Source organism: Pseudonocardia thermophila, from assembly GCF_900142365.1.
Taxonomy (GTDB): Bacteria; Actinomycetota; Actinomycetes; order Mycobacteriales; family Pseudonocardiaceae; genus Pseudonocardia; species Pseudonocardia thermophila.
The window spans coordinates 1-55,321 of the sequence record NZ_FRAP01000026.1 but is presented as its reverse complement, the minus strand read 5'-3'; the positions used below and the strand labels follow the sequence as shown (position 1 = coordinate 55,321).

The following is a 55,321-nucleotide window of genomic DNA, read 5'->3' as shown; positions in this document are numbered from 1 at the left end:
GCATGCCCGCGACGCTCGGCGCGTCGGGGGAGGACTGGACGTTCGTCATGGCGGCAGCCTGACCGGTCTGCCTTTCGGCTCACTTGCGGCGGACTTGCCGCGCTGTGACGAACACCACTGAACATCCTTGACCGGCCGGCCAACCAAGGCGCATCCTTGAGGTACCGCAGAGAAAGGGAGGTGGGAGTCATGGCCACAAGGGCATGGACCCGCTGGCAGGACTGGGCAGCGCTCGTGATCGGGGTGCTGACGGCCCTATCGCCGATCGTCGTCGAGACCAACGCCGCCGCGCTGTGGACTCTGATCATCTTCGGTGTCCTCATCGCGCTCGCGTCCCTCTGGTCGCTCGCAGCGCCCGATTCGGTGGCGAGTGAGTACGTGCACCTCGGCCTGGGGGTGCTGCTCTTCATCGCTCCTTGGGTGCTCGGCTTCACCGCGTTCGGCGGCGCGTCGTGGACGGCCTGGATCGCCGGCGTGCTGACCGTCATCGCAGGTGCGGTCGCGCTGCCTGAGGCCAACCAGGCGCACAAGGGGGGCGCGGTCGCGGCGCACTGAGTCACGGTGACGCCTCATTGCGATCAGTCCTCGAGCCGGTCTTAGAGTCGGTCCTCGAACCCGGACGGCCGTGGCAGCCCGCCGCGGCCGTCCGTCGTGTTCCGGGGAGACGGGAGGCAGGAGTGGGCGAGCGGGGCGCCGAGGCGTCGGCGCGGGAGCGCATCCTCGCGGCGGCCGAGGAACTGTTCGCCGAGCACGGGTTCGAGGCCACCCCCATCTCGCGCATCGCCGACCGGGCGGGCGTGCCGAAGGGGCTGGTGCACTACTACTTCGCGCGCAAACCGGATCTGCTCGAGGCGCTGGTCGACCGGTTGCCCGACGAGAAGGTCCCGCTGGAGACGGTGGTCGTCCCCGGTCAGGTCGGGGAGAGCCTGCGCAGGCTCGTCGACGTCCTCGACGCCAACGCCGACTCGTCGGCGGTGCTCTCGCACCTGCTGTGGCGCGAGGCCGACACGCACCCGGCCGTGCTGGCGGCGCTGCAAGCGCGGTTCGAGCGGTTCGTCGCGGTGATCCGCGAGGTGATGATGGCGGCGCTGCCGAACTGCCGGGCCGACGTCGAGGGTGCCGCCCGGCTGCTCGCCTCGGCGCTGTCGTACCGGCACTCGATGGCCCGCCATCCCGGTGACGACCCGGCCATCGACCGCGAACTTAAGTTCGTCGCCCGCGGTCTCGAACTCTCGTTCGAATCCGGTTAACCTCGGGATGTGACCTCGGACCTGGCTTGGCAGCCGTCGCTGCTCGACGGCGCGCTCGACGCGTCCGCGGTGAGCTTCGACCGGGAGTTCACCGGGCTGCGGCGGCAGCACCTCGAGCGCGGCGCGTGGCTCGACCTCGCGCCGCGCTGGTGCACGGGGGCCGACGTGCTGTTCGCGCGGCTGCTGGCCGAGGTTCCGTGGCGGGGCCCGCGCGAGGTGCGGATGTACGACCGCCGTGTGGTCGAGCCGCGCTGCACCTACCGCTGGCACACCGGATCCGGCCCGCCGGCGCCGGACCCGCTGCCGGCGATGGCGGTGTGCCTGAGCGAGCGGTACGGCGTCGAGTTCACCCAGATCGGCGTGAACCTCTACCGCGACGGCGCGGACAGCGTGGCCTGGCACGGCGACCGGGTGGCGCGCGACCTGCCCGAGGCGCTGGTGGCGCTGGTGTCGCTGGGCGCGGTCCGGCCCCTCCGGCTGCGCCCCACGGGCGGCGGCGCGGGCATCGGGCTGCTGCCCGGGCCCGGCGACCTGCTCGTGATGGGCGGCAGCTGCCAGCGCACGTGGCAGCACAGCGTGCCGAAGGTCCGCGCCGCCGCGCCGCGGATCAGCGTGCAGTTCCGGCACGTCTACCAGTAGGCGCCGGTTACGCTGCGCGGGTGCAGGGAGGCAGTGTGCCCGGCCGGCGCAAGGTCGGCGTGATGGGTGGCACCTTCGACCCGATCCACCACGGCCACCTCGTCGCCGCGAGCGAGGTCGCCGACCGGTTCGGGCTCGAGGAGGTCATCTTCGTGCCCACCGGACAGCCGTGGCAGAAGAGCGACCGTGAGGTCACCCCGGCCGAGGACCGCTACCTGATGACGGTCATCGCCACGGCGTCCAACCCGCGGTTCACGGTGAGCCGCGTGGACATCGACCGCGACGGCCCCACCTACACCGCGGACACCCTCGCCGATCTGAGCAGGCTGCATCCCGACGCCGAGCTGTACTTCATCACCGGCGCCGACGCGCTCTCCCAGATCCTGTCCTGGCGCAAGGTCGACGAGCTGTTCGAGATGGCGCACTTCGTCGGCGTCACCCGGCCCGGGTACCGGCTCGGCGGCGAACACCTGCCCGCCGGTTCCGTCACGCTCGTGGAGGTGCCGGCGATGGCGATCTCCTCGACGGACTGCCGCGCGCGCGTCGCGGAGGGCCGCCCGGTCTGGTACCTGGTACCGGACGGGGTGGTCCAGTACATCGCGAAGCGGAAGCTGTACATGAAGCCCGGGAGTTGAGGTCCTTTCTCGGACGCCCCGTCGAGAACGAAGTCGTGGCTGCTCGAAACGATTCGATTTCGCCCTGACTTCGTTCTCGACGGGGCCGTTGCGGGGAAGGGCTGTACTCAGAGGTACTCAGAGGTCGAAGGCCACCGGGTGCCGCGGCTCGTAGATCCCCAGCCGTCCACCTCCGGGGATGATCAGGTGCGCCACCCGGCCGAACCCCGCGTCGACGATCCCGCCCGCACTGAACTCCGCGCCCTTCGCCGTGAGCTCGGCGACCGTGGCCGCGATGTCGTCGCACATCAGGTACAGCTCGTGCGCGCCGGCCGCGTCCGGCTCCGCCGGGTGGACCCCCACCTCAGCCGGCGGCATGCGGAAGATCAGCCAGCCCTCGCCCGCGTCCACGTGCGGCAGGCCGAGCACGTCCCGGAAGAACGAGCGGGCCCGGTCCGGGTCGGCAGCGAACACGACGGCGTGCGTACCGATGATCATCTCCGACCACCCTCCGACCCGACCTGCGGGCCTTCGACGACGGGCTGGGAGGATAGCGAGTCGAAGAAGCAGGAGGACCACCGATGGCAGCAACAGCGTGACGGCGAGCGACAGAGCACAGGAGATGGCACGAGTGGCGGTCGCGGCCGCCGCGGACAAGCTCGCGCAGGACATCGTGGCGCTGGACGTCTCCGACCGGCTCGTGATCACCGATTGCTTCGTGATCGCCTCGGCCCCGAACGAGCGCCAGGTGCAGGCCATCGTCGACGAGGTCGAGGAGAAGCTGCGCATCCACGGTGCCAAGCCGGTCCGCCGGGAGGGAGCCCAGGAGGGCCGCTGGGTGCTGCTGGACTTCGTCGATCTCGTGGTGCACGTCCAGCACACCGAAGAACGCGGCTTCTACGGGCTCGACCGGCTGTGGAAGGACTGCCCGCGGCTGGAGTTCCCGGAGGCGCGCACCCCGGTGGGGTCGGAGGACGGCGCATGACGATCCGGCGGCTCGTCCTGCTGCGCCACGGCCAGACCGACCACAACGTCGCCGGCCGGATGCAGGGGCACATCGACTCCGTGCTGACCGATCTCGGGCGCCAGCAGGCAGCCGCCGTCGCCCCCACCGTCGCTCAGTTCAAGCCCGACCGCTTGATCAGCTCCGACCTGTCCCGCGCGGTCGACACCGCGCAGGAGATCTCTGCGGTCACCGGGCTGCCGCTGGAGCTGGATCCGCGCCTGCGGGAGACCCACCTCGGCGAGTGGCAGGGCCTCACGGTCGCGCAGGTGGAGGAGGGTTGGCCGGGCGCGATCGCGCAGTGGCGCGCGGATCCCGCGTGGGCGCCGCCCGGAGGGGAGTCCCGGATCGAGGTGGTGCGCCGCTCCCGTCCCGTCATCGACGAGCTCGACGAGGAGATGGCCGACGACGACGTCGACAACACGGTCGTGGTCGTCGCGCACGGCGGCCTGATCGCCGGCCTGGTGTGCGGGCTGCTGGCGCTGCCGACCTCGGCGTGGCCGTCGATCGGCGGGATCGGCAACTGCAAGTGGGCGGTCCTCGCCCGCCGCCGCGACCACCCGCGGTGGCGACTGTCCGGCTACAACGTCGGGGTGTAGTGCCCGCGCCGCTGCTGCTCGTGCTGGCCGACTCGCTGGCCTTCCACGGGCCCGAGCGCGCAGAACCGGCCGACCACCCGCGGATCTGGCCGAACGTCGCCGCTGCGGCGCTGGGCGGCCGGGCGGAGCTCGTCGCGGGCATCGGCTGGACGACCCGGCACGCCTGGCACGCGGTCACCCACGATCCGCGCTTCTGGGCGGCGGTGCCGCGCGCGGACGCGCTCGTCCTCGGCGTTGGCGGGATGGACACCCTCCCGTCGCCGCTGCCGACCGCGCTGCGCGAGCTGATCCCGGTGCTGCGGCCCGAACCGCTGCGGCGAGCGGTCCGCTCCGGCTACCTGGCGGCGCAGCCGTGGCTGTCCCGAGTGCTGGCGAAGCTGCCCGGCGGCGGACCGGTGGCACTGCCGCCGCGGCTCACCGTCGAGTACCTGGACCGGTGCCGGCGCGCGGTGCTGGCGCTGCGCCCCGGTCTTCCGGTGGTCGCCGTCCGGCCGCCGCCGCACCGGGCCGCGGCCTACGGCGGGGTGCACGCCGGGTGGGCGCCCGCCGACGCCGCCGTCCGGGCCTGGGCGGGCACCCACGGGGTGCAGCTCCTGGACCTGCCCGCGCTCGTCGGTGAGCACGTGCGCAGCGGCGCCGGGAACCCCGACGGCATGCACTGGGGCTGGGCGGGGCACGCCGCTGTGGGTCACGCGTTGGCGGCGCTCCTTCGGTCCTCCTTGGAGGAGCGCCGCACTCACACCTAGGGTCGCCTCGTGCCTGTTGCCGTCGTGACCGACTCGACCGCCTACCTGCCCCCCGGCGTCGCCGAAGAGCGCGGGATCCACGTCGTCCCGCTGGAGGTCCGGCTCGGAGACCGGGTCGGCCGCGAGGGCCTGGAGATCGGCACCGCCGAGCTCACGGAGGCGCTGGCCGCCCGCAGGCTCGACGCGCAGACGTCCCGCCCGTCCCCGGCTGAGTTCGCCGCCTGCTACGAGCGGGCGCTGCGGGCGGGGGCCGATGCGGTCGTGTCGGTGCACCTGTCGAGGGAGCTGTCCGGCACCTGGGAGGCGGCCCGGCTGGCGGCCGAACAGGTGGATCCGCAGCGGGTGCGGGTCGTCGACTCCCGGGCGGCGGCGATGGGGCTCGGGTTCGCCGTCCTCGCGGCCGCCGACGCGGCCACGGCCGGGCAGAGCGGAGCCGCGGTGGAGTACGCAGCGGCGGCGGTCGCGCAGCGGTGCCGGGTGTTCTTCAGCGTCGACTCGCTGGATCGGCTGCGCCGCGGCGGCCGCATCGGGGCCGCCGCCGCACTGCTCGGCGCCGCCTTGGCGGTGAAGCCGCTGCTGCACATCGAGGACGGGCGGATCGTGCCGCTGGAGAAGGTGCGCACCACCGCGCGGGCCGCCCAGCGCATCGTCGAGCTCGCCGTGGCGGCGGCGGGGGAGGGGCCGGCCGACGTCGCCGTGCACCACCTCGCCGCGGCCGAGCGCGCCGACCAGGTGGCGCAAGCGATCGCGGAGCGGACCACGACGTCGCGGCTGGTGGTCTCGGAGCTGGGCGCGGTGATCGGGGCGCACGTCGGGCTGGGTGCGCTCGGCGTCGTCGTGGTGCCCAAGCACGGATAGGGGCGCCGGGCCCATAACACGCAGGACCGACATCCGGGCGGTGCGCGGCCGGGGTTGTCCCCAGCGCACCGGTCCATCCACATGTCGATCATGGCGGCGGCCGTCGGACGGCCGGCGGCCATACGGTCGCCGTGTGGCGATCGACGAACGTGTGGCGACCGGGGGTGATCCCCGGCGGCGGTTGACGGCGGTCCTCGGCTCGGCGCCGGTCGAGCCGTACGGCGAGCGAGCGCGGGATCCGGCAGGCGCCCCGGACGAGGTCCCGGTCCGGGCGGAGTGGATCGAGGAGGCCGTCGTCGGCCCGCCGCCCGTGCCCGACCGGCCCGACCCGCCGCCCGCCGGGATCCGGGGCTTGCTGCCCGCGGCCGTGCGCGGAGCGCGGATCGACCCGGGCCGCCGGGGTGCGGTCGCACTGGTGGTCGCCGCGGTGGTGGCGGCGCTGGTCGCGGTCGTGGTGGTGTGGGGCGGCCAACCGCGGGCCGAGCCGGTGGCGGCGCTGCCGGTCGTGTCCGTCGCGGAGCAGGGCCCGACACCGCCCGCACCGTCAGCCGAGCCGACTCCGGTGGCCGGTGGACCATCCGAACCGGTCGTGGTCAGCGTGGTCGGCAAGGTGCAGCGGCCGGGGCTGGTGTCGGTGCCCGAGGGGGCCCGGGTCGCCGACGTCCTCGCCGCCGCGGGCGGCGCACAGCCGGGGGTCGATGTCACCCAGCTCAACCTCGCCCGCCGGGTGGCCGACGGCGAGCAGATCGCGGTCGGGGTCCCGGCCGCGCCCGACGCGGCACCCACCGCTGCCGCGGCAGGCGACCCGGCCACCGGATCGGGTGGTGCGGCGGGCGGGCCGATCGACCTTAACACCGCCGACGTCGGCCGGCTCGACTCCCTGCCCGGTGTCGGACCGGTCACGGCGCAGCGGATCGTCGAGTGGCGCACCCGGCACGGCCGGTTCACCCGGGTCGAGCAGCTGCGGGAGATCGAGGGGATCGGCGATCGCCGGTTCGAGCAGCTCCGCGGGCTGGTACGGGTGTGAGCGGGCAGCGTGCGGCACCGGGACGGCCGCCGTGACCGGTGCGCGGCAGCTCGCCCGGGCTGGTACGGGGCAGCCCGCCGACCTGCGGCTGGTGCCCGCGGCGACGGCGGCGTGGCTGGTCGTCGTCGCCGCGGTGGCACCCGGGCCGGAGATCGGCACGGCGCTGGGGCTGGCGATCGCGGTGCTGGCGGCGGCCGGGACCGCCGTCGGGTGGTGGCGCGGGTACCCCGTGGTCCTCGCCGTCACCGGGTGCGCCGCGGCGGCGGCCGTGGTGGCCGCCGTCCACGGCTGGGCGCTGCTCGGGCACCCACTGCGGGAACCGGCGGCCCGCGGGGCTGCGGCCGAGCTGCGGGCCGTGCTGCGCGATGATCCTCGGCCGATCCGCGGCGGATTCCCCGGGGCGGCACAGGTCGCGGTGCCCGCCGAGCTGGTGGCCGCGACCGTGGCGGGAGAGCGGTGGATCTCCGGCGGCCGGGTCCTGATACTGGCGCCGGCCGCCGGGTGGGCCGGGCTGCTGCCCGGTCAGGAGGTGAGCGCGTCCGGGGTGCTGGCGCCGCCGGCGCGGACGGACCTCACGGCGGCGGTGCTGCGGGTGCGCGGGCCGCCGCTGGCCGTGGCCGAGCCGCCGTGGTGGCAGTCCGCAGCCGGGGCACTGCGCGTGGGCCTGCGCGACGCGGCGGCCGACACCCTGTCGCCGGCGGCGGCCGGGCTGCTGCCGGGCCTCACGGTCGGCGACCGCAGCGGGCTCACCGCCGAGGTCGACGCCGACTTCCGTACAGCGGGCCTGTCGCACCTGCTCGCGGTGTCGGGCGCGAACCTCGCGATCATCACGGGCGCACTGCTGTGGCTGCTGCGCCGGGCGCGGGCCGATCCCCGGCTCGTCGCGGTGGTGGCGGCGCTCGCCGTGGTGGGGTTCGTGGTGCTGGCCCGGCCCTCACCGAGCGTGCTGCGGGCGGCCGTGATGGCCGGTGTGGTGCTGCTGGGGCTGGCTCTGGGGCGGGCGCGCTCGGCGATGCCGGCGCTCGCCGTCGCGGTGCTCGTGCTGGTGTTCGCCGATCCGGCGTTGGCGGTCGACGCGGGATTCGCGCTGTCCGTCACCGCCACGGCGGCGCTCGTGCTGGTCGCGCCGGGGTGGGCGGCAGCGCTCGCGAAGCGGCGGGTGCCCGTTCCGCTGGCGGAGGCGATCGCCGTGGCGACCGCCGCTTGCCTGGCCACCGCGCCGCTGGTCGCGGCGCTCGCCGGGGCGGTCAACCCGGCGTCGATCGTGGCGAACCTGCTGGTGGCGCCGGCTGTGCCGGTGGCGACCGTGCTGGGCGTGATCGCTGCGCTGCTCGGGCCGATCGCACCTGCGGTGGCGCGGGTGTGCACCTGGTTGGCCGGGCCGCCGATCGAGTGGATGATCACCGTGGCCGACCGTACGGCTGCCGTGGACGGGTTCGCCCTGACCTGGCCGGAGGGCGTCGGCGGCGGGCTGCTGCTGGCGGCGGTGCTGATCGGCCTCGTGGTGCTGATGCGGTTGCGGCGGGTGCGAGCGCTGCTCCTGGCTGTGGCGCTGGGTGCGGCGATCGTGCTGGTGCCGACCCGGTTCGTGTCGGTGGGCTGGCCACCGGCCGGCTGGGTCGTGGTGGCGTGCGACGTCGGCCAGGGCGACGCGATCGTGCTCGCGACGGGCGAGCCCGGCTGGGCGGTGCTCGTCGATGCCGGGCCCGACGCCGGGCTGGTCGACGCCTGCCTGACCCGGCTCGGCGTGCAGGCACTCGCCCTGGTCGTGCTCACACACCTGCACGTCGACCACACCGGCGGGCTGGAGGGCGCGCTGCGGGGCCGTCCGGTGGGTGCGGTGGCGGTCGGGCCCGGCCGGGAGCCGGTCCGCACACTGCGCGCGGCGGCACGGGCCGCGGCCGCGGTGGAGGCCCGGTTCGCCGAGCTGCGTGCCGGGCAGCGGCTGGCCTGGCCGGAGCTGGTGCTCGACGTGCTGGGGCCGCGTCGGGCGGCGACTGCGGTCGATCCCGACGACGGCACGGCCGTGAACGACACGTCCGTGGTGCTGCGCGCCACGACCCCGGCGGGCGCGGTGCTGCTCGCCGGCGACGTGGAGCTGGCCGGACAGGCCGACCTGGTGGTGTCCGGGCTGGACCTGCACGCCGACGTGCTCAAGCTGCCGCACCACGGATCCCGCAGCACCGGCCGGGAGTTCCTGCGGGCGGTGGCGCCGCGGGCGGTGCTGGTGAGCGTCGGCGCGGGCAACCCCTACGGGCACCCGAACCGGGCGCTGCTCGACGAGCTCGAGCGCACCGGGGCGACGGTCCGGCGCACCGACGTCTCCGGCGACACCGCGGTGGTCGCGGCGGAGCCGGACAGCGCCGAATCGCGGATCGGGATCGTCAGCCGTGGATCACCGCTGCCGGCGCGGCGGTGACTGGAGCGGCGCCAGCCGCGGCAGCGAGGACAGCTCAGTCGCGGTCCGCCAGGGCGTTGCGCACGGCGGCGCTGGAGGCCGGCACGGTCGCGGTCGGCCCGACCTGGCCGGACACCGCGTCGAGGGTCTTCAGGCCGTCGCCGGTGATCAGCAGGACGGTCTCGGCGTCGGGGTCGAGCTGCCCGGATTCCACCAGCTTCTTGGTGGTGGCCACGGTGACTCCGCCTGCGGTCTCGGCGAACACGCCCTCCGTGCGGGCGAGCAGGCGGATGCCCTCGACGACCTCCTCGTCGGTCACGTGCTCCACCGCGCCGCCGGTGCGGCGGACCGCGTCGAGCACGTAGGGACCGTCGGCCGGGTTGCCGATCGCGAGCGAGCGGGCGATCGTGTCCGGGCGGACCGGGGTGATCACGTCGTGGCCCTCGGCGAACGCCTTCGCGACCGGCGAGCACCCGGTGGCCTGGGCACCGAAGACCTTGTACGGCGTCGGCTCGACGAGACCGAGCTTGCCGAACTCGGCGAAGCCCTTGTCGACCTTGGTGAGCTGGGAGCCCGATGCGACCGGGACCACGACCTGCTCGGGCAAGCGCCAGCCGAGCTGCTCGGCGATCTCGAAGCCGAGGGTCTTGGAGCCCTCGGCGTAGTAGGGCCGGACGTTGACGTTGACGAACGCCCAGTCCTCGTGCTCGGCGGCCAGTTCGGTGGCCAGGCGGTTCACGTCGTCGTAGTTGCCGTCGACGGCCAGCAGCGTGCCGCCGTAGACGGCGGTGGTGAGCACCTTGGCCTGCTCGAGCGAGGCCGGGATCAGCACCACCGAGTCCCAGCCGGCGCGCGCGGCCGCGGCGGCCACGGCGTTGGCGAGGTTGCCGGTGGAGGGGCAGCACAGGACCTTGAAGCCCAGCTCACGGGCGGCGGCGAGGGCGACGGCGACGACGCGGTCCTTGAACGAGTGCGTCGGGTTGCCGGTGTCGTCCTTGATCCACAGGTTGCGGATGCCGAGTGCGGCGCCGAGCCGGTCGGCCTTGATCAGGCGGGTGAGGCCGGGCTCGGTGTTGGGGTGCTCCTGGACGTCGGCCGGCACGGGCAGCAAATGCCGGTAGCGCCAGATGTTGCGCGGACCTGCCTCGATGGAGGCGCGGGTGACGGTGCCGAAGTCGTAGGCGACCTCGAGGGGGCCGAAGCACTGGGTGCAGGCGAACTCGGCGGCGAGGGGGGTTTCGTGGCCGCACTCCCGGCAGGACAGCGCGCGGGCGGGGCCGAGGTCGAAGGCGGTGGACGTGCCGAGCTCGGCAGTCAAAGACATGAGAAACTCCTCATCTTTCCCGCCGGACGGCGGGCCGGAATTGGCACCAAGCGCGCGTGGAATGCGAACGCCGGTTGCCGGGGCTTCACTGGGCCGGTCCCTCTGCCCCTCTGGATGAGCCATCTGAAGTTGTGCCGGGCCCAACGGTACGGGATGGGACGCGGCTTTCCCAAGCTCGGGCCCACGATCTGGGAGCCGCGTCACTGCCGCGCCCGGCGATGCGCCAGCATGAGCGCATGTCGTTGGCGCCGGTCCACCTCGTCCTCGGCGAGGAGGAACTGCTCGTCGAGCGCGCGATCGGGGAGATCGTCGCGCAGGCCCGTGAGCTCGACCCGACGGTGGAGGTGCGCCGCTACCGCGCCACCGAGCTGTCCCCTGCGGAGCTGGCGGAGAGCGTGTCGCCGTCGCTGTTCGCCGACGCCCGGGTGATCGTGCTGATGGCCGCGCACGAGGCGGGCAAGGACCTGGCCGCCGCGATCACCGCACAGGCCGCCGATCCCGCCGACGGCGTGGTGCTCGTCGTCCAGCACGCCGGCGGCGCGCGCAACAAGGCCATGGCGGACGCGCTGCGCAAGGGCGGGGCCGCGGTCACGACCTGCGAGAAGATCACCCGCTACGAGGAGCGCGCCGACTTCGTGCGCAACGAGGTGCGCCGGGCCGGCGGCACGATCGCCCCGGCGGCGGTGGGTGCGCTGATCGAGGCGGTGGGCAACGACCTGCGCGAGCTGGCCGCGGCCGCGAACCAGCTGGTCGCCGACACCGGCGGCGCGGTCGACGAGCAAGCGGTGCGCCGCTACCACCGCGGCCGCGCGGAGGCGTCCGGGTTCGCGGTGGCCGACAAGGTCGTGGCGGGGGACCGGTCCGGGGCGCTGGAGGCGCTGCGCTGGGCGCAGGCGCTCGGGGTGCCGTCCGTGCTGATCGCCGACGCGCTGGCGGACGCGGTGCGCACGCTGGCGAAGGTGGCTTCGGCCGGCCGGGGGGACCCGAACCGGCTCGCCGGTCCGCTCGGCATGCCGCCGTGGAAGATCCGCAAGGCGCAGCAGCAGGTCCGCAGCTGGCGGCCGGAGGCGCTGGCCGAGGCGTTCGCCGCCGCAGCGGAGGTCAACGCCGACGTAAAGGGGGTCGCGGCCGACGCGGACTACGCGCTGGAGCGGGCCGTCCTGCGCATGTGTGCAGCGCGGGAGCGCCGGGACTGAGCGGTCGAGGACGGCGTTGCCGTGGTCAACGCGGCCTGTTGATCACGGGTGACGTCGTCCTCGGCGGAGCGGGTACACCAGAACCCGGGCACGGCAACGGCGCCGCCCCACGGGAGCGGGCGGCGCCGTCGAAGAGCGAGTGTCGGTCGGGTCAGCTGGAGGTCAGCGACGCGGCCTGCTTGGCGATCGCCGACTTCCGGTTGGCTGCCTGGTTCTTGTGGATGGCACCCTTGCTCGCGGCCTTGTCGAGCGCGCGGGCGGCGGCCCGCTGCAGCTCGATGGCCTTCTCGGTGTCACCCGCGGCGGCCGCCTCACGGAACTTGCGGATGGCGGTCTTGACCGACGACTTGACCGACTTGTTGCGCAGACGGCGCTTCTCGTTGGTCTTGACCCGCTTGATCTGGGACTTGATGTTGGCCACGCGTTTGCCTCGAGTCTCTTCCTGCCGCTGGTTGTTCGCTGGCTCCGGCGGCGGGACGTTCCTGCGAGCACGCCGGGCGCTCGGGCGTCAATGTTAACAGCGCGCTGCGAAGCCCTGTTTTCAGCCCGTCGCTATGGTCCCGCCGATCGGCGCTGGAGCAAGATGACCACCCGGTTCCGCCGCACGTCGGAGCCGTGCACGTTGCGAGGGAGGGCCTGTGCCGCGAGCGACCCAGAAGGGCGGCAGGAAGAGCCGGGGGACCGACTCCCCGCTGTTCGACGGGTACCTGAACCCCGATGGGCCGCACCGGCGGGCCTACGACGAGATGTTCTCCGAGGACGGGGAGGTGCGCGCGCCGTACCGGGCGCTGCACGACGCGATCGCGACCACTTCGCCGGAGGACCTGGCCGCCCGCGCGGAGGCGCTCGACCGCGCTTACCTCGACCAGGGCATCACGTTCTCGCTCTCCGGTCAGGAGCGGCCGTTCCCGCTGGACATCGTGCCGCGGGTGCTCTCGGCGAGCGAGTGGGCGAAGCTGTCGAAGGGCATCGTGCAGCGGGTGCGCGCCCTGGAGGCCTTCCTGGCCGACATCTACGGCGACGGCGAGATCGTGCGCGACAAGGTCATCCCGCGCCGGCTGATCACCACCTGCGCGCACTTCCACCGGGAGGCCGCCGGGCTGATCCCGCCGAACGGGGTGCGCATCCACGTCGCCGGCATCGACGTCGTGCGCGACGAGGAGGGCACGTTCCGGGTGCTGGAGGACAACCTCCGCAACCCGTCCGGGGTGTCCTACGTGATGGAGAACCGCCGCGCGATGGCCCGGGTGTTCCCCGACCTGTTCAAGCGGCAGCGGGTGCGCGCGGTGGGCGACTACGCGACCCACCTGCTGCGCGCGCTGCGCCGGGCGGCCGCGCCGAACGTCGCGGACCCGACGGTCGTGGTGCTCACCCCGGGCGTCTACAACTCGGCCTACTTCGAGCACTCGCTGCTGGCCCGGCAGATGGGCGTGGAGCTGGTCGAGGGTCGCGACCTGTTCTGCCGCGACAACGTCGTCTACATGCGCACCACTCAGGGTGAGGAGCGGGTGGACGTGATCTACCGGCGGATCGACGACGCGTTCCTCGATCCGCTGCAGTTCAACCCGGCGTCGGTGCTCGGCGTGGCGGGCGTGCTCAACGCCGCCCGCGCCGGCAACGTGGTGATCGCCAACGCGGTCGGCAACGGGGTGGGCGACGACAAGCTCGTCTACACCTACGTGCCCGACATGATCAGCTACTACCTGGACGAGAAGCCGCTGATCGCCAACGTCGACACGTTCCGCTGCTGGCTCGACGACGAGCGCGATCACGTGCTGGACCGGCTCGACGAGCTGGTGCTCAAGCCGGTCGAGGGCTCGGGCGGCTACGGGATCCTCTTCGGCCCGAACGCCACGCGCGAGCAGCTGGAGGAGGCGCGCAAGTCGATCCTGGAGGACCCGCGCGGCTGGATCGCGCAGCCGGTGGTCCAGCTGTCCACGGTGCCGACGAAGGTGGGTGACCGGCTCGTCCCGCGGCACGTCGACCTGCGCCCGTTCGCGGTGAACGACGGCGAGGAGGTGTTCGTCCTGCCCGGTGGGCTGACCCGGGTCGCGCTGCGCGAGGGCAGCCTCGTGGTGAACTCCAGCCAGGGCGGCGGCAGCAAGGACACCTGGGTGCTGGCCGGGCGTTCGGGCGAGGTGGACCGCGAGCTCGGCGAGGGCGGCCTGGTCGCGGCGACGCCGGCGACCTCGCGCGCCGCCGAGCACGGCCCCGAGCTGACCATCGGCCAGCAGCAGCAACAGCAGCAGCAGCAGGCACGAGAGGAGGCGTGATGCTGGCGCGCAACGCGGAAGCGCTGTACTGGATCGGGCGCTACGTGGAGCGGGCCGACGACACCGCCCGCATCCTCGACGTGTCGGTGCACCAGCTGCTCGAGGACGCCACCATCGACGCCGACCGGGCCGCCCGCACCCTGCTGGCCGTGCTCGGGATCGCCGCGCCCGCCGACGAGGTGCTCGACGCGTGGTCGCTGACCGAGATCGTCGGCTACTCGACCGAACAGCCGGGCTCGATCGTGCGCTCCGTGTCGAGCGCGCGGGAGAACGCCCGCGGCGCTCGTGAGGTCGTCAGCTCCGAGATGTGGGAGTGCCTCAACGCGACCTGGAACGCGCTGCCGGAGCGGCAGCGCTACGCCCGCTGGGCGGGCCCGCACGCGTTCTTCACCTACGTCGAGGACCGCGCGGCGATGTTCAACGGGCTCGCCGCCTCCACGATGAGCCGCGACGACACCTGGCGCTTCTACCTGCTGGGCCGCTCGGTCGAGCGCGTCGACATGATCGTGCGCCTGCTGATGTCGCGGGTGTCGGACCGGGCGTCGTCGCCGGGCTGGTTGGCGGTGCTGCGCTGCGCCGGGGCCGCCGACACGTACCTGCGCACCTACCGGGGGGCGGTCGACGCGGCCCGCGTCGTGCAGTTCCTGCTGATGGACCGGCTGTTCCCGCGCTCGGTGTTCCACGCGCTGCGGCAGGCCGAGATCTGTCTGTCCGAACTGGACAGCCGCCCGACCCAGCGGATCGGGGCGAAGGCCGAGGCGCTGCGGCTGCTCGGGCGAGCGCGCAGCGAGCTGGAGTTCCTGCGTCCCGAGGACCTGCTCGTCGATCTCCCGGCGCGGCTCACGGCGCTGCAGGAGTGCATCACCGAGACCGGCGAGGCCGTCTCGCAGCAGTACTTCCACACGTCGCCGTGGGTGGCGTGGACGGCCCCGGAGGTGGTGTAGGCGATGGCCGGATGGCGGATCCGCATCGTCCACGAGACCGGCTACACCTACGAGTCGCCGGTCGTGGAGTCGTACAACGAGGCGCGGATGACCCCGCGCAGCGACGCCCGGCAGAACGTGATCGCCAGCCGCGTGGAGACCTCGCCGGCGACTCGCGCGTACCGCTACACCGACTACTGGGGCACCCTCGTCACCGCGTTCGACCTGCACGCCCCGCACACCGAGCTGGCGGTGACGGCGACGTCGGTGGTGGAGACGGCCGACCCGCTGCCGCCGGTGCGCGGCGCGACCTGGGAGGACCTCGCCGACGAGGACGTGCGTGACCGGTTCGCCGAGATGCTGGAGTTCACCGGCTACGTCGGGCACGACCCGGAGCTGGCCGAGGCCGCGGCCGACCTCCGGCGCGGGCTGGACCCGGTCGAGGCGGTGCTCGCCGCGGGCAGCTGGGTGCGGGAGCAGCTCACCTACCAGCCCGGCGTCACCGGTGTGCAGACCTCGGCGCTGGAGGCCTGGCACACCCGCACCGGCGTGTGCCAGGACTTCGTGCACCTGACGCTCCTGCTGCTGCGCGAGATGGGCATCCCGGCCCGCTACGTGTCGGGCTACCTGCTGCCGCGCGAGGACACCGACGTCCGCGAGACCGTGCAGGGGGAGAGCCACGCCTGGGTCGAGGCGTGGACGGGCGGCTGGTGGGGCTACGACCCGACCAACGACCTGGAGATCGGCAACCGGCACGTGTGGGTGGCGGTGGGCCGCGACTACGCGGACGTCCCGCCGCTGAAGGGGATCTTCTCCGGTCAGGCCTCGTCGACGCTGAACGTCAGCGTGGACATGACCCGCCTGGCCTGAGCCGGAGCGGGGATCAGCCGGACCGCCGCTGCGCCCGCGCCATCGAGCGCACGCGCGCCGGGCTCGGACGGCGGTGCCGGGCGCTGGGCGCGTCCGGCAGCCCCGCACCCACGACGGTGTTGCCGCCCGCACGCTTCGCCCGGTACATCGCGGTGTCGGCGGCGGCCAGCGCAGCGGCCGGGTCCACGCCCTGCGGTGCGGCGGCGACGCCGACGCTGAGCGTCACCCCGGAGGCGATGTCGTACGGCAGGGCGGCGACGGCTTCCACGGCCCGGTTCAACGCCGAGACAGCGACCGGGAGCTGGGTGGACGGCATGACGACGACGAACTCGTCGCCGCCGTAGCGGGCCACCATGTCCTGGCCGCGCCCGCCGGTGCGCAGCGTGGTGCGCAGGCAGGATGCGATCTCGCGGAGCACGGTGTCGCCCGCGGCGTGCGACTGGGAGTCGTTGACCTCCTTGAACCCGTCGAGATCGATCAGCGCGATGCTGCACGGCTGGCTCGCCGGGCTGGAGGTGACCTCGGCCAGGCGCATGTCGAGGGCGCGCCGGTTGGGCAGCCCCGTGAGCGGGTCCTGCAGGGCCTGGGCGGCGACGGCGGAGAGCTCGGACAGCTCGTGGCCGTGCTGGCGGATCATGCGGTGGTGCTCGGTGTGGCTGCGCAGCGCCGTCAGCCGGGCCTCGCGCAGCGCCCACAGCTCGTTCTCCAGCGCGGCCGCGTAGCGGTGCGCTGCGCTCGGCTCCGCACCGGCCGGGTGGTCGCCGTGGACGATCCGCTCCAGCGCTGCGACCTCCCGGTGCAGCGCCAGGAACAGCACCGACTCGGTGGTGGGCCCGCGGCCGGCCCCGCCCTGCAGGTCGTCGCGCAGTGCGACGAGCAGGGCGAGCGCGTCGTCGGCGCGGTCGGCGGCCTGCATGCAGCGCGAGGTGGCGATGCCGAGGGCGATGCGGTCGTCGTGGTAGTGCGCCTTGTCGTGCAGCGCGGTGAGCATGTCGAGGTGGTGCGGTGCGGGATGGTGCAGCGCGAGCGCGGCACCGATGATCGAGCACTCCTCGACAGCGGCGGGCGGGCGTTCGGTGGCGCCGGGATGCAGGGCGGGGGTCCACAGGGCGGCGGCCGCGCGGGCGGTCTGCGCTGCGCCCACGAACCGGGTGGCCGCCGCGGCGGCCCGGTTCGCGCGTTCCAGGCGCAGCGCCCAGGACACCTGCAATCGGACCCGGTTGAGCAGGTTGATCAGCCGCTCCATCGGGGTGCCCCATGTGTTGGACACGTCGACCGCGCGTCGGGACACGTCGTCGGCCAGCTCGTGCGCCCCCAGCTTCAGCAGCACGATCACCAGGCCGTTGAGGGTGCGGGACAGGCGGCGGTACCAGTCGGCGACGGCTTCCTCGGGCAGGTTGTCCGGTGGGCCCTCCACCTCGCCGAGGGTGGTGAGCGCGACGGCGGTGTCGACGAGCGCGTTGTCGCCGAAGCCGAACCGCATCGTGCGCAGCGCCCGCAGCACGGCGGCTTCGCCGAGCCGGACCTCGTCGCCCTCCTTCTCGGCGAGCTTGCCGAACTCGTCGAGCTTCGCGTCGATGTCGGCGACGGCGACGGCTCCGTCGTCCTCGTCGTCGGGCACGAGGACGACGCTGATCGCGATGCGCAGCAGCTCGGCCTGCAGGGCCGGGCGGTCTCGGGTCGCGATGAGCATCGCGTCCAGGCCGCGGCGTGCCTCGAGCCGGCCGGTGTGCCCGGCGCGCTGGTACCAGACGAGCATCCCGGAGGCGCGGGCGAGCACCTCCTCGTCGCTCAGGTGCGGGGCTCGGGCCGCGCAGGTGCAGCGGGGCCCGCCGAGCAGCAGCTGGCAGGGGCCGTCGGGGCGATCGGGTGGGGCGACCGGGCCAGGTGGGCCCACAGACGGGTGGGTCACTGGCACCCGGTGCCCTCCTCCGATGGACGGAACGACCTGATCGACGGCGCTGCACGAGACGGGACGCGGGTGTCGCCGACCCTGCGCAATCCCATGGTCGGGCATCGTGTCACGGGTGCCGCCGTTGGCGGGAGGGCACACGGCCGATCGGGGCGTCATCGGGCAGTGGGTGATCTCACAGTTGCTCCGACCGGAGCAAAGCCCTGGTCACGTCGTGTCTCGCCCGGTATCCGGTCCGTCACGCCCCCGCACCACCGTCCGTCCTGCCATCCGGGCGGAGGGTGTGGTCCTCGGTGTATCCCTCGGTGGTGGTGCCGTCGCCGGTGCGCCGCCCGGCCGGACGCCCCCGCGGCCGTGGTGGCTTCGCTTCCTTCGGCAGCCGACCGGCCTCGGCGAGCGCCCGCCGCAGCAGGTAGTCGATCTGGGCGTTGGTGCTGCGCAGCTCGTCGGCCGCCCACCGCGCGAGCGCGTCGTGGACGGCCGGGTCGAGCCGCAGCAGGAAGCTCTTGCGCTCCGGCACCGGTTCAGTGGTAGAGCGAACCGGTGTTGACGACCGGCTGCGTGCCCCGGTCGCCGCACAGCACGACGAGCAGGTTCGACACCATCGCGGCCTTGCGCTCCTCGTCGAGGTCGACGATCTCCTTCTCGGAGAGCTTCTCCAGCGCCATCTCGACCATACCGACCGCGCCTTCGACGATGTGGCTGCGCGCGGCGACGACCGCGCCGGCCTGCTGGCGCTGCAGCATCGCGCCGGCGATCTCGGGGGCGTAGGCGAGGTGGGTGATGCGGGACTCGACGATCCGCACCCCAGCCGACTCGACGCGCGCGGCGATCTCCGCCGACAGCTCCGAGGTGATCGAGTCGGCGTTGCCGCGCAGCGACACGGTGTCGTCGGTGTGCGCGTCGTAGGCGTAGGTGGTGGCGATGTGGCGGACCGCAGCCTCGGTCTGGGTGTGCACGAACTCGACGAACTCGTCCACCTCGAACACCGCCCGCGCGGTGTCCTCGACCTGCCAGACGACGACGGCGGCGATCTCGATCGGGTTGCCGTCGAGGTCGTTGACCTTCAGCACGTCGCTCTCGTGGTTGCGGATCCGGGTGGAGATCTTCTTCTTGCTGGTCAGCGGGTTGACCCAGTGCAGGCCCGGCTTGCGGACCGTGCCGGTGTAGCTGCCGAACAGTTGCAGCACCTTCGCCTCGCCCGGCGCGACGGTGAGCAGCCCGGCCAGGAGGATCAGGCCCACGAGGCCGACGAGCACACCGATCGTGATGCGGATGCCGTCCTCGGCGTTGACCCCGGAGACCAGCACGAGGGCGGCGGCGACGAGGAGCACCAGGCCGATCAGCAGCATCAGCACCCCGTTGGTGCTCGACGCCGGGCGCTCCTGCACGGCGGGGTCGGGCATGCGGACGGTGACGTCGCCGGTGGGCGCGCTGCGGGTGGTCGACATGGTGATCTCCCTCGGTCGGCCGCTGTTGCTGTCACGAGTATAGCAAAGTGATATCATCTTGCGCGCACGGCGTTCCGATCGGGAACCGAGCGCCGTCCCGTTACCGGGTCTCGGGGAACCAGCGCGCCTGCCCGTGCACGGTGACCGCGACCGGGTCGCCGGGCCGCACGTCCGGGACGTCGGGCTGCCGGCACCTCACGCGCAGGCCGTCGCCCAGCTCTACCACCACGGTGGTGTCGGCGCCGTGGAAGACGATCTCCCGCACGGTCGCGGAGCCGGCGGCATGGGGGTCCGCGCTCGCGCGCAGCTGCTCGGGGCGCAGCAGCACCGAACCGCTCTCGTCCGCACCGGAGCCGTTCGCCGAGGCCACCGGCACCATGCCGATCGGGGTGCGGGCACACCCGTTGCGCAGGCTCCCCGGCAGTACCACGGCCTCCCCGACGAAGCGGGCCACGCCGAGATCGGCGGGCTCGCGGTAGATCTGCTGCGGGGTCCCGGTCTGCACCATCCGCCCGTCGCGCAGCACGGCGACCAGATCGGCGCAGCCCAGTGCCTCCTGCTGGTCGTGGGTGACGAGCACCGCGCTCGCCCCTGCGGCGCGCAGCGCCTCCCGGACCTGATCGCGCACCTCGCTGCGCAGACCCGCGTCGAGCGCGGAGAACGGCTCGTCGAGCAGGACGAGCTCGGGGGCGGCCGCGAGCGCCCTGGCCACCGCCACCCGCTGCTGCTGCCCACCGGAGAGCTCACCCGGTCGGCGCTCCTCGAAGCCCGCCAGGCCGACCAGCTCCAGCATCTCCGCCACGCGCGATCCGCGCCGCTCCCGCCGGCTCAGCCCGAAACCGACGTTGTCAGCGACCGTGAGGTGCGGGAACAGCGCCCCCTCCTGCGGCACCAGCCCGATCCGCCGCCGCTCCGGGGGCACGTGCAGGCCCGGCCCGGCCACCGGCCGGCCGCCGAGCTCGACGGTGCCGGCGGCAGCGGGGTGGAAGCCCGCCACGACCCGCAGCAGCGTCGTCTTGCCGCCGCCGGACGCCCCGAGCACGGCGACCAGCCCCCCGCGGGGCACCTCCAGGTCGATGCCGGCCAGCACGTCGGGGTGGTCCGGGAAGCCGGCCCGCAGACCGCGGACGCTCAGCGCGGGCCCGGTCATGCGGGCCGCCCGGTGATGCGCTGCAGCAGGAGGGTCGGCACGACCGCGAGTATGACGAGCGCCGCCGCGTACGGTGCGGCTGCCGCGTACTCGCTGACCGACGTGTGTTGCCAGAGCTCCACGGCCAGGGTGTCGGCGCCGGTGGGGCGCAGCATGAGCGTGGCCGGCAGCTCCTTGGCGATCGTGAGCGCGGCCAGTGCCGCACCGGCCGCGATGCCGGGCGCGGCCAGGGGGAGGGTCACCCTGAACAGGGTCGCGACCCGGCCGTGGCCGAGTGAGCGCGAGACCTCCTCCAGCCGCGGCGGGGCGGCGGCCACCGCGGTGCGCACGCTGCCGACGGCCAGCGGCAGGAACAGCACCGCGTAGCCGACGAGCAGCAGCGGCAGCTGCTGGTACATGCCCGGTACGAGCCGCACGCCGAGGAACACCAGCGCGAGCCCGACGGTGATGCCGGGCAGTGCGTGCCCCACGTACGTGCCGGCCTCCAGCAGCGCGACGGTCCGGGTGCGGTAGCGCGCGGCCAGCACACCGACCGGGACCGCGAGCACGGTCGTCAGCGCGGCACCCAGCGCAGCGACCTCGAACGTGGTGAGCGTCGCCGCCGCGAGCGCGCCGAGGTCGAGATCGGTGCCGGTGGCCGTCCAGCGCACGAGGCTCAGCACCGGCACGCCCGCCGAGATCGCGACGACGCCGAGCAGCGCCGCGACCGCGACCGGCTTCCACCGGCCCAGCCGCACCGGCGACGGCGGCCGCGGCGCGCCGGAGGAGGTGCGGTGGGCCGAGCGGCCGCGGGCGCGGGCCTCGCCCCACGTGACGAGGGCGGCCAGCGCGACGAGCACGCAGCCCAGCACCGCGGCGGGCGTGCGGTCGAACGTGCCGCGGTAGCTGGTGTAGATGCCGAGGGTGAAGGTCTCGAAGCGCATGAGGGAGACGGCGCCGAAGTCGCTGAGCACGTAGAGCGCGACGAGCAGCCCGCCGGCGGTGGCGGCGGGCCGCACGTGCGCCCACGTGACGGTCGCGAGCACGCGCAGCGGCCCGTACCCGAGCGAGCGGGCCACCTCCTCGGTGGCGGCGTCGGCGCTGCGCAGCGCGGCGGCGACCGGGAGCAGCACGTACGGGAAGTTCACCGCGGTCAGAACGCCGAACGCGCCCCAGAACCCGGCGAGCCCGGGTGCCTCCGCGATCCAGGTGAAGCCCGCGACGTAGGACGGGACGGCCAGCGGCAGCGCCAGCAGCACGGCGAACACCCGCGGCCGCGGGATGTCGGTGCGGACGACGAGCCACGCGGCGCCGGTGCCGATGACCACGCACGCCGCGGTCACCGCTGCCGCGAGCCCGATGCTGCGCATCGCCAGCTCGAGCGTGCGCGGCCCGCTGAGGATCTGCAGCACGCGCTCCGGGCCGGCCCCACCCGCGCGGACCGCGAGGTAGACCAGCGGCACGACCGCGACGACGGCCGCGGCCGCCGCGCCGGCGAGGAGCAGGACCGGCGGCCGGTTCGGATGAACCGGCCGCCGGGACCGCGTCCGGGCGACTGTGGCGGTCAGAGCAGCCCGACCTCTTGCAGCAGCTGCTCGGTCTGGGGCAGCGAGTCGAGCGCGGCGAGGTCGACGGCGGGCCCGTTCAGGGTCGACAGATCCGGCAGCGGCGGCTCCTTGCGGGACGGCGTGACGCCCGCGACCGTCGGGTACTCAGCCGTTCGGTCGACCAGGTACTGCTGCGCCTGGGGGGAGAGCAGGAACGCGACGGCCTTCTGCGCTGCCTCCGGCGCGTCGGTGGACTTCACCACGCCCACACCCGCGACGTTGATCAGGCCGAGCGGGTCGTTCGGGACGTAGTGGTTGCGGACGGGGTAGGTCGCCGGGTCCTTGTCCCGGGTCTTCTCGTACAGGTAGTAGTGGTTGACCAGGCCGAGGTCGATCGTGCCCTGGGCGAGCGCGTCGAGGATGTTGCCGTTGCCCTCGAACCGCTGCGGGTCCTGCGCCGCGAACGCGGTGAGCCACTGGCGCGCCCCGTCCTCGCCGCGCAGCAGCCGCAGGCCGGTCACGAACGACAGCCACGACGCGTTCGACGGGGCGTAGCCGATCTTGCCCTTCCACTTCGGGTCGAGCAGCGCGTCGACGTTCGCCGGCAGCTGGTCGGCGGGCACCTTGTCGGTGTTGTAGGCGACGACGCGGGCGCGGGCCGACGTGGCGACCCAGGTGTTGTCCGCGGCCTTGTAGCGGGCGTCGACCGGAGCGGTGACCTCGGCCGGCAGCGGGGCGAGCATGCCGGCCTTGGACAGCGCGCCGAGCGCGCCGGCGTCCTGTCCGAAGAAGACGTCGGCGGGGGACGCCGAGCCCTCCTCGAGGATCTGCGCGCTCATCTCGCCGGTGCTGCCGTAGCGGACCTCGACGGGAACCCCGACCGCCGCCTTCAGCTGGTCGAGCAGGCCGCCGACGAGCGACTCGCTGCGCCCGGAGTAGATCGTGAGGGTCGCCGCCTGCGCCGGTGTCGAGTCCGCCGCTCCGCCTCCCGAGTCGCTGCCGCTACCGCACGCGGCCAGGGTTGCAGCGGCAGCAAGGGCGACGCCGGCAGCCAGGCTCCGTCGCCACCGCACTGCGAGAACGCTCATGATGTAGGTCCCCTTTGTCCGTGACTAGCGAGCGAAGCCTAGCCTTACCAAACCTGTTCTGGGTAGGTGCGGCGGACAACCTCGTCGCCGATCGGTGACGGTCCCGGACCACCGCGAGCCCGCCACGCGGACATGGGACGATGGAGGCTCCCGCAGCCCGAGAAGGAACGCGCCTTGTCCTCGTTCGCCGATGAGACCTTCACTGATCCCGAGAGGATCAGGAACTTCTGCATCATCGCCCACATCGACCACGGCAAGTCCACCCTGGCCGACCGGATGCTGCAGCTGACCGGCGTCGTCGACGAGCGGCTGATGCGCGCGCAGTACCTCGACCGGATGGACATCGAGCGTGAGCGCGGCATCACGATCAAGGCGCAGAACGTGCGGTTGCCGTGGGAGGTCGGCGGCGAGCAGTACGTCCTGCACATGATCGACACGCCGGGGCACGTCGACTTCACCTACGAGGTCAGCCGCGCGCTCGAGGCGTGCGAGGGCGCGATCCTGCTGGTCGACGCCGCGCAGGGGATCGAGGCGCAGACCCTGGCCAACCTGTACCTGGCCATGGAGAAGGACCTCACGATCATCCCGGTCCTCAACAAGATCGACCTGCCGGCCGCCGACCCCGACCGCTACTCCGCCGAGATCGCGCACATCATCGGCTGCGAGCCCGATGACGTGCTGCGGGTGAGCGCGAAGACCGGGTTCGGCGTCTCCGAGCTGCTGGACAAGGTCGTCGAGCTGGTGCCGCCGCCGGTGGGCGATCCCGACGCGCCCGCCCGCGCGATGATCTTCGACTCGGTCTACGACACCTACCGCGGCGTCGTCACCTACATCCGCGTCGTCGACGGGAAGATCCTGCCGCGCGAGCGGATCCGGATGATGTCCACCGGGGCCACGCACGAGCTGCTCGAGGTCGGCATCGTGTCACCCGAGCCGAAGCCGTCCAAGGGGCTGGGCGTCGGCGAGGTCGGCTACCTCATCACCGGCGTGAAGGACGTCCGCCAGTCGAAGGTCGGCGACACCGTCACCACCCAGCGGGACGGGGCCAGCGAGCCGCTCACCGGTTACCGGGAGCCGCGCCCGATGGTCTACTCCGGGCTCTACCCGGTCGACGGGTCGCAGTACCCCGATCTGCGCGACGCGCTGGACAAGCTGCAGCTGAACGACGCCGCGCTCACCTACGAGCCGGAGACGTCGGCGGCGCTGGGGTTCGGGTTCCGCTGCGGTTTCCTCGGCCTGCTGCACCTGGAGATCACCCGCGACCGGCTGGAGCGCGAGTACGGCCTCGACCTGATCTCCACCGCGCCGAACGTCGTCTACCGGGTCGTGAAGGACGACGGCACCGAGATGCGGGTGACCAACCCGTCCGACTGGCCCACCGGCAAGATCGCCGAGGTCTACGAGCCGGTCGTGAAGGTGACGCTGATCTCCCCCGCGGAGTTCATCGGTGCGATCATGGAGCTGTGCCAGAGCCGGCGCGGGCAGCTGGCCGGCATGGACTACCTCTCGGAGACGCGCGTCGAGCTGCGGTACACGATGCCGCTCGCCGAGATCATCTTCGACTTCTTCGACTCGCTGAAGTCCCGCACCCGCGGCTACGCCAGCCTCGACTACGAGGAGGCCGGCGAGCAGCGCGCCGATCTGGTCAAGGTCGACATCATGCTGCAGGGCGAACCGGTGGACGCGTTCTCCGCGATCCGGCACAAGGACGACGCCTACGCCTACGGCAGCATGATGACCCAGAAGCTGCGCGAGCTCATCCCGCGCCAGCAGTTCGAGGTGCCGATCCAGGCGGCCATCGGCTCGCGGATCATCGCCCGCGAGACCATCCGCGCGCTGCGCAAGGACGTCCTCGCCAAGTGCTACGGCGGTGACATCACCCGCAAGCGCAAGCTGCTGGAGCGGCAGAAGGAAGGCAAGAAGCGCATGAAGACCATCGGGCGGGTCGACGTGCCGCAGGAGGCCTTCGTCGCTGCGCTGTCCACGGACACCGGCGCGGCCGACCAGCAGAAGGGAAAGAAGTAGCCGCGCGATCGGCGTGCGCCACGATGGGCTCGTGAACGTCGACGCGATCCTGCCCCCGATCGGTTCCGGCGACCCCGCGCTCGCGGCGGCCGTACTGCTCGCCGTGCTGGTGATCGGGTTCCTGTCGGGCCGGGCGAGCAAGCGCTTCGGGCTGCTCGTGGGCGGACTTCTCGCGCTGGTGGTCGCCGGCGGGGCGCTCACCATGCTCACCGGGGTGCGGATGGCCGACCGGCCGGCGTGGTTCGGCGTGCTGCTCCCGCTGACCGTGCCGCTGCTGGTGGCGTTCCTGGCGGGCTGGCTGGGGGCCCGGGCGAGCTGGTTCGCCCGCATCGTGATCGTGGCCGTCGCGGTGCTGCTGCTCGCCGCGTTCCCGTACGCGGCGATCACCGCAGCCACCGCGGAGGTGCTGCCGGCCGGCTGACCGCAGGCGGGAATCCCGGTGAACCCGGCCGGGACCGTTTGGCAGGCTTTGCGCCATGGATCAGCTGTCCGGCACCGTCGTCTCGGTCAACCTCGCGGTGGTGCGCACCGCTGTCCCCTACGCCCGCAACGGCCGGACGGGGATCGACAAGCGGCCGGTCGATCACCCGGTCCTGCTCGACGTCGGCGGCGCGGCGGGCGACACGATCTGCGACACCGATCACCACGGCGGGCCCGACCAGGCCGTGTACGCCTACTCGACGGCCGATCTCGCGTTCTGGTCCGCCGAGCTCGGCCAGGACGTCCGGCCCGGCGGCGTCGGGGAGAACCTCACCCTGGACGGCATCGACTGCTCCACCGCTGTCCTGGGCCAGCGCTGGCTCGTCGGCGACCCGGAGGACGGGCCGATCCTGCAGGTGCGCGGTGCGCGCATCCCGTGCCGGGTGTTCGCCGCGTTCCGCGGGGTGCCCGATCTCGTCAAGCGGTTCATCGCGGCGCTGCGGCCGGGCTGCTACCTCGCCGTCGAGCGGCCGGGGTACGTGCGGGCGGGGGACCGGGTGAGGGTGCTGGACACCCCGGCGCACGGCGCCACCGTCGCCGACGTCCTCGCTCTGCACGGCGGGGACCGGTCCCGGCTGCCGCGGGTGCTGGCCGCGCGCGAGCACCTCTCGGCGGAGAAGCAGGCCTGGCTCGACCGCATCACGCAGCGGCAGCCGGCCTGACCCGTCCCGGAAACGACGAGGCCGGCTGCCCCACGAGGGGACAGCCGGCCGGGGACGTTCGCTAGTCGGGGGACGTGCTCGGGGGATCAGCTCGCGGTGGCGAGCGCTTCGAGGAGTTCCGCCAGCTGAGCGCGTTCCGTGGTCGCGGGGCGGCCGATGACGGCTTCGGCGTCGCGTTCGACGCGTCCGCAGACGCGCTCCACGACGGCCCGGCCGTCGGCGGCCAGGTGGACCAGGACCCTCCTGCGGTCGTTCGGGTCGGTGCGGCGGAACGCCAGCCGGGAAGCGACCAGCCGGTCCACCACGCGGGTCGCGGTGGGGGCGGGCAGTGCGGTGTGGGCCGCGATCTCGCCCATGCTGCGGCCGCCGCCCCGGGCGAGCATCAGCAGCACACGCCAGCCGTCTCGGCTGACGCCCTCGGCGCCGGTGACCGGGGCCAGCGCGGACGCGACCGCGCGGTCCAGACGGTCCAGCAGGTCCACGATGCCTGCGACGCGTGGCGCCGGGACCGGAACGCTTCCCGGCGCCATTCGACTAGGTGGCTCAGACACGGTTACCCACTGTACGTCGTCGTCGGGGGAAAGAGGACTGCGAAACGGAAGAAACCCGAGACGAACGGACGATTGACAGCGCCGAGCGGTCTCATAGGGTGAGTACGATCTTGCCTGCAGTACGCCCTTCGAGCATCGCGCGGAACCCGTCGGCGGCCTTCTCCATGGGCAGTTCGAGCCCGATCTCGGGCTTGATCCCGGCGGAAACGACCAGGTCCAGAAGATCCACGAACTCGTCCCGCGTGCCCATCGTCGACCCCACGACCCGCATCTGCTGGAAGAAGATCCGGGCGAGGTCCTCCTTCGGCCCGTAGCCGCTCGTTGCGCCGCACGTCACGAGGACGCCGCCGGGCTTGAGCGACTTGAGCGAGTGCGACCATGTGGCCTCTCCCACACTGTCCATGACCGCATCGACGCGCTCCGGTAGCCGCTCACCGGTCGAGAACGTCCGCTCGGCGCCTAGCCGTTCGGCGAGGGCGCGCTTCTCCTCGTTACGCCCTGTAACCCACATGCGCAACCCGGCCGCCTTGCCCAACTGGATCAAGGCCGTCGCCACACCGCCGGACGCGCCCTGCACGAGGACGGTCTGCCCGGGCCGGACCCCGGCGCGGGTGAACAGCATCCGGTATGCGGTCAACCACGCCGTGCCCATCACGGCGGCCTGGGCCGGGGTGAGGCCCTCCGGGAGCGGGACCACGTTGCGCCGCGGCACGACGACCTTCTCGGCGAACGTGCCCTGCAGCTTCTCGGTCAGCAGCGTGCGCTTCGGGTCGAAGGTCTCGTCGCCGCGCCAGTCCGGGCTGCTGATCACCGGGTAGACGACGACCTGGCTGCCGTCCTCCAGCGTCCCGGCGGCGTCCATGCCCAGGATCATCGGGAACTGCTCGGGCTTGATCCCGACCCCGCGCAGCGTGAAGACGTCGTGCATGTTGATGCTGGCCGCGGAGACCCGGACCGCGACGTGGCCGTCGGGGACCTCGGGATCGGGCCGTTCACCGACGACGAGTCCGTCGAGCGGGGAGTCGGGGTGCGGGGCTGAGGCGTAGACGGCGAACATGCTCGGGAATGTAGCCGCTGCCGTGCCCCATTACTGTGTGAGCGTGATCCGGGCACTCGTCGACTGGTGGGACTCGGTCGAGCTGTGGTTCACCCAGTTGGCCTTCCCGCTGCAGGTGCTGCTCGCAGCGGTGCTGCTCCTGCCGCTGTGCTGGTTCACGGCGGCCGGCGCGGACCGGGTGCTCGACCGCGTCACCGATCTCGTGACCGGTCTGGTGCGCTCGCGGAGGACCCCACCGAGAGGCGAGGTTCGGTGATCGGGACGAACGGGGCTCGGATCGTCGCCGGGCTGCTCGCCCTCGTGCTCGTGCTCGGCGGGATCGCTTACCTCGTGCAGCCTGCCGGTGGTTCGACCACCGAGTCCTCGTCAGGTGCGCCAGCCGCACCGGTGGCGACGTGCGCGGTGCGCGCGGAGGAGGTGCCCGGCGCGGCCGAGTCGGGGCTGCCGGTGCAGCCGCTGTGCGCCCTGCCGCCCGAGGTCGAACGGACCTGGGAGCTGATCGTGGCCGGTGGCCCGTTCCCGTACGAGAAGGACGGGACGGTGTTCGGCAACCGGGAGCGGCTCCTGCCCCAGCAGCGCAACGGCTGGTACCGCGAGTACACGGTGCCCACTCCGGGGGAGCGCGACCGGGGTGCGCGGCGGCTGGTGACCGGTGGTCCCGCCGGGCCGGAGCAGCAGGTCTACTACACCGCCGACCACTACAACAGCTTCGTCGTGGTGGACGTGACCGCAGTGGGAGAGGACGCATGACGACGCCCGGGAACGGGTTGGTGCGCGTCGCGATGACGGCGAACGCGATCGCCGCGGAGGCGAAGCTGCGCGGCGCGATCGTCGCGGTGGTGGGCCCGGCTGAGCGGCGCGTCGAGCTGCTCACCCAGATCGGGAAGGCGCTGCGGTTCCCCGGCTACTACGGCCGGAACCTGGACGCGCTGGAGGAGTGCCTCACCGATCTGTCGTGGCTACCGGAGGGCGAGGTCGTGCTCGTGTGGGACGGCGATGAGGTGCTGCGCCGCGCCGACCCGGCCGGCTACGCCGCGGTCGTGGAGGTGCTGACCGCGGCGACGGAGGAGATGTCCCGCGGGCCGCGGCCGCTCCACGTGGTGCTGCCCACAGCCTCCGGCTCCTCGACCGGCACGACCTGATCGGGCTTCCCTAGACTGGTGCCCGTCGGTCCCGGGATCCGTCCACGCGAGAGACATCGAGCTGACGAATGAAGATCCGGCTGCACAACCCCCGTCGGGAAGTCGAGACCACCGGCCCGCTGCGGGCGAGCGACCTGTGCAAGCAGTTGGGGCTCAACCGCGAGTCCGTCCTGCTCATCCGCGGCGACGAGCTGGTGACGGGTGACGCCCTCCTGCAGGAGGAGGACGTCGTGGAGGTGCGGCCGGTGATCTCGGGAGGCTGAGGCGCACGGGTGAAGTGCCGTCGTTGCGAGGAACAAGCCGTCGTCGAGGTGCGGCACGCCCATGCCGCGTACTGCCCCACGTGCTTCGTGGAGCGCTGCCGTGAGCAGGTGAGCCGCGCGATCGGCGAGCACCGGATGATCCGGTCCGGCGAGAAGGTGCTCGTCGCGGTCTCGGGCGGCAAGGACTCCCTGGCCGTGTGGGACCTGCTGCTCGATCTCGGCTACCCGGCCGACGGTGTGTACCTGGGCCTCGGCATCGGCGGCTACAGCGACCGCTCCGGCGACTGCGCGCGGGCGTTCGCCGAGCGCCGTGGGGCGACGCTCATCGAGATCGACCTGGCGAGCGAGGTCGGCTTCACGATCCCGCAGGCGGCCAACACCCGCCGGATGCCGTGCTCGGCGTGCGGCCTGGCCAAGCGGCACCTGCTCAACAAGACCGCGCTCGACCACGGCTACGACGTCCTCGTCACCGGGCACAACCTCGACGACGAGGTCGCTGTGCTGTTCGGCAACACCCTGCAGTGGAACATGCCGTACCTGGCGCGGCAGCGCCCGGCCCTGCCCGAGTCGTCCGGGTTCGCCCGCCGGGTCAAGCCGCTCGTCCGCCTGACTGAGCGCGAGACGGCGGCGTACTGCGTCATCCGGCGCATCGACTACATCGTCGAGGAGTGCCCGATGGCGTCCGGCAACCGCCACCTGCTCTACAAGGAGCTGCTCAACACGCTCGAGGAGCGTGACCCCGGGGCCAAGGCGACCTTCCTCAACGGCTTCGCCGACCGCGTCGCGCCGCTGCTGGACGATCTCGCCGCGCAGGAACGCGACTCCGTCGGCACCTGCTCCCGCTGCGGTTCCCCGACCACCGCGGAGGTGTGCGCGTTCTGCCGGCTGCGCGACCAGGCCACGCGCCCGCCGCGGCGGCGGAAGAAGCGTCGCCGCGACCGGTCGGTGCACGCCGAGGAGAGTCCGGTCACGGGCGGGGAGAGCCGCCGCCCCTGACCCGGTCACCCACCGTGAGGTCCCGGGAGGTGGACTGCGTCGAGAACGAGCTCGTGGTGATCAACAAGCCTTGTTGATCACCACAGGTTCGTTCTCGACGCGGGGGCCTCATCGGCTGGTGACCCGGGGTGAACACCTCAGCGGAGGTGCGCGGCCAGGGCCTGCAGGGTCTCCGAGCAGCCGGCGTCGAGCTTCAGCGTGGCCAGCTGATCGCCGCGGGTCTCACCCCGGTTGACGATCACCACCGGCATGCCGATCCGGGCCGCGTGCCGCACGAACCGCAGCCCCGACATCACCGCCAGCGACGATCCCGCGACGAGTAGCGCACCGTCCGCGGCGGCCACCTCGTCGACCAGCGCGAACGCCCGCTCGACGCGGGGCTTCGGCACGTTCTCCCCGAAGAACACGACGTCCGGCTTCAGCACCCCGCCGCAGCCGGGGCACGGGGCGACGCGGAACCCGGCGGTCGTCTCCAGCTCGGCGTCGCCGTCGGGGGCGGCCTCGATCGCTGCGCCCACCGCTTCCAGGAAGCCCGGGTTGAGCGCGGCCAGCCGCTCCTGCAGCGCCGCCCGCGCCCCCGTGCGCCGGCAGCCGAGGCAGATCACGGTGTCGATGCGGCCGTGCAGATCGACGACGGTGCGCTGGCCCGCGGCGCTGTGCAGCCCGTCGACGTTCTGGGTGATCACGCCGCGCAGCAGCCCCGCCCGCTCCAGCTCGACGAGCGCGCGGTGGCCGTCGTTCGGCTCGGCCCGCGCCATCCGCGCCCACCCGACGTGGCTGCGCGCCCAGTAGCGGCGCTGCGCCGCCGGCCCGGAGACGAACTCCTGGTAGGTCATCGGCGTGCGCCGGGGCGAGCCGGGACCGCGGTAGTCGGGGATGCCGGAGTCGGTGGACAGCCCGGCGCCGGTGAGCGCCACCAGCGGGCGACCGGCCAGCACGTCGAGCGCCGCGTCGACCGGCTCCTGCAGCACCTGCACGAGCACCAGGCTAGCCGTGCCGCCGCGCTGTCGCGTTCGTCCAATACCCACGCCGCCCCGGCCGCGAGGGTGGACGCATGGACCACGCAGACCACATGAGGAGCGCTGTCGACGTCGTCGTCGCCGCCGTCCGCTCCGCGGACCCGGCCCGCTACGACGCGCCGACCCCGTGTCCCGACTTCACCCTCCGCACACTCGTCGACCACGTCGCGTTCGGGATGCTGCTGGCCGAGTACGCCGGCCGCAAGAAGCCGCACGAGCCCGACTGGGATCCCACCGCATCCGCCCCGTACCTGGCCGGACGGCCGGAGAGCGAGTGGCCGAGGTTGATCGCCGAGCAGGGCGAGCGCCTCACTGAAGCCTGGGCCGATCCCGCCGCGTGGACGGGCGAGGCCTCGTTCGGCGGCAGCCTGATGCCGGCCGCTGACCTCGGCTCGATGATGATCGTCGAACTCGTCCTGCACGCCTGGGACGTCGCGCGCGGCGCGGGCAGCGAGCTGCCGCCCGTCCCGCCCGCGCTGGCCGACGCCGTGCTGGTGGGGGTGCGGGCGATCGCGCCGATGGGCCGGGACGGCGGCTGGTTCGGCGCCGAGGTCCCGGCCGGGTCGGACGCGACGACGCTCGAGCGCGCGCTGGCCGAGTCCGGCCGTGATCCGCGCTGGTCGCTCAGCCGGACGTGACCCAGGCGGGCGGGCGCTTCTCGGCGAAGGCGCGCATGCCCTCCTGGCCCTCCTCGCCGGCGAAGTGCCTGGCCGACAGCTCGAGCATCGCGGCGAACCGGTCGGGCATGGGCGCCGACCGGTCGCCGCGCAGCATCTCCTTGGTGGCCGCCAGCGCACCCGGCGCGCCGAGCCGGAACATCTCTGCGTAGCGGGCGACCTCGGCGTCCAGCTCGTCGCTCGGGACGGCCCGGTTGACCAGCCCGATCTCGGCCGCGCGCACGCCGTCGAACGTCTCGCCGGTCAGGAACAGCTCGTGCGCGGCCCGCTCGGTGAGCCGCGGCAGTACCACCACCGAGATCACCGCCGGGACGACGCCGATCCGCACCTCGCTGAACGCGAAGGTCGCGTCCTGGGCGGCGATCGCGACGTCGGCCGCCGCGACCAGGCCGACGCCGCCGGCCCGCGCCGGCCCGGCGACGCGCGCGATCACCGGGGTCGGGGATTCCCAGATGGTCTGGAGGATCCGCGGGAACTCGTTCACGCCCTGCTGCTGGGCGTCAGCGCCGCGGGACTCCTTCAGGTCCATGCCCGAGCAGAACACCCGGCCCGTGTGCGTCAGCACGATCACCCGCGCCGCCGGGTCGGCGATCGCCGTCTCCAGGTGCGCCTGCAGCTCGCGGCGCAGCTGGGCGGACAGGGCGTTGCGGTTGGCGGGGGAGTCCAGGGTGATCGTCGCGACGCCGTCGGTGACGTCGAGGTGGACGAGCTCGGCAACATCGGTCACGGAGCGGACGTTAGCCGAACCGCTCGCGCAGGTACGCCGCCGTGGTCTCGTCGGCGGCGAAGAACGTCTCCACAGCCACTTCGTCGAGCGTGACGTCCAGCGGTGCACCCACGACCGACACCGTGGAGAAGAACGTCAGCGGACCGTCGGGGTGGCGGATCCGCAGCGGCAGCACGATGCGGTCCTTCGGCTGCGCGTTCGGGTCGATGCCGGCCTCGGTGCAGTAGCCGACGATCTCCCGCAGCAGCGCGCGCAGCCCGGTGGTCGCCGAGCGCTCCGCCTGCCGGCGAAGCCGCGACACCAGGTGCGCCGCGTACTCCTCGAGATCCTCCACGTGCGGGGCCAGTCCGCGTGGATGCATGCTCGCGCGAAGTACGTTCGGGGTGCCGCTCATCAGGTCGGGATCGATCAGCTCGACGAGCACCGCCACCGCCCGGTTCGCCGAGACGAGGTTCCACGATCCGTCCACGAGCACGGCCGGGTTCGGCTCGTGGCCGATCAGGATCGTGTCCAGCGAGCGGCGGACCTCGGTCAGCTCGGCGTCGTCCAGGCTGTGCTCGGTGTACGCGGGCGCGTACCCCGCGGCGATCATCAGTTCGTTGCGGGCGCGCAGCGGCACGTCGAGCTCCTCGGAGAGGTGCAGCACCATCTCCCGGCTGGGCCGCGACCGGCCCGTCTCCAGGAACGACAGGTGCCGGGGTGAGACGTCCGCGGCCAGCCCCAGGTCGAGCTGGGTCATCCGGCGGCGCCGCCGCCACTCGCGCAGCAGCGGCCCGAACGCCGAGGTGGTGGGCACCGTCGCGGTCGACATGCCGGCGACGGTAGTGGTCCGCGCGGCGCCGTTCCATGACCTCGGAGGTCATCGACCGGCGCAGGGCCGGCGGCACACACTCCTCCCATGGACGACGACCTGTACGCGGCCATGCCGTTCACGAAGCTGCTGGGTGCCACCGCCGTGACCGTCAGCCCCGCCGAGGTGCGGCTGCGGATGGCCTGGGACCCGGCCTTGACCCGCGACGGGACCGTGCTGCACGGCGGCGCGCTGATGGGGCTGGCCGACGCTGCGGGCGGGGTGTGCGCCTTCCTCAACCTGCCCGAGGGCGCCACGGGAACGGCCACCATCACCTCGTCGACGAACTTCCTGCGCCCGGTCGTCGACGGGCACGTCGAGGCGGTGGCCCGGCCGCTGCGGGTGGGTCGCACGGTGATCGTCGTCGACACCGAGATCTCGGACGCGGCCGGCCGGCTGGCGGCCCGGGTCACTCAGACCCAGGCCGTGCAGCGCTGAAGGGATGGGCGCTGAAGGGATGGCATCGGCGCTGCGGGATCACGGTTCGTCGACGAGCCGGAACCGGATCCTCTGCCCGGGCCGCACCTGCGCGGCCCGGTCCACGTCGGCGTCGAGCACGACCGCGACGACGGGGTAGCCGCCGGTCACCGGGTGGTCGGCGAGGAAGAGCACGGGCTCCCCACCCGGTGGCACCTGGATCGCGCCGCGCACCATGCCCTCGCTGGGCAGCTCCTCGTCGCGGCAGCGGGTGAGGCCGCCGCCGATGAGCCGCATGCCGACGCGGTCGCTGCGGTCGGACACGGTCCACGTGGAGCCGTGCAGGCTCGCTGGGTCGTGCACCCAGTCCGCGCGGGGCCCGAGCACCGCACGCAGGGTGACGGTGTCGGCGGGCGGCGGCGCGACTGGTGCGACGTCGAGCAGCGGGTGGGCGTCCGGTTCCGGGCCGATCGGCAGCACCGTCCCCGGTTGCAGCGGCGTCGGGCCGAACCCGGCCAGCACGTCGGTGGCGCGGGACCCGAGCAGCGGCGGCACGTCGATCCCGCCGCGGACGGCCAGGTAGGTGCGCAGCCCGGTGGGCGGGGTGCCCAGCCGCAGTGTCTGCCCGGGGCCCAGCCGGACGAGCGCGTTGTGGCCGACCGGCTTGCCGTCGACGGTGGCCGGCGCTGGTGCCCCGGTGAGCGCGACCAGCAGCGGCGCCCGCAGATCGCTCCCGGCCCGCACGGCCAGCCCGCCGAAGGTCACCTCGATCGCGGCGGCGTCCTCGGGGTTGGCCACGAGCCGGTTCGCCAGCCGCAGCGCGCAGCGGTCAGCTGCCCCCGACGCGCCGACGCCCGTGGCGGCGTGGCCTGGTCGGCCGAGGTCCTGCACCAGCGCCTGCGCGCCGGTGGCGAGCACCTCCAGCACGCGTGGCCCGTCGATCACCGGGGCCCGGCGGGCGGGTGGGCGCGGCTCCCCGGAGAGCCGCTCGACCTGCACGAACCGCACCCGCGATCCCGGTTGCAGCAGCGCGGGCGGATCGCGGTCGGCGTCCCAGAGGACGACGTCGGTGCGGCCGATCAGCTGCCAGCCACCGGGCGACTCGCGCGGGTAGATGCCGCTGAACTCCCCGGCGAGGCCGACCGAGCCAGCCGGGACGCGGGTGCGGGCGATGGGCCGGCGGGCGACGGTCAGCCGCGGATCGCCGCCCGCGAGGTAGGCGAATCCGGGGGCGAACCCGCCGAACCCGACGGTCCACTCGCTGCCGGTGTGGGCGGCGACGACCTCCTCGGGCGTGAGGCCGGTCTGCCGGGCCACCTCGCCCAGGTCGGGGCCGTCGTAGACGACGGGGATCTCGACGGTGCCGCCCGCGCGGCGGGTGGCCGCGACGTCGAGGGGCAGGTCGAGCACGAGCTTGCGCAGGCCGCGCAGGTCCGTGCCGGGCACGGTGCGCAGCAGCAGGGACCGCGCGGCCGGGACGACGTCGACGACCCCGTCGAGGTCCGCGTTGCGGACGGCGGCGGCGAGTGCCAGCACCTCGTCGAGCGTCGCCAGCTCGAACAGGAGCCCCGCGTCGGCGCAGGGACGAACGTCCATCAGGCTTCCACGAACGAGACGATCTCCACCCCGGCGTCCCGCAGGCGGGACCGGACGGCGGAGGCCAGCTCCACGGCGCCGGGGGAGTCGCCGTGCACGCAGATCGACTCAGCCTCGACCCTGACGTCGGTGCCGTCCACGGCGGGGACGACGCCGTCGCCCACCATCCGCAGCACCCGCTGGGCGACCTCGTCGGGATCGTGCAGCAGCGCGCCCGGCGAAGTGCGGGGCACGAGGGTGCCCGCCGGGGTGTAGCCGCGGTCGGCGAAGAACTCCCGCACCGTGCGCAGTCCGGCCGACTCGGCGGCCTTCAGCAGCGCGGAGCCGGGCAGGCCGAGCACGGGGAGGGACGGATCGTAGGCGGCGACGGCGGCGACGACCGCCTCCGCCTGGGCTTCGTGGTGCACGACCGCGTTGTACAGCGCGCCGTGCGGCTTGACGTAGCGGATCCGGGTGCCGGACACCCGGCAGATCCCGTCGAGGGCGCCGAGCTGGTAGACGATGTCGTCGATCAGCTCGTTCGGCGGGACGTCGATGAACCGCCTGCCGAAGCCGGCGAGATCGCGGTAGCCGACCTGCGCCCCGACGACGACGCCCCGCTCGCTCGCGCCCGAGCAGGTGCGGCGCAGGGTGGTGGCGTCGCCGGCGTGGAAGCCGCAGGCAACGTTGGCGGAGCTGACGACCTCGAGCATCGCCTCGTCGTCGCCCAGCTGCCAGCGCCCGAACGACTCGCCGAGATCGGAGTTGAGATCGATCCGCATCAGCACAGCCTCCCGGGTCGGTCCGCGGCTCGGTGCGGTGAGCATATGGATTGTTCAACAATCCTACAAGAGGGCATGTGAACGCCGGGTACTACCATCACGTCCGTGACCGTCGTCGATCCCGCATCCGGCTCCCTGGCGCATCTGGGCCTGGCCCGGTCGGCGGTCACGGGCAGCACCACTGCTGAGCGCGCCGCCAACGCCGTCCGCGAAGAGGTCGTCGAAGGGCGGCTGCGCCCCGGTACCAGGTTGCCCGACACCGAACTCGCAGAGCTGCTCGGGGTCTCGCGCAACACGATGCGGGAGGCGATGAGCCAGCTCGTCACCGAGCGGGTCCTCGTCCGCCATCCCAACCGGGGCGTCTACGTCGCGACCCCGAACATCGACGACGTCCGCGACGTCTACCGGGCCCGCCGGCTCATCGAGCGCGCTGCCATCCGCTGGGGCGAGGACGCCGATCCCGTGCGCATCGCGGCCCTGCGCGCCGCGGTCACCGAGGGGCAGAAGGCCGTCGCGGCCGGTGACTGGCCCGCGGTGGCCAGTGCCAACCAGCACTTCCACCGCGCGCTCGTCGCGCTCGCCGGCAGCCCGCGGCTGGAGCAGCAGATGGCGCTGCTGCTCGCCGAGATGCGGCTGATCTTCCACCGCATGCCCGAGGTGCGCGAGTTCCACGAGCCGTTCGTCGGCCGCAACGACCGCGTCTGCGCGTTGATCGAGCAGGGCGATCGCGAAGCGGCCGAGCAGGAGCTCGCCGACTACCTCGACGAGGCCGAGGCGCAGCTGCTGGAGGCCTACGCCAAGCTGTGAACGGCAGTGCGCCCCTCTCCGCCCGGCGGAGAGGGGCGCACCTGCACCTACGTCACGGACCAACCCCCGGCGATCACGCCGCCGCGGGGGTCTCCTCCTTCGCCGCCTCCACGGCCGGGCGCTCGCCCGTGGTCACCGCGATGCGGGTCGCGGTGGACGGGGCCGCGTAGGCGCCGGCGACGCGGATCGTGAGGATGCCGGCGTCGTAGCTCGCGGTCACCGCGTCGGCGGTGACGTGCGCCGGCAGGGCGAAGGACCGCGCGAAGGAGCCGTAGCGAACCTCGCGCAGCATGCGGCCGGACTTCTCCTCGGACCGCTCGTCGCGCCGCTCGCCGCGGATCATGAGGCGGCCGCGGTCGACCTCCACGGTGACGTCCTTCTCGGCGTCCAGCCCGGGAACCTCCAGGCGGACCAGGGCGTCGTCACCGTCGCGGACGACCTCGGCGGCGGGCGTGAAGCTCGCGCTGCGGATCGGGGTCGCGAAGAAGCGGTCGACGTCGAAGAAGCGGTCGAACTCGGCGAAGGGGTCGCGCCGGGTCCACAGGGAGAGGGTGCTCATCGTGTCCTCCAGTCCTCGTGCTCTCGGGGGTCGGTCCCTCCGACCCGACATCCCCTTGAACGTGAGTCGACACGACTCAATTCCCTTCAGTCGATCCGACTCCATCCGTGATGTGCGTCATGCACACTGGTGTTGTGCTCGTCCCCGGTGATCCGCACAGCCCGGTCCTGCTGCACGTGCCGCACGCCGGCACCGAGATCCCCGACTGGGCCCGTGAACATCTGCTCCTCGACGACGCCGAGCTCGCGGCCGAGCTGGCCGCGCTCACCGACCACCGCACCGACGAGCTGGCCGCCGCGGCCGCCGACGCCGCCCGCGTGCGGCCGCACCTGCTGGTGAACCCGATCTCGCGGTTCGTGGTGGACGTGGAGCGCTTCCCCGACGAGCGGGAGGAGATGGCCGCCGTCGGCATGGCCGCGGTCTACACGCACGGCACCCGCCGCCAGCGGATCCGCGCCGACGATCCCGAGCACCACGCCGCTCTGCGCGCCGCCTTCTACACGCCGTGGGCGGAGGCGGTGCGCGCCGCCGTTGAGGACCGGCTCGCCGCGACCGGCCGGGCCGTCCTGATCGACGTCCACTCCTACCCGAGCAGGTCGCTGCCCTACGAGCTGCACGCGAACGGGCCGCGCCCGCCGGTCTGCGTCGGCACCGACGCGTTCCACACCCCGCCCCACCTGGTCGCGGCGGCCCGGGCGGCGTTCGGGATGGACGTCCGGCTCGACACCCCGTTCTCCGGGGTCTACGTGCCGCTCGCGCACTGGCACCGGGACCACCGCGTCACCGCGCTCATGATCGAGATCCGTCGCGACGGCTACCTCGTCGAGCCGGCCGGGCCGCCGACGGACGGGTTCGCCGCGCTGGCCGGGGCGCTCGCCCACCTCGTGGACACCCTGTCGGCGGGGATCACCGACTTCGTGGTGGGCGGGGTGCCGGGCTAAAGTCGAGGCGATGGGTACGCGGCTCACGCGCAGGTGGCACGTCGATCTCTGCCGTACCCACGCTGCTCTCGCAGCGGCGGGCTGATCCCTGCCCGCCGTTCGACGAGAGGACCATCCATGCCCGCCATCGCCGTGATCGGTGCGGGACCGCGCGGAACCGGAATCCTGGAGCGCCTCGCCGCCAACCACCCGGAGCTGGGCGGCGGCCCGCTCGACGTCCACCTGATCGACCCGTACCCGCCGGGCGCCGGGCGGATCTGGCGGCACGCGCAGTCGCCGCTGCTCGCGATGAACTCGATGGCCGCCGACGTCACGATGTACACCGACGAGTCGGTGGTGTGCGAGGGCCCGATCCGGCCCGGCCCCTCGTTCTGGGACTGGGCGCGCGAGCACGCCGACCCGGCCGCGTTCGAGCCCGAGCTGGCCGCCGAGCTGCGCTCGATCACCGCCTCCAGCTTCCCCAGCAGGCGGCTGCAGAGCCGCTACCTGGAGTGGGTGCTGGCCGACCTGCTCGCGCACCTGCCCGACGGCGTGCGCGTGCACTTCCACCGCACCCGCGCGATCGGGCTCGCCGACGACGGCGCGGCGCAGGTCGTCGAACTGGAGGAGGGAGCGCCGCTGCGAGTCGACGCCGTCGTGCTCGCTTCCGGCCACCTCGACGCCACCCCGACCGACGACGAACTCGCCCTGCTGGAGCACGCGCGCCAGCACGGCCTTGTCTACCTGCCGCCCGAGCAGACCAGCGACTCCGACCTGTCGGTGCTGGTGCCGGGGGAGACGGTGCTGGTGCGCGGCATGGGGCTGGCGTTCATCGATCTCCTCGTCCTGCTCTACGAGGGTCGCGGCGGCCGCTTCGAACCCGAGGGCGACGGCCTGCGGTACGTGCCGTCGGGACAGGAGCCGTACATCGTCGCGGGGTCGCCGCGCGGCATGCCGTACCACGCGAAGACCCACTACGACCTGCGCGGTGGTCCACCGCCGCTGCCGCGGTTCCTCGGCGACGCGCAGGTCGGGGCGTTCCTCGACGCCGGCGAGCCGATCGACCTGCGCCGGCAGGTGTGGCCGCTGATGGCGAAGGAGATCGCCTGGGGCTGGTACCACGAGCTGTTCCAGGGCCATCCCGATCGGGTGCGGCTGCCGTGGGCCGAGTTCGCGGAGGCCTTCGCCGCGGCCGACTGGGACGGCCCCGAGATGCGCGCCCTGATCGAGCACGCCGTGCCGGACCCGGTCGACCGGATCGATCTCGCCGCGCTGCACAGCCCGCTCGCCGGGGTGATCGCGCCCGACCTGGACGCGCTGCAGCCGATCGTCCGCGCCAAGATCGCCGAGGACCTGCGCCAGCACGTCGACCCGGCACACACCCCGCACCTCGGCGCCTTCGTCGCGATGCTGTCGGTCTACGCCCAGGCCGCCCGGATCATGGGCTCCGGCCTGCTCACGCCGCGCTCGGAGGCCGAGGACGTGAGCTGGTGGCAGGGCTTCTTCAACGGGGTGGCCAGCGGCCCGCCCGGGTTCCGGGTCCGCGAGCTGCTCGCCCTCTCCGAGGCCGGGTTCGTGCGGTTCCTCGGCGCCGGCATGGCGATCGAGGCTGTCCCTGAGGGGTTCCGCGCCACCAGCGCCACCCTGCCCACCGCGCCGCCGGTGCAGGCCAGGGCGCTGGTCGAGGCGCGGCTGCCGGACCCGAGCGCCTCCCGCAGCACCGATGCGCTGCTCGCGAGCCTGGTACGGGCGGGCGAGGTCGTCGAGGCAGTGATCGTCGACCACGACGACACCGTGCTGCGCAACACCGGCCAGATCCGCACCCGCCCGAGCGACGGCGCGATCGTCGACGCGACCGGCCGGGTCCATCCGCGCCGGTTCGCAGCCGGTCCGCACACGACCGTGAAGCTGCCGGGTGCGTTCACCCGGCCCGGCACGAACTCGCTGTCGTTCCGGCACAACGACGCGCTCGCCCGGGCCGTGCTGAAGGTGATGACGGGGGCGTCGCAGGCCGCGGCCTGACGTAAGGTGGGGGCACGACACGGGGTGCCCGGAACCGTCCGGGCTGAGAGCACACCCGTCGAACCTGATTCAGGTCATGCTGACGAAGGGATGTCGCCATGGTGGCCGTGCCGCGCGTGCTCAGCATCGCTGGGACCGACCCGACCGGGGGTGCCGGGATCCACGCCGACCTCAAGAGCATCGCCGCGAACGGCGGGTACGGGATGGCCGCGGTCACCGCGCTCGTCGCGCAGAACACCCGCGGGGTGCGCTCGATCCACGTACCGCCGCCGTCGTTCCTCGCCGAGCAGCTCGACGCCGTGAGCGACGACGTGGAGATCGACGCGGTCAAGATCGGCATGCTGTTCAACGCCGAGATCATCGGCGTGGTGACCGACTGGCTCGTGCGGGTGCAGCCGCCAGCGGTGGTGCTGGACCCGGTGATGGTCGCGGCCAGCGGCGACCGGCTGCTCGCCCCGGAGGCCGAGGAGGCCGTGCGCGGGCTGCTCACCCACGCCGACCTGGTCACGCCCAACATGCCCGAGCTGGCCGTGCTGGTGAAGGAGCCGGTCGCCACCGAGTGGCCGGGCGTGCTCGACCAGGCCCGGCGCCTCGCCGCCGCGCACGACGTCCGCGTGCTCGCCAAGGGCGGCCACCTCGCCGGCCCGCAGGCTCCGGACGCGCTGGTCGGCCCGGACGGCAGCGTCACCGAGTTCGCCGCGGCCCGCATCGAGACGAACAACTCGCACGGCACCGGCTGCTCGCTCTCGTCGGCGGTGGCGACGCTGCGGGTGCGGCTCGGATCGTGGGAGGAGGCCGTCGACGGGGCGAAGCGCTGGCTCACCGCGAGCCTCGCGGCAGCCGACGAGCTGAACGTCGGCCGCGGTCACGGGCCGGTCTCGCACTTCGCGCAGCTGTGGGAGCTGGCCGCTCAGGTGGGCGGCCAGGCGTCGCCCCAGGAGACGTCGCGCGCGGCCCGGTAGCGCTGGCCCTCCCGCTTCGTCACGGTCGCCGTCGCCGTGGTGCCGGCGGCGGTGCACACCTGCAGCGTCACCAGGTTCTTGCGGTAGCGGGGATGGCGCAGCACCCGGCCCGGCACCGCCGGCGGCGGGCCGGGCATCGCGACGACCAGCGCGAACTTCTCGTCCTCCCAGCCGAGCTGCCCGGCCTTGAGCTGGCGGTGCAGCGCTGAGCGGGGCACCCGCGCGGGGAAGTGGCACCAGTCGCCCGTCTCCAGCGGACAGCCGAGCTGGTGCGGGCACGGCGCGACGATCGTGTGCCCGTGCGCGAGCAGCGCGGCGCGCGCGGCGAGGACCCTGCGGTAGCCCTCCGGCGTGCCCGGCTCGATCACCGCGATCGCGCCGCCGGTCGCGAGCGCGGCCGTCAGCACCGTCTCCTGCTGAGCAGGCGTCAGCTCGCCGAGCAGGTACGCGATCGTCACCAGGTCGGCGGCCGGCACGTCGGCACCCGCCCGCCACCGCTGCCAGGCCGCGCCGCGCAGCGCCGGTTCCGCGCTGTGCCGGGCCAGCCTGCGGCCGAACGTCAGCGCGGCCGCCACCTGGTCGAGCACGGTGACCGCCCGCAGCGACGGGAACGCAGCGACCGCCGCCCACGCCGCGGCTCCGGTGCCGCCGCCCACGTCGGAGAGCGATCGCGGCGCCCAGTCCGGCACCGCCTCCGCGACCTGCCGCAGCGCCGCCCGCACCGCCGCGAACGTCGCCGGCATCCGATAGGCCGCGTACGCCGCGACATCCACATCGGACCTCAGGATCGGGGCGGAGGCCGGGCCACCGGACCGGTAGGCGGACATGAGCCGCTGCACCCCACTCGACAGCCGCGTCGGCGGGAACCCGGCCAACGCCGCGTCGAGCCCGTCGCGCAGCGCCTCGGGCAGATCGGTCATGAGCGCTCCGTCGTCGACGATGGGCAACCATGATCCGACCGCCGGATCGAGCCGGTAGCAGGGGGTCCTCACCTGGGCGCGCTACCCTATTGCGCTGTCCGGTCCGCCGGACACGCCCTCGTAGCTCAGCTGGACAGAGCGGGAGCCTTCTAATCTCTTGGTCGCAGGTTCGAATCCTGCCGGGGGCGCTTCTACCAGCGGAAACGCTGGCGCGCGTGGCCTGCTGACCGGAACCGGCCGGTCGGCGCCGTGCTGCTTGGGCCCGACGGCCGGGTGCATCGGGACCGAGGTGGACCTGACCGCATGATCGACGAAATGGCGACGCCCCGATCCGCTATGAAGACGGTGGTACGACGAGCTTCACCAACGGCAACGGCTACCGTGCCTTCCACAACCACGCAGAAGAAATCGGCGTCACCCGGCGCCCGTCCAAGAACCCGCCGGAAAGACGGCCGCCGGGACCGGATTCTCGGCCTGTGCACACGCGTTCCCCGGAACGGCGCTGCTGCGTACCCTGGTGCCCGCAGGCCGGTCCGTGCCGGGGGCGTCGAGCGGGGAACGGAGATCGGAGCGGGTGACGGAGAGCGTCCTGCAGGTCCTGCGCGAGCGGATGCGGCAGGGCAGCACCCCGGGTGACCGGCGCGACGACGCGCGAGTGGTGCTGCTCGTGGAGGGCGGGAGCTCACGCGGTGCCTACTCGAGCGGGATGACGGTCGCGATCGAGGAGCTGGGGTTGCTCCCGCTCTTCGACGCCGTGTACGGGAGTTCGGCGGGGTCGCTGAACGGGGCGTGGCTGCTGTGCGGGCGGGCGGCGCGGTCGATGCACGCGTGGTGGGACCGGACGATCATGCGGACGACGATCAATCCGCGGCGGCTGCTGCAGGGGCGGCCGGTCGTCGACACCCGGTACCTGGTGCACACGGTCTACACCGAGGTCCTGCCGATGGGGTTCACGGAGATCCTGGCGAACCCGGTGGAGTTCCACCCGTTGGCCACGGACGCGGCGACGGGCCGGATGGTCGATCTGCACGACGACATCGCCGACCCGGTGGATCTGCAGGTCGCGTTGCGGGCGTCGACGGCGATGCCGGTGCTGGCGGGGGAACCGGTCGAGCTGCGGGGACGACGGTTGATCGACTCCGGGGTGACCGCGATGGTGCCGGTGCGGGCCGCGCTCGAACAGGGAGCCACGCACCTGGTGGTGCTGCGGACCCGGCAGGAGGACGAGCACGTGCGGCCTCCGTCACGGGGTGAGCGGCTGGTGCTGGCGCGGTGGTTCGCCCGGCACGCGCCCGGGGCGTTCGAGGCGTGGCTGCGGCGCGAGGTCACGCGGGCGGAAGAGGAGGAGTTGCTGGCCTCGCACCCGGGGGTGCTGCAGATCCGGCCGCCCCTGGGCAGCGCGCGGATCGGGCGGACGGAGCGGCGGCCGCGGTTGCTGCGGGCCGCCGTCGCGACCGGGCGGGAGGTGGCCCGGTCGGCGCTGGCGCCGTGCGCGACCGACCGGGCCGCCGAGTCCGCGTGATCAAAGCTGGTAGGTGCGCAACCACACGGTGTGCGGCGAGCGGCGCAGCTCGGCCAGCTGCGACTCCGACAGCGGGCGATCGGTGTCGGTGATGACGTAGCCGCGGTCGCCCAGGGTGGTGAGGGTCTGCCCGACGACGTTGGCGCCGGCCTCGGCGATGAGCTGCTGGATGTTCGCCAGTACCCCGGGGGCGTTGGTGTGCAGGTAACCGATGCGGAACGCGCCCTGCGGGTGCGGCGGCGCCACCGCCGGCAGGTTCACGGAGAGCGCGGTGCTGCCCTGGTTGACGAAGGCGAGGAACTTGCCGGACACGAAGTGCCCGATCTCCTCCTGGGCCTCCTGCGTGGAGCCGCCGACGTGCGGGGTGAGGATGACGTTCTCCAGACCCCGCAGCGGGGAGTCGAACGGGTCGCCCTGCGCCTTCGGCTCGATCGGGAAGACGTCGATCGCCGCGCCCGCGATGTGCCCGGACAGGATGTGGTCGCGCAGCGCCACCTCGTCGACGACCATGCCGCGCGAGGCGTTGATGAACATCGAGCGCGGCTTCATCTTCGCGAACTGCTCCGCCCCGAACATGCCGGCGTTCCCCGGGCGGCCGTCGACGTGCAGGCTGACGATGTCGGACACCTCGAGCAGCTCGTCGAGCGAACGGCAGCGGCGCGCGTTGCCGTGCGCGGGCCGGTCGGCGGTGTCGTAGAAGACGACGCGCAGGCCGATCGCCTCGGCGACGTTCGACAGCTGGGTGCCGATGTTGCCGTAGCCGACGATGCCGAGCGTGCGGCCGCGGATCTCGTGGCTGCCCTTCGCCGACTTGTCCCACACACCCTGGTGCATGCGCTCGGACTTCTCCAGCAGGCGCCGCGCCAGCGCGATGATCTCGCCGATCACCAGCTCGACGACGCTGCGGGTGTTCGAGTACGGCGCGTTGAACACCGCGATGCCGCGCGCGGCGGCCTCGGCCAGGTGCACCTGGTTCGTGCCGATGCAGAAGCAGCCGATGGCCAGCAGGTCCTTGCCGGCGTCCAGCACTCGCGGCGTGATGTGCGTGTTCGACCGGATGCCCAGCAGCGACACTCCGGGCAGCGCCTCGACCAGCTCGTCCTCGGAGAGCGACCGGGGACGGGTCTCGACCTCGTACCCGGCGTCGCGCAGAGCCTGGGTCGCGACCGGATGGATGTTCTCGAGGAGGAGGGCCTTCACGTGTTCAGGTTAGTTCGGTGTGTCCACCCAGTTCGGCGGACCCCGCACCGACTGAAGTAGGTAGCGCACTTACCGATCGGTCAGTCATTCTTCCGACCGGTTTGGAAGGAGTCGGGGGACATGATCACTGTGGCCGGTCTGACGAAGCGGTACGGCGACGTGCTGGCGGTGGACGACCTGTCGTTCACCGTCGAGCCGGGCGCCGTCACCGGGTTCCTCGGTGCGAACGGCGCCGGCAAGTCGACGACGATGCGGATGATCCTCGGGCTGGACGCGCCGACGGCCGGGACGGCGACGATCGGCGGCCGCCGCTACCGGGACCTGGAGCACCCGGTCCGCACGGTCGGCGCGCTGCTGGACCCGCGCTGCGCGCACCCGGGCCGCACTGGGCGCGACCACCTGCGCTGGATGGCGGTGGCGGCCGGGATCGGACGGGTCCGCGTCGACGAGGTCCTCGAAGCGGTCGGGCTCGCGGGCGCGGCGGACCGCCGCGTCGGCGGGTACTCCCTCGGCATGCGTCAGCGCCTCGGCATCGCCGGCGCCCTTCTCGGCGACCCCGAGGTCGTGCTGCTCGACGAGCCGCTCAACGGCTTGGACCCGGACGGCATCCGCTGGGTCCGCGAGCTGTTGCGCGGGCTCGCGGCGCAGGGCCGCACGGTCTTCGTGTCCAGCCACCTGCTGAACGAGGTGGAGCACACCGCGGAGCGCGTCGTCGTCATCGGGCACGGGCGGCTGATCGCCACAGGTGCGATCGCCGATCTGCTCGGCCGGACCGCGGTGCTGCGGGTCACCGCCGCTGACCCGGTGGAGACAGCTGAGCTCGCCACCGCGCTGGCGTGGGCGGGCGGCCGCGTCGAGCCGGACGGCGACGGGCTCACCGTGCGCGGGCTCGCCGCCGAGACGGCGGGGCGCATCGCGCTGGACCGCGGCATAGCGCTGCGCGAGCTCGCCACCCACGTCCGCGGTCTCGAGGAGACCTTCCACGCACTCGCCCACGGAGGTGCGGCATGACCGTCGTCCGGTCCGAGCTGGTCAAGGCCCTGACGGTGCGATCGGGGCCGGCGCTGGCCCTGGTCGCCGTCGGGGCGGCGGTCGTGCTGGCCGCGGTCTTCGTCGCGAGCCTGCCGATCACCCAGCACGTGTCCGTCGCCGGGGCGCTGCCCGCCGAGGTCGTGAGCGCTGCGCTGGTCGGCATCGACGTCACCGCCGTCGTCCTGACCGTGCTGGGGGCGCTGGTCGGCGGCGCTGAGCACGCGACCGGCACCGTCGTGCCCACCTACCTGCTCACGCCGCGGCGCACCCGCGTGGTCGTGGCGAAGGCGGTCGTCGTGGGTGCGATCGCGGTGGTCGTGGCCGCGGTGGCGGCGGTGCTGTGCGCCGCGGTCGGGCAGGGCGCGCTGCTGCTGGCGGGCAGCGATCCGGTCCCCATCGACGGCACGCTCCTGCGGTCGCTGGCCGGCAACGCCACCGGTCCCGTCCTCTACGCCGTCGCGGGGCTGGCCGGTGCGGTGCTGACCCGGAGCACGGGCGGCGGGGTGGCCGGCGCGCTCGGGCTGCTGCTGGTGCCGGCGGTGGTCGGGTGGTTCCCCGGGCTGTCGCTGCTCGCGCCGCTGCTGCCGGCCGCCGCCGTGCACGGGCTGTCCGGGGTGGCCGATCCCGCCGGTGCCGAGTACCTCGCGGCGGCCCCGGCAGCGCTGCTGCTCGTCGGGTGGCTCACCGGGATGGTCGGGACGGCGGCCTGGCGGGCCGAAGTGCGCGATGCATGACGGATCGATGACGGCTGTCAGTACCGCCGCCCTCGCAGTTTCGGGTAAGGAGAACCCATGAGCACGCTCGCGGAGGACCTCGCGCTCCTGCTCGTCGACCCGACGACCGGGAAGCCGGTCGTCGACGGCACGGCGTTCGACCGCGCCGTCGCCGGTGCGCTGCTGTTCGATCTAGCGGGCGCCGAGCGCATCGCGGTCACCGGGACGGGCGCGAAGGCACGGGTCGCGGTCGTCGGCGGGCCGACCGGTAACCCGCTGCTCGACGCCGCGATCGACCGCCTCGGCCCGAAGGAGCGGCGCGCGGCGGGCGCAGTGGAGCGGCTGGCGAAGATGCGGTCGGCCGTGTTCGCCCGGCTCGTCGACGCCGGGATCCTGACCGCCGAACGCAACCGCATCTTCGGCCTCATCCCGACCACGACGTGGCGTTTCCCCGATCCCGGCCCGCGGGCGGCGCTGCAGGGCGGGCTCGCTGCTGTGCTGACGGCGGCTGCCGAGCCCGACGCTCGGCAGGCCGCGCTGGTGTCGCTGCTCTACGCCGTGAAGGCCGAGCACAAGGTCGTCGCGGGGGATCGGCGTGCGCTGCGGGCCCGCGCGAAGCAGGTCGCCGAGGGCGACTGGGCGGGCTCGGCGGTGGCGCAGGCCGTGCAGGCGGTGCAGGCCACTGTGATGGCGGCGGTCGTCGCGGCCACCGTCGCCGGCGCGGCGGCAGGCGGTTCCTAGTCCTCCGGGCCGGGGACCAGCCAGCCCTCGACGAGGCCGACGCCCCCGATCCGCTGCAGCTCCTCGGCCCGCTCGGCCGCGGCGCGGGCGGCGTCGGCGGCGTCCTGCAGCTCGCGGAACGCCTTGCCGTAGCGGCGCTGCTCGGTCAGCGGGAGCAGCGGCACGCGGGCGCGCTGGCCGTAGCGGGCCGAGCCGGACCCGGCGGCGGCCGGTGAGCAGCGCAGCACACCGGCGAGGAACTCGGCGTCGATCCGCTCGGGATCCACCCGGTAGGCGACGAGCCCCGGACCCAGCACGGCCCGTTCCTCGGCGACCCGCACCCGGCCCATCGGCGAGGCCACGACATCACCGGGTCGGGTCCGCACCAGCGCCCGGCTCGGGGTGGTGCGCCCGGTCGGGCGGGACCCGGTCGCCAGGTCGGCGACGGTCAGCACGGCGATGTCGCCCTCGCCCAGCACGGTGCCGGCGGACGCCGTGCGGGCTCGGACGGCGCCCGACCGGGACAGCTCCGCGACGGTGGCGGTGGGCAGGTCGCGCCGCTCGGCGAGCGGGATCAGCTGGGGCACCTCCGCGACCTGCGGCCGGCGGGCCTGCAGCTCGGCGTAGGCGGCCGCGGGATCCGGCCCGGGCACGCGGGGGAGCCGGCGCTCCGGGGCGATGTCGACGGCGTCGTCGAGCAGCTCGACGACCGGGACGACGCGGGCGTCGCCGGTGATCTCGCGCCCGGCGAGGAACGCCGACCAACGGGCGACGACCTCCTCGGCCGAGCCACGCGCCATCAGCACCGACGAGGGCGGTTCGGCGTCGGGCGCGGGGCGGCGCAGCACCCACAGGTCGCCGTCGGCGACCGTGAGCACGGCGCGCAGGGCGCCGGAGCGCAGCAGGTTCGCCCGGATGCGTCGGCCGGCCCGGCGGTCCGCGGCGGGCGCCGGCATCCGCACCACCACCGTCCCGCCCGGGACGACGGCGGCGAGGCAGTGCTGCAACCACGCCAGCTCCGGCTCGGATCGCGGCGGGAGGCCGTAGGCGAAGCGGCGGTCGCCGACCAGCCGCGCGGCGGTGTGGCTGCGGTCGCCGGGCGGATCGCAGACGGCGCCGTCGGCCAGGCGGTCCGGCGGCCCGTCCCGCAGCGCGTCGACGGCGTGGACCTGGCCGTCGATCCCGGCCAGCTGCAGCCGGGCGGTGGCGATGCGAGCCAGCGCGGGATCGGCGCAGCAACCGATCGCCCGCCGCGGGGCCGCGGTGAGCAGCAGCCCGCCGGTGCCGCACGCGGGGTCGAGGAGCGTGCCGGGCCGCGGCAGCGCGATGCGGGCCATGGCCAGCGCTGTTTCCTCGCTCGGCTCCGTCCGCGAGCGCAGCACCCCGCGCAGGCGGGTGCACAGCTCTTCGAAGGCTGCGGCCGGGCCCACGGCCTCGACCAGCTCGTCGAGCGCCCGGCGCAGTTCCGGGCGCAGGGCGCGGTTCTCGTGGAGCAGGTGATCGCCGACGTCGGCGAGCCGGGAGGTCAGGTGCAGGTCGTCGCCTCGCGGGCGCAGCCACTGCCAGGCGAGGTCCGCGGGGGACAGGCGGTAGCTGCGGCCGTTGCGGCGCAGCCAGGCCTCGACCTCCGACAGCGCGAAGCGCGGGCTCGACGCGGTTCCGGCGACGGGTTCGGGGAAGTCGTCGTGGCGGCGCCGCCAGTTGCTCACGGCCGCGCGGCCCACGCCGCCGAGCCGGGCGATCTCGCCCGTGCTCACGGTCGTGTCCCCAACCACGCACGAGACGGTAGTTCACACGCAACCCGCTTGTGAAGCGTGTTCACAGCATGAGAACCTGTCATCATGGCCCCGACGCTGCGCTCCGCCGCCGGTTCTGACACCGGTCGGCGGCGGTCGATGAACCAGGACTCGGCCGCGACGAGCGCCCGGTTGCTCGCCCTCGCCGACGGCATGGGTGGCCACGCACACGGTGAGGTGGCGAGCACCGTAGCGGTCACCGCGTTCCTCGATCTCGCCGGGCGACTCGCCGACACCGACCTGAGCGGTGTCGACCTGCTCGAGAAGCTGTCGGAGGCCATCGAGGACGCTTCGGCGCGGCTGACGGCGCTCGCTGACGCCGAGCCGGAGATGCGCGGCACCGGCACCACCGTCGTCGCCTTCCTCGTCGACGGCACCCGCATCGGGGTCCTGCACATCGGCGACTCGCGCGCCTACCTGCTGCGCGACGGCGAGCTGACCCGGATGACCCGCGACCACACGCTGGTGCAGGCCCTGGTCGACGAAGGCCGCATCTCCGTCGAGGAGGCGGCAGAGCACCCGCGGCGCTCGTGGCTCATCCGCACCCTGCAGGACGGCACCGTCGCGGAGCCGGACCTGTTCGAGCACCAGGGCCAGATCGGTGACCGGTACCTCATCTGCTCCGACGGGGTGACCGCGGTGCTCGGCGACAACGAGATCCGCGAGGTCCTCGCGGGCGAACCGGAGCGGGCAGGCGCTGTAGCGAAGCTCATCGAACGGGCGAACGCCGGCGGCGGCCCGGATAACATCACCTGCATCGTCGCCGACTTGGTGGAGGAGTCTGCTCCCACGGAGCAGGTGCCGCTCATCGTGGGGGCGGCGGCCGAGCAGGCCGGGGGAACCTGAGTCCCCGAGTGAGCGGGGCGGTCGCCCGCGAGAGAGGACCCCGTGTGGCGCACCGATTCGATCTGCCCCTTGACCTGATGGGCAGGGTGGTCGCCGCGGCGGACGCGACGACCACGGCGATGGTCCTCGTCGACGGCGGCGGAGTGCGCTGGCACAACGCCGCAGCCACCAGGCTGGTCGAGCCGTACGGCGGCCGGTGGGACGGACCCGACGGGCCGGTCGAGCTGCTCGCCGGGGTCCGCGACGAACCCGTGTGCCTGCGCTGGCCCACCCCGGACGGCTCCGTGCGCTGGTGGCGGGCCACCCGGCAGGACCTGGCGGACGGGCGGTTGATCCAGCTGGTCGACGAGACCGAGCACGACGGCGGCCCGATCACCGCGGTTCCGGGCACCGCGACCTGGGACTGGGACGTGGTGGCCGACCGGGCGCGCTGGTCGCCCGAGCTGCCCGCGATGCTCGGCCTGCCCGCCGACGTCGTGATCGACCGGCAGCTGCTCGCCGCCCTCGTGCACCCCGACGACATGGAGGGCCTCGAGCGCACGCTCACCGATGCGCTTCGCTCCGGCGAGAGCTGGGGCCGCACCGTGCGGTTCTTCCGCTCCGACCGCGCCGACCTGCGCACCGTCGAGCTGCGCGGATCGGTGGTCCTCGACGCCGCGACCGCGCGGCCGTTGCGGCTGTTGGGGACCGCCCGCGATGTCACCGAGATGCAGGCGACGCGCACCGCTCTCGCTTTCCTCGCCGCGAACGACCCGCACACCGGGGTCGCCAGCCGGCACCGGGTGCTGACGGAGCTCGCCGAGTGCGCGGCGGGTGCCGGCGGCACCGTCGTCGTCATCGACGTCGACAAGCTGACGGAGATCAACGAGGTGCACGGCGTCACCACCGGGGACGAGGTGCTGCGCGAGCTGGCCGGACTGCTGCTGCGCGAGGCCGGGGGTGAGGTCCTGCTGGGGCGCATCGGTGGTGACCGGTTCACCGTGGTGCTGCCCGAGCACAGCGTCGCCGAGGCGCTCGCGGCCAGTGCCCGGCTGTGCGCGATGGTCGCGCGCACGCCGATCCCGGCGGGCGGGGGCTTGATCAAGGTGGCCGTCAGCGCCGGGGTCGCCGAGATCGTCCGGGACGTCGACACCACCCTCTTCCACGCCGGACTCGCGCTGGATGAGGCCAAACGCACCGGTGGTGGGCGCGCCGTCAGCTACACCGAGGACCTGCAACGCACCGCGGGCCGGCGGGTCAACCTGCTGCGCCGGGTCGCGGCGGCCCTCGACGACGGCGCGATGGCCCTGCACGCCCAGCCGATCATCGATCTGCGTACCCGCCGGGTGAGCCGGTACGAGCTGCTCCTGCGGCTGTGCGACGGGAAGGAGCCACCGCTGGGGCCCGCCGAGTTCCTGCCGCCGGTCGAGCGCACCGACCTCGTGCACCGGCTGGACCGCTGGGTGGTCGGCGAAGCGGTGCGGGCGCTGGCCACGCCCCGGGCCCGGGCGACCGGGCTGCGCCTGCAGGCGAACCTGTCGGGGCGCTCCCTGGAGGACCGCGACCTCGGCGCCTGGATCCTGGAGCAGCTGCGCCGCCACGACGTCCTGCCCGACCGGCTCGGTGTGGAGGTCACCGAGACCGTCGCGATCACCGAGCTCACCGCCGCCCGCGATCTCGCCAGCACACTCATCGACGCCGGCGTCGGGTTCGCCCTCGACGACTTCGGCGCCGGGTTCGGCTCCTTCGCCTACCTCAAGCACCTGCGGTTCACCTCGGTCAAGATCGCCGGGGACTTCGTCGCCCAGGTCGACCAGTCCGCCACCGACCGCGCGCTGGTCGGGGCGGTGGTGGCGCTCGCCCGCCCGCTCGGCCTGGTCACCGTCGCCGAGCAGGTGGACCGGCCGCAGCTGGTCGTCGAGCTGCGCCGGATCGGAGTCGACCAGGGGCAGGGCTACCACCTCGGCCGCCCAGCGCCGCTCACCGCCCTGATCCAGGGCAGCGAGGCGGAGCTCCCGGCGTAGCGACGTCAGCGGCGGGCGACGAACCGGAGCGGCGGCACCGGCCAGCGTCCCCCTCCGGCCTCGGCGGTGAGCCCGTCGACGTGCTGCGGCGCCTACCGCGGCGGCCACAACCCCGATGCCGACAGTTCCGCTGCCAGCTCCTCGGCTCCGGCCTGCGGAAGGTCGATCGTGAACACGGCCCGGTCGTGCGCGACGACGGCGACGTCGGCCACGGCGAGCAGCCAGCCCACGTCGTCCGACCCCGACCGGTTCGGCCAGCTGTGCCGGTGCACGGCCCGCGCCCGCAGCTGGGCGGGCGTCCGCGCCGCCGCAGACGGTGTCACGACGACGAGCGCGCCCGCGGGCAGCAGCACCCGGCGGCCCCGGCCACGACCGCGGTGAGGCACAACCCGTCCAGTGCGTTCGACCACACCGGCGGGGCGACGACCGCCGTCCGGACCCGACCGGAGCCCGCCACCATCTCGACCGCGGCGGCCGTCCGGCACGAGCTCCGCGACGTGCTCCGCACCGGTCAGCGGCGCGACGGTCCAGGTGGCTGACGTCGTGCCGCGGCCGTCGGTGAGCCTCCCCAGCAGGGGTGGCGCGGATGCGGACATCACCGGCAGCGTCGCGCGCCCGCCTCGGCCACGCAGCGGACTCGACCGTCGGGAGGAGGCATAGCCTGGTCGGCATGTCGCAGGTGACGGCCGAGGACAACCGACCAGGCGCGGTCGATCGGCGCTCGCCGCGCACCGCAGCCCTCCTGGTGGTCGCGGTCGCGGTGGCGGTGCTCGTGGCGGCGGTGCTCGTGGCGGCCACGGGGTCGCGCCCGCTGGTCGCGCTCGGGCTCCCCGACCCCGGCGAGCTGACCAACGTCGGGCTGCCGGCGATGCGGGCGCTTGCCGAGGTGAGCATGGTGCTCACGATCGGGGCGCTGCTGCTGGCGAGCTTCCTCGTGCCTCCGCAGAAGTCCGGTTACCTCGACGTCGCCGGGTTCCGCGCGGTGCGGGTGGCGTTCTGGACGGCAGCGGCGTGGTCGGTCGCGGCGCTGCTGATGATCCCGCTGAGCGTCGCCGACGCACTGGGTCGCCCGGTCACCGACGTGTTCGATCTCGGCCTGCTCGTCGACCTCGTGCCGCGGCTGGCGACGGCCTGGGCGTGGACGCTCACCTCGGTGTTCGCGCTCATCGTCCTCGCGGGCACCCGGACGGTGCTGAGCTGGGGCTGGACGGCGGTGCTGTTCGGGGTGTCGCTGGCCGGCCCGCTTCCGGTCGCGTTCACCGGGCACTCCTCCAGCGGTGGCGCGCACGACGTCGCGACGAACAGCCTGGTGCTGCACCTGCTCGCGGCGTCGCTGTGGGTCGGCGGGCTGGCCGCGGTGGTCGTGCTGGCCGCCGCGCGCGGCTCGGACCGGACGGTTGCGCTCGCGACGGCGGTGCCGCGGTTCTCCCGGCTGGCGCTGGTCTGCTGGGCGGTGCTGGCGCTGACCGGCGTGATCAACACGGTGGTGCGGATCCCGCTGCCCGCGCTGTTCGGCTCCTTCTACGGCCTGCTGATCCTGCTCAAGGTCACGGCGCTGCTGGTGCTCGGCGTGCTGGGCGCGCTGCACCGGCGGCGCACGGTCCCCGAGGCGGCGGCCGGGCGCACGTCGGCGCTCGTACGGCTCGCCGCGGTCGAGGTGCTGCTCATGGGCGTGACCATGGGACTGGCCGTTGCGCTCGGCCGTTCCGCCCCGCCGGACACGGGGGAGGGACTGCCGTCGCGGACCGAGGTGCTGATCGGCTACGACCTGCCCGGCCCGCCGGACCTGGCCAACCTGCTGTTCGCCTGGCGGTTCGACCTGATCTTCGGCACCGGCGCGGTGCTGCTCGCGCTCTCCTACCTGCTGGGCGTGCGGCGGCTGCGCACGCGGGGGGACGTGTGGCCGGTCGGGCGCACGATCGCGTGGCTCGCGGGCTGCGCCACCCTGCTCGTCAGCACCAGCTCGGGCATCGGTGTCTACGCGCCGGCGATGTTCAGCGCGCACATGGCCCAGCACATGCTGCTGTCGATGCTGGTCCCGATCCTGCTGGTGCTGGGCGGACCGATCACCCTCGCGCTGCGCGCCTTGCCCCCGGCGGGCCGGGACGCCCCGCCCGGACCGCGGGAGTGGCTGCTGGCGGCGATCCACTCACCGGTGTCGCGCTGGCTCACCCACCCGCTGGTGGCGCTCGTGCTGTTCGTGGGCAGCTACTACGCGCTGTACTTCACGGGGTTGTTCCCCCTCGCGCTGCGCGAGCACTGGGCGCACGTCGCGATGAACTTCCACTTCCTGATCGTCGGCATGCTGTTCTTCTGGCCGCTGATCGGGATCGACCCGGCGCCGCGGCGGCTGCCGCCCGCCGCGCGGCTGGGCATCCTGTTCGTGTCGGTGCCCTTCCACGCCTTCTTCGGCATCACGCTGATGAGCGCGAACTCCGTCATCGGCGGGGACTTCTACCGCACCCTCGGCCTGCCGTGGGTCCTCGATCCGCTGCGCGACCAGCAGCTCGGGGGCGGCGTGGCGTGGGCGTCCGGGGAGATCCCGCTGCTCATCGTGGTGCTGGCGCTGCTGATCCAGTGGTCACGCCAGGACGAGCGGTCCGCCGAGCGCGGTGACCGCCGGGCCGACGCCGACGGGGACGCCGAGCTGGTGGCCTACAACGCCATGCTCCGCCGACTGGCGGCGGGGGAGGAGCCGTTCGTCGTCGACGAGCGGCAGCAAGAGGATGTCGCAGGTCACACGAACGAGTCCGGCGCGGCCGCGGAGGTCACGGAGACGCCGCGCGCCGACGGCGGAGCGGCCGGACGATGACGCGTTCGTGCTGTTCACAGGCCGTTAACGTGACTTCGCGGCCGGGTCGCGGTATGGTCACGGGGTCGGACCGTTCGTCGCGGGCTCGCTGCGACGACCGGCGTTGCCGCAGGTCATCCGTCATGGGGTACCCCGGTTTGACGGGCCCGAGCGGCGTGGCGTAACTTAGTTCCCGTCAGCGAGACAGCCGGACAGAACGGGCCTCGGAGCCCGGTCAACAGGCCCGCTGGCCGCCCCCGCCGAGGACCCCCTCGATCCCCCGGGATCGCGGGAGTGCTACGGTGGAAAACGCCCCGAGCGAGAACCCAACCGGTTCGAGTTTGGTGTGCGGGTGTCTTTTGAGAACTCAACAGTGTGTCGAGCTATTGTTGACTGGATTTTGTGCCAGTTTGCGTTTGGCGGGCTCGCCTTTCCCCG

The 55,321-nt window shown here is 73.5% G+C and carries 57 protein-coding genes, 1 tRNA gene, 2 pseudogenes and 2 riboswitches (1 of these 62 cut by a window edge); of the genes and pseudogenes, 37 read left to right on the top strand and 23 right to left on the bottom strand.

Features of this window, described 5'->3' with window-relative positions; all coding sequences use genetic code 11:
• On the bottom strand, window positions 1-49 hold the 5' end (the start) of the coding sequence (locus BUE41_RS26905; RefSeq protein WP_073460135.1) for a hemerythrin domain-containing protein. The gene continues 635 nt to the left of window position 1, outside the view; only the first 49 of its 684 coding nucleotides appear in the window; the start codon lies at window positions 47-49; the stop codon falls past the left edge of the window.
• A gap of 140 nt (window positions 50-189) precedes the next feature.
• On the opposite strand from BUE41_RS26905, the gene BUE41_RS26900 reads away from it, so the two are divergent.
• From BUE41_RS26900 to nadD, 4 genes are all read left to right on the top strand, one after another.
• Window positions 190-555 (top strand): SPW repeat domain-containing protein, encoded by a 366-nt coding sequence (locus BUE41_RS26900; RefSeq protein WP_073460134.1) that lies wholly within the window; start codon window positions 190-192, stop codon window positions 553-555.
• A 122-nt stretch (window positions 556-677) separates the two neighbouring features.
• Entirely contained in the window at window positions 678-1,250 is a 573-nt protein-coding gene (locus tag BUE41_RS26895; protein WP_073460133.1) for a TetR/AcrR family transcriptional regulator, read from the top strand.
• A 9-nt stretch (window positions 1,251-1,259) separates the two neighbouring features.
• Complete coding sequence (locus BUE41_RS26890) at window positions 1,260-1,889, top strand: alpha-ketoglutarate-dependent dioxygenase AlkB (RefSeq protein WP_073460132.1); 630 nt, start codon at window positions 1,260-1,262, stop codon at window positions 1,887-1,889.
• A gap of 35 nt (window positions 1,890-1,924) precedes the next feature.
• Entirely contained in the window at window positions 1,925-2,524 is a 600-nt protein-coding gene (nadD, locus tag BUE41_RS26885; protein WP_143172384.1) for a nicotinate-nucleotide adenylyltransferase, read from the top strand.
• A gap of 117 nt (window positions 2,525-2,641) precedes the next feature.
• On the opposite strand, the gene BUE41_RS26880 is transcribed toward nadD, so the two are convergent.
• Entirely contained in the window at window positions 2,642-3,001 is a 360-nt protein-coding gene (locus BUE41_RS26880) for a VOC family protein (RefSeq protein WP_073460131.1), read from the bottom strand.
• Window positions 3,002-3,098: 97 nt separating this feature from the next.
• Between BUE41_RS26880 and rsfS the strand changes: the two genes are divergently transcribed.
• The 6 genes from rsfS (at window position 3,099) to BUE41_RS26850 (ending at window position 9,155) form a co-directional block, all read left to right on the top strand.
• The gene (gene rsfS, locus BUE41_RS26875; protein WP_073460130.1) at window positions 3,099-3,488 is read left to right on the top strand and encodes a ribosome silencing factor; all 390 of its coding nucleotides are present in this window, start codon (window positions 3,099-3,101) and stop codon (window positions 3,486-3,488) included.
• Window positions 3,485-4,105 carry a histidine phosphatase family protein gene (locus BUE41_RS26870; RefSeq protein WP_073460129.1) on the top strand — a complete coding sequence of 207 codons (621 nt, stop codon included), beginning with the start codon at window positions 3,485-3,487 and terminating at the stop codon, window positions 4,103-4,105. Before rsfS ends, BUE41_RS26870 begins: the two co-directional genes overlap by 4 nt.
• A complete protein-coding gene (gene octT / locus BUE41_RS26865; RefSeq protein WP_073460128.1) occupies window positions 4,105-4,851 on the top strand; it encodes a diglucosylglycerate octanoyltransferase in 747 nt (248 codons plus the stop codon). Before BUE41_RS26870 ends, octT begins: the two co-directional genes overlap by 1 nt.
• A gap of 9 nt (window positions 4,852-4,860) precedes the next feature.
• Window positions 4,861-5,709, top strand: coding sequence for a DegV family protein (locus tag BUE41_RS26860; protein WP_073460127.1), 849 nt, complete (start codon window positions 4,861-4,863; stop codon window positions 5,707-5,709).
• Window positions 5,710-5,842: 133 nt separating this feature from the next.
• Window positions 5,843-6,736 (top strand): ComEA family DNA-binding protein, encoded by an 894-nt coding sequence (locus tag BUE41_RS26855; protein ID WP_234997610.1) that lies wholly within the window; start codon window positions 5,843-5,845, stop codon window positions 6,734-6,736.
• A 31-nt stretch (window positions 6,737-6,767) separates the two neighbouring features.
• Window positions 6,768-9,155 carry a DNA internalization-related competence protein ComEC/Rec2 gene (locus BUE41_RS26850; RefSeq protein ID WP_073460126.1) on the top strand — a complete coding sequence of 796 codons (2,388 nt, stop codon included), beginning with the start codon at window positions 6,768-6,770 and terminating at the stop codon, window positions 9,153-9,155.
• Between the two features lie 34 nt (window positions 9,156-9,189).
• On the opposite strand, the gene thrC is transcribed toward BUE41_RS26850, so the two are convergent.
• Window positions 9,190-10,458, bottom strand: a complete 1,269-nt coding sequence (thrC, locus tag BUE41_RS26845; RefSeq protein WP_200804123.1) for a threonine synthase — start codon at window positions 10,456-10,458, stop codon at window positions 9,190-9,192.
• Window positions 10,459-10,465: 7 nt separating this feature from the next.
• Window positions 10,466-10,579: riboswitch (SAM riboswitch) on the bottom strand.
• A gap of 115 nt (window positions 10,580-10,694) precedes the next feature.
• On the opposite strand from thrC, the gene holA reads away from it, so the two are divergent.
• Window positions 10,695-11,654: a DNA polymerase III subunit delta gene (gene holA / locus BUE41_RS26840; protein ID WP_073460165.1), complete on the top strand. Its 960-nt coding sequence runs from the start codon at window positions 10,695-10,697 to the stop codon at window positions 11,652-11,654.
• Window positions 11,655-11,805: 151 nt separating this feature from the next.
• Here holA and rpsT read toward each other — a convergent pair whose 3' ends face one another.
• Window positions 11,806-12,075, bottom strand: coding sequence for a 30S ribosomal protein S20 (gene rpsT, locus BUE41_RS26835; RefSeq protein WP_073460124.1), 270 nt, complete (start codon window positions 12,073-12,075; stop codon window positions 11,806-11,808).
• 217 nt (window positions 12,076-12,292) lie between these two features.
• Here rpsT and BUE41_RS26830 point away from each other — a divergent pair, with 217 nt between their 5' ends.
• The 3 genes from BUE41_RS26830 to BUE41_RS26820 are packed head-to-tail and all read left to right on the top strand — an operon-like array spanning window position 12,293 to window position 15,720.
• Window positions 12,293-13,927 (top strand): circularly permuted type 2 ATP-grasp protein, encoded by a 1,635-nt coding sequence (locus BUE41_RS26830; RefSeq protein ID WP_073460123.1) that lies wholly within the window; start codon window positions 12,293-12,295, stop codon window positions 13,925-13,927.
• Complete coding sequence (locus BUE41_RS26825; RefSeq protein ID WP_073460164.1) at window positions 13,927-14,871, top strand: alpha-E domain-containing protein; 945 nt, start codon at window positions 13,927-13,929, stop codon at window positions 14,869-14,871. The genes BUE41_RS26830 and BUE41_RS26825 overlap by 1 nt, the downstream gene beginning before the upstream one ends.
• 3 nt (window positions 14,872-14,874) lie before the next feature.
• Entirely contained in the window at window positions 14,875-15,720 is an 846-nt protein-coding gene (locus BUE41_RS26820) for a transglutaminase family protein (RefSeq protein WP_073460122.1), read from the top strand.
• 13 nt (window positions 15,721-15,733) lie between these two features.
• Here BUE41_RS26820 and BUE41_RS26815 read toward each other — a convergent pair whose 3' ends face one another.
• The 6 genes from BUE41_RS26815 to BUE41_RS26790 all read right to left on the bottom strand — a co-directional run bounded on the left by BUE41_RS26815 (window position 15,734) and on the right by BUE41_RS26790 (window position 22,847).
• Entirely contained in the window at window positions 15,734-17,632 is a 1,899-nt protein-coding gene (locus BUE41_RS26815; RefSeq protein ID WP_143172377.1) for a GGDEF domain-containing protein, read from the bottom strand.
• A 238-nt stretch (window positions 17,633-17,870) separates the two neighbouring features.
• Window positions 17,871-18,152 (bottom strand): type II toxin-antitoxin system antitoxin, encoded by a 282-nt coding sequence (locus BUE41_RS32275; RefSeq protein ID WP_234997609.1) that lies wholly within the window; start codon window positions 18,150-18,152, stop codon window positions 17,871-17,873.
• A gap of 4 nt (window positions 18,153-18,156) precedes the next feature.
• Window positions 18,157-19,083: an SPFH domain-containing protein gene (locus tag BUE41_RS26805; RefSeq protein WP_073460120.1), complete on the bottom strand. Its 927-nt coding sequence runs from the start codon at window positions 19,081-19,083 to the stop codon at window positions 18,157-18,159.
• 100 nt (window positions 19,084-19,183) lie between these two features.
• Window positions 19,184-20,233: an ABC transporter ATP-binding protein gene (locus BUE41_RS26800; protein ID WP_073460119.1), complete on the bottom strand. Its 1,050-nt coding sequence runs from the start codon at window positions 20,231-20,233 to the stop codon at window positions 19,184-19,186.
• Complete coding sequence (locus BUE41_RS26795) at window positions 20,230-21,675, bottom strand: ABC transporter permease (protein ID WP_234997607.1); 1,446 nt, start codon at window positions 21,673-21,675, stop codon at window positions 20,230-20,232. The genes BUE41_RS26800 and BUE41_RS26795 overlap by 4 nt, the downstream gene beginning before the upstream one ends.
• A gap of 101 nt (window positions 21,676-21,776) precedes the next feature.
• Window positions 21,777-22,847 (bottom strand): iron ABC transporter substrate-binding protein, encoded by a 1,071-nt coding sequence (locus BUE41_RS26790; protein ID WP_073460118.1) that lies wholly within the window; start codon window positions 22,845-22,847, stop codon window positions 21,777-21,779.
• Window positions 22,848-22,979: 132 nt separating this feature from the next.
• On the opposite strand from BUE41_RS26790, the gene lepA reads away from it, so the two are divergent.
• From lepA to BUE41_RS26775, 3 genes are read left to right on the top strand one after another with little or no spacing between them, the layout of a single operon-like run.
• The gene (gene lepA, locus BUE41_RS26785; protein ID WP_073460117.1) at window positions 22,980-24,872 is read left to right on the top strand and encodes a translation elongation factor 4; all 1,893 of its coding nucleotides are present in this window, start codon (window positions 22,980-22,982) and stop codon (window positions 24,870-24,872) included.
• Between the two features lie 31 nt (window positions 24,873-24,903).
• Window positions 24,904-25,293, top strand: a complete 390-nt coding sequence (locus BUE41_RS26780; RefSeq protein ID WP_073460116.1) for a hypothetical protein — start codon at window positions 24,904-24,906, stop codon at window positions 25,291-25,293.
• 55 nt (window positions 25,294-25,348) lie between these two features.
• Window positions 25,349-26,014: an MOSC domain-containing protein gene (locus tag BUE41_RS26775; protein ID WP_073460115.1), complete on the top strand. Its 666-nt coding sequence runs from the start codon at window positions 25,349-25,351 to the stop codon at window positions 26,012-26,014.
• A gap of 86 nt (window positions 26,015-26,100) precedes the next feature.
• Here BUE41_RS26775 and BUE41_RS26770 read toward each other — a convergent pair whose 3' ends face one another.
• Together BUE41_RS26770 and BUE41_RS26765 are read right to left on the bottom strand one after the other, a co-directional pair.
• Window positions 26,101-26,496, bottom strand: coding sequence for a MarR family winged helix-turn-helix transcriptional regulator (locus BUE41_RS26770; RefSeq protein ID WP_159444975.1), 396 nt, complete (start codon window positions 26,494-26,496; stop codon window positions 26,101-26,103).
• Between the two features lie 160 nt (window positions 26,497-26,656).
• Entirely contained in the window at window positions 26,657-27,622 is a 966-nt protein-coding gene (locus tag BUE41_RS26765) for a zinc-binding dehydrogenase (protein WP_073460113.1), read from the bottom strand.
• Window positions 27,623-27,665: 43 nt separating this feature from the next.
• Between BUE41_RS26765 and BUE41_RS26760 the strand changes: the two genes are divergently transcribed.
• The 6 genes and pseudogenes from BUE41_RS26760 (at window position 27,666) to BUE41_RS26740 (ending at window position 30,023) form a co-directional block, all read left to right on the top strand.
• Entirely contained in the window at window positions 27,666-27,878 is a 213-nt protein-coding gene (locus BUE41_RS26760) for a hypothetical protein (RefSeq protein ID WP_073460162.1), read from the top strand.
• Window positions 27,875-28,372, top strand: a complete 498-nt coding sequence (locus tag BUE41_RS26755) for a guanyl-specific ribonuclease (RefSeq protein WP_073460112.1) — start codon at window positions 27,875-27,877, stop codon at window positions 28,370-28,372. The genes BUE41_RS26760 and BUE41_RS26755 overlap by 4 nt, the downstream gene beginning before the upstream one ends.
• Window positions 28,369-28,764 carry a barstar family protein gene (locus tag BUE41_RS26750; protein WP_234997605.1) on the top strand — a complete coding sequence of 132 codons (396 nt, stop codon included), beginning with the start codon at window positions 28,369-28,371 and terminating at the stop codon, window positions 28,762-28,764. Before BUE41_RS26755 ends, BUE41_RS26750 begins: the two co-directional genes overlap by 4 nt.
• A 68-nt stretch (window positions 28,765-28,832) precedes the next feature.
• A complete protein-coding gene (locus BUE41_RS26745) occupies window positions 28,833-29,027 on the top strand; it encodes a MoaD/ThiS family protein (RefSeq protein WP_073460111.1) in 195 nt (64 codons plus the stop codon).
• A 9-nt stretch (window positions 29,028-29,036) separates the two neighbouring features.
• Window positions 29,037-29,105: pseudogene (locus BUE41_RS33040) on the top strand (hypothetical protein); the annotation flags it as partial.
• Window positions 29,106-29,135: 30 nt separating this feature from the next.
• On the top strand, window positions 29,136-30,023 hold the full coding sequence (locus tag BUE41_RS26740; protein WP_200804122.1) for a TIGR00269 family protein: 888 nt from the start codon (window positions 29,136-29,138) through the stop codon (window positions 30,021-30,023).
• 137 nt (window positions 30,024-30,160) lie between these two features.
• On the opposite strand, the gene BUE41_RS26735 is transcribed toward BUE41_RS26740, so the two are convergent.
• The gene (locus BUE41_RS26735; RefSeq protein ID WP_407691687.1) at window positions 30,161-31,000 is read right to left on the bottom strand and encodes an NAD-dependent protein deacetylase; all 840 of its coding nucleotides are present in this window, start codon (window positions 30,998-31,000) and stop codon (window positions 30,161-30,163) included.
• A gap of 77 nt (window positions 31,001-31,077) precedes the next feature.
• Between BUE41_RS26735 and BUE41_RS26730 the strand changes: the two genes are divergently transcribed.
• Window positions 31,078-31,680, top strand: coding sequence for a TIGR03086 family metal-binding protein (locus tag BUE41_RS26730; RefSeq protein WP_084755928.1), 603 nt, complete (start codon window positions 31,078-31,080; stop codon window positions 31,678-31,680).
• On the opposite strand, the gene BUE41_RS26725 is transcribed toward BUE41_RS26730, so the two are convergent.
• Together BUE41_RS26725 and BUE41_RS26720 are read right to left on the bottom strand one after the other, a co-directional pair.
• The gene (locus tag BUE41_RS26725; protein ID WP_073460107.1) at window positions 31,667-32,446 is read right to left on the bottom strand and encodes an enoyl-CoA hydratase-related protein; all 780 of its coding nucleotides are present in this window, start codon (window positions 32,444-32,446) and stop codon (window positions 31,667-31,669) included. The two genes, BUE41_RS26730 and BUE41_RS26725, sit on opposite strands and share 14 nt — an antisense overlap.
• Before the next feature lie 10 nt (window positions 32,447-32,456).
• Window positions 32,457-33,257, bottom strand: a complete 801-nt coding sequence (locus tag BUE41_RS26720) for a helix-turn-helix domain-containing protein (RefSeq protein WP_073460106.1) — start codon at window positions 33,255-33,257, stop codon at window positions 32,457-32,459.
• A gap of 87 nt (window positions 33,258-33,344) precedes the next feature.
• Here BUE41_RS26720 and BUE41_RS26715 point away from each other — a divergent pair, with 87 nt between their 5' ends.
• Window positions 33,345-33,734: a PaaI family thioesterase gene (locus BUE41_RS26715; RefSeq protein ID WP_073460105.1), complete on the top strand. Its 390-nt coding sequence runs from the start codon at window positions 33,345-33,347 to the stop codon at window positions 33,732-33,734.
• Between the two features lie 39 nt (window positions 33,735-33,773).
• On the opposite strand, the gene BUE41_RS31530 is transcribed toward BUE41_RS26715, so the two are convergent.
• From BUE41_RS31530 to BUE41_RS26705, 3 genes and pseudogenes are all read right to left on the bottom strand, one after another.
• Entirely contained in the window at window positions 33,774-34,640 is an 867-nt protein-coding gene (locus BUE41_RS31530) for a 5-oxoprolinase subunit C family protein (RefSeq protein WP_200804124.1), read from the bottom strand.
• A gap of 63 nt (window positions 34,641-34,703) precedes the next feature.
• Window positions 34,704-35,309, bottom strand: a pseudogene (gene pxpB / locus BUE41_RS31525) (5-oxoprolinase subunit PxpB); the annotation flags it as partial.
• Window positions 35,309-36,070, bottom strand: a complete 762-nt coding sequence (locus BUE41_RS26705) for a LamB/YcsF family protein (RefSeq protein ID WP_073460160.1) — start codon at window positions 36,068-36,070, stop codon at window positions 35,309-35,311. The pseudogene pxpB and the gene BUE41_RS26705, both read right to left, overlap by 1 nt.
• 105 nt (window positions 36,071-36,175) lie before the next feature.
• Here BUE41_RS26705 and BUE41_RS26700 point away from each other — a divergent pair, with 105 nt between their 5' ends.
• A complete protein-coding gene (locus BUE41_RS26700; RefSeq protein ID WP_234997603.1) occupies window positions 36,176-36,877 on the top strand; it encodes a GntR family transcriptional regulator in 702 nt (233 codons plus the stop codon).
• Window positions 36,878-36,950: 73 nt separating this feature from the next.
• Here BUE41_RS26700 and BUE41_RS26695 read toward each other — a convergent pair whose 3' ends face one another.
• The gene (locus BUE41_RS26695; protein ID WP_073460103.1) at window positions 36,951-37,436 is read right to left on the bottom strand and encodes an Hsp20/alpha crystallin family protein; all 486 of its coding nucleotides are present in this window, start codon (window positions 37,434-37,436) and stop codon (window positions 36,951-36,953) included.
• 119 nt (window positions 37,437-37,555) lie between these two features.
• Between BUE41_RS26695 and BUE41_RS26690 the strand changes: the two genes are divergently transcribed.
• From BUE41_RS26690 to thiD, 3 genes are all read left to right on the top strand, one after another.
• On the top strand, window positions 37,556-38,377 hold the full coding sequence (locus tag BUE41_RS26690; protein WP_073460158.1) for an N-formylglutamate amidohydrolase: 822 nt from the start codon (window positions 37,556-37,558) through the stop codon (window positions 38,375-38,377).
• Between the two features lie 117 nt (window positions 38,378-38,494).
• Entirely contained in the window at window positions 38,495-40,378 is a 1,884-nt protein-coding gene (locus BUE41_RS26685) for an FAD/NAD(P)-binding protein (protein WP_073460102.1), read from the top strand.
• A 10-nt stretch (window positions 40,379-40,388) separates the two neighbouring features.
• Window positions 40,389-40,486: riboswitch (TPP riboswitch) on the top strand.
• Window positions 40,477-41,340: a bifunctional hydroxymethylpyrimidine kinase/phosphomethylpyrimidine kinase gene (gene thiD / locus BUE41_RS26680; RefSeq protein WP_073460101.1), complete on the top strand. Its 864-nt coding sequence runs from the start codon at window positions 40,477-40,479 to the stop codon at window positions 41,338-41,340. It overlaps the preceding riboswitch by 10 nt.
• Here thiD and BUE41_RS26675 read toward each other — a convergent pair.
• Complete coding sequence (locus BUE41_RS26675) at window positions 41,289-42,260, bottom strand: small ribosomal subunit Rsm22 family protein (RefSeq protein WP_073460100.1); 972 nt, start codon at window positions 42,258-42,260, stop codon at window positions 41,289-41,291. The genes thiD and BUE41_RS26675 overlap by 52 nt on opposite strands.
• Before the next feature lie 114 nt (window positions 42,261-42,374).
• Here BUE41_RS26675 and BUE41_RS26670 point away from each other — a divergent pair.
• Window positions 42,375-42,448: transfer RNA gene (locus BUE41_RS26670), tRNA-Arg, on the top strand.
• Window positions 42,449-42,834: 386 nt separating this feature from the next.
• Window positions 42,835-43,782: a patatin-like phospholipase family protein gene (locus tag BUE41_RS26665; protein WP_234997601.1), complete on the top strand. Its 948-nt coding sequence runs from the start codon at window positions 42,835-42,837 to the stop codon at window positions 43,780-43,782.
• Here BUE41_RS26665 and serA read toward each other — a convergent pair whose 3' ends face one another.
• Window positions 43,783-44,982, bottom strand: coding sequence for a phosphoglycerate dehydrogenase (gene serA / locus BUE41_RS26660; RefSeq protein ID WP_073460099.1), 1,200 nt, complete (start codon window positions 44,980-44,982; stop codon window positions 43,783-43,785).
• A gap of 120 nt (window positions 44,983-45,102) precedes the next feature.
• Here serA and BUE41_RS26655 point away from each other — a divergent pair, with 120 nt between their 5' ends.
• Genes BUE41_RS26655 through BUE41_RS26645 form a run of 3 tightly spaced genes read left to right on the top strand, consistent with a single transcriptional unit; the run spans window position 45,103 to window position 47,468 of the window.
• Window positions 45,103-45,993, top strand: coding sequence for an ABC transporter ATP-binding protein (locus BUE41_RS26655; protein ID WP_073460098.1), 891 nt, complete (start codon window positions 45,103-45,105; stop codon window positions 45,991-45,993).
• Window positions 45,990-46,748 carry a hypothetical protein gene (locus tag BUE41_RS26650; protein WP_073460097.1) on the top strand — a complete coding sequence of 253 codons (759 nt, stop codon included), beginning with the start codon at window positions 45,990-45,992 and terminating at the stop codon, window positions 46,746-46,748. The genes BUE41_RS26655 and BUE41_RS26650 overlap by 4 nt, the downstream gene beginning before the upstream one ends.
• Window positions 46,749-46,805: 57 nt before the next feature.
• Window positions 46,806-47,468, top strand: coding sequence for a GOLPH3/VPS74 family protein (locus BUE41_RS26645; RefSeq protein WP_073460096.1), 663 nt, complete (start codon window positions 46,806-46,808; stop codon window positions 47,466-47,468).
• On the opposite strand, the gene BUE41_RS26640 is transcribed toward BUE41_RS26645, so the two are convergent.
• Window positions 47,465-49,222 (bottom strand): N-6 DNA methylase, encoded by a 1,758-nt coding sequence (locus tag BUE41_RS26640; protein ID WP_073460095.1) that lies wholly within the window; start codon window positions 49,220-49,222, stop codon window positions 47,465-47,467. The genes BUE41_RS26645 and BUE41_RS26640 overlap by 4 nt on opposite strands.
• 66 nt (window positions 49,223-49,288) lie before the next feature.
• On the opposite strand from BUE41_RS26640, the gene BUE41_RS26635 reads away from it, so the two are divergent.
• Both BUE41_RS26635 and BUE41_RS26630 read left to right on the top strand, forming a co-directional pair.
• Complete coding sequence (locus BUE41_RS26635) at window positions 49,289-50,089, top strand: PP2C family protein-serine/threonine phosphatase (protein ID WP_073460094.1); 801 nt, start codon at window positions 49,289-49,291, stop codon at window positions 50,087-50,089.
• Window positions 50,090-50,133: 44 nt separating this feature from the next.
• Window positions 50,134-52,092, top strand: coding sequence for a putative bifunctional diguanylate cyclase/phosphodiesterase (locus BUE41_RS26630; protein ID WP_143172374.1), 1,959 nt, complete (start codon window positions 50,134-50,136; stop codon window positions 52,090-52,092).
• 92 nt (window positions 52,093-52,184) lie between these two features.
• Here BUE41_RS26630 and BUE41_RS30515 read toward each other — a convergent pair whose 3' ends face one another.
• Window positions 52,185-52,688, bottom strand: coding sequence for a hypothetical protein (locus tag BUE41_RS30515; RefSeq protein ID WP_143172373.1), 504 nt, complete (start codon window positions 52,686-52,688; stop codon window positions 52,185-52,187).
• Window positions 52,689-52,762: 74 nt separating this feature from the next.
• On the opposite strand from BUE41_RS30515, the gene BUE41_RS26620 reads away from it, so the two are divergent.
• The gene (locus BUE41_RS26620; RefSeq protein WP_073460092.1) at window positions 52,763-54,904 is read left to right on the top strand and encodes a bifunctional copper resistance protein CopD/cytochrome c oxidase assembly protein; all 2,142 of its coding nucleotides are present in this window, start codon (window positions 52,763-52,765) and stop codon (window positions 54,902-54,904) included.
• The last annotated feature ends 417 nt before the right edge of the window (window positions 54,905-55,321 follow it).

Coding starts and splice junctions, on each gene's coding strand:
- BUE41_RS26720 (WP_073460106.1), bottom strand. CDS start 33,257: ATGTCGACCGCGACGGTGCCCACCACCTCGGCGTTCGGGCCGCTGCTG.
- BUE41_RS26805 (WP_073460120.1), bottom strand. CDS start 19,083: ATGTCGACCACCCGCAGCGCGCCCACCGGCGACGTCACCGTCCGCATG.
- BUE41_RS26620 (WP_073460092.1), top strand. CDS start 52,763: ATGTCGCAGGTGACGGCCGAGGACAACCGACCAGGCGCGGTCGATCGG.
- lepA (WP_073460117.1), top strand. CDS start 22,980: ATGGGACGATGGAGGCTCCCGCAGCCCGAGAAGGAACGCGCCTTGTCC.
- thrC (WP_200804123.1), bottom strand. CDS start 10,458: ATGTCTTTGACTGCCGAGCTCGGCACGTCCACCGCCTTCGACCTCGGC.
- BUE41_RS26820 (WP_073460122.1), top strand. CDS start 14,875: ATGGCCGGATGGCGGATCCGCATCGTCCACGAGACCGGCTACACCTAC.
- BUE41_RS30515 (WP_143172373.1), bottom strand. CDS start 52,688: ATGTCCGCATCCGCGCCACCCCTGCTGGGGAGGCTCACCGACGGCCGC.
- BUE41_RS26695 (WP_073460103.1), bottom strand. CDS start 37,436: ATGAGCACCCTCTCCCTGTGGACCCGGCGCGACCCCTTCGCCGAGTTC.
- BUE41_RS26705 (WP_073460160.1), bottom strand. CDS start 36,070: ATGCGGATCGATCTCAACTCCGATCTCGGCGAGTCGTTCGGGCGCTGG.
- BUE41_RS26880 (WP_073460131.1), bottom strand. CDS start 3,001: ATGATCATCGGTACGCACGCCGTCGTGTTCGCTGCCGACCCGGACCGG.
- BUE41_RS26655 (WP_073460098.1), top strand. CDS start 45,103: ATGATCACTGTGGCCGGTCTGACGAAGCGGTACGGCGACGTGCTGGCG.
- BUE41_RS26765 (WP_073460113.1), bottom strand. CDS start 27,622: ATGTTCGCCGTCTACGCCTCAGCCCCGCACCCCGACTCCCCGCTCGAC.
- thiD (WP_073460101.1), top strand. CDS start 40,477: ATGGTGGCCGTGCCGCGCGTGCTCAGCATCGCTGGGACCGACCCGACC.
- BUE41_RS26730 (WP_084755928.1), top strand. CDS start 31,078: ATGGACCACGCAGACCACATGAGGAGCGCTGTCGACGTCGTCGTCGCC.
- BUE41_RS26775 (WP_073460115.1), top strand. CDS start 25,349: ATGGATCAGCTGTCCGGCACCGTCGTCTCGGTCAACCTCGCGGTGGTG.
- BUE41_RS26900 (WP_073460134.1), top strand. CDS start 190: ATGGCCACAAGGGCATGGACCCGCTGGCAGGACTGGGCAGCGCTCGTG.
- BUE41_RS26870 (WP_073460129.1), top strand. CDS start 3,485: ATGACGATCCGGCGGCTCGTCCTGCTGCGCCACGGCCAGACCGACCAC.
- BUE41_RS26800 (WP_073460119.1), bottom strand. CDS start 20,233: ATGACCGGGCCCGCGCTGAGCGTCCGCGGTCTGCGGGCCGGCTTCCCG.
- holA (WP_073460165.1), top strand. CDS start 10,695: ATGTCGTTGGCGCCGGTCCACCTCGTCCTCGGCGAGGAGGAACTGCTC.
- BUE41_RS26825 (WP_073460164.1), top strand. CDS start 13,927: ATGCTGGCGCGCAACGCGGAAGCGCTGTACTGGATCGGGCGCTACGTG.
- BUE41_RS26650 (WP_073460097.1), top strand. CDS start 45,990: ATGACCGTCGTCCGGTCCGAGCTGGTCAAGGCCCTGACGGTGCGATCG.
- BUE41_RS26685 (WP_073460102.1), top strand. CDS start 38,495: ATGCCCGCCATCGCCGTGATCGGTGCGGGACCGCGCGGAACCGGAATC.
- BUE41_RS26690 (WP_073460158.1), top strand. CDS start 37,556: ATGCACACTGGTGTTGTGCTCGTCCCCGGTGATCCGCACAGCCCGGTC.
- BUE41_RS26645 (WP_073460096.1), top strand. CDS start 46,806: ATGAGCACGCTCGCGGAGGACCTCGCGCTCCTGCTCGTCGACCCGACG.
- BUE41_RS26715 (WP_073460105.1), top strand. CDS start 33,345: ATGGACGACGACCTGTACGCGGCCATGCCGTTCACGAAGCTGCTGGGT.
- BUE41_RS26745 (WP_073460111.1), top strand. CDS start 28,833: ATGAAGATCCGGCTGCACAACCCCCGTCGGGAAGTCGAGACCACCGGC.
- BUE41_RS26635 (WP_073460094.1), top strand. CDS start 49,289: ATGGCCCCGACGCTGCGCTCCGCCGCCGGTTCTGACACCGGTCGGCGG.
- BUE41_RS26790 (WP_073460118.1), bottom strand. CDS start 22,847: ATGAGCGTTCTCGCAGTGCGGTGGCGACGGAGCCTGGCTGCCGGCGTC.
- BUE41_RS26675 (WP_073460100.1), bottom strand. CDS start 42,260: ATGACCGATCTGCCCGAGGCGCTGCGCGACGGGCTCGACGCGGCGTTG.
- BUE41_RS26750 (WP_234997605.1), top strand. CDS start 28,369: ATGACGACGCCCGGGAACGGGTTGGTGCGCGTCGCGATGACGGCGAAC.